Source organism: Mesorhizobium sp. B2-6-4 (assembly GCF_006441495.1).
GTDB lineage: Bacteria > Pseudomonadota > Alphaproteobacteria > Rhizobiales > Rhizobiaceae > Mesorhizobium.
Genome location: NZ_VFUE01000008.1, coordinates 113,202 through 169,284, shown reverse-complemented (window position 1 = coordinate 169,284; position 56,083 = coordinate 113,202). Strand labels below are relative to the sequence as shown.

At 64.2% G+C, this 56,083-nt stretch carries 54 protein-coding genes (2 of these 54 only partly in view); 22 read left to right on the top strand and 32 right to left on the bottom strand.

Annotated elements, in window-relative coordinates; all coding sequences use genetic code 11:
• Both FJ426_RS13300 and FJ426_RS13295 read right to left on the bottom strand, forming a co-directional pair.
• A protein-coding gene (locus tag FJ426_RS13300; RefSeq protein ID WP_140560304.1) for a DUF459 domain-containing protein crosses the window boundary here: on the bottom strand, positions 1-1,110 show its 5' portion. Its footprint begins 120 nt before the window's first position; 1,110 of the gene's 1,230 nt are visible here — the first part of the coding sequence; it begins with the start codon at positions 1,108-1,110; its stop codon lies beyond the left edge, outside the window.
• Positions 1,111-1,137: 27 nt separating this feature from the next.
• Entirely contained in the window at positions 1,138-2,361 is a 1,224-nt protein-coding gene (locus FJ426_RS13295) for a lytic murein transglycosylase (protein WP_140496283.1), read from the bottom strand.
• A 201-nt stretch (positions 2,362-2,562) separates the two neighbouring features.
• On the opposite strand from FJ426_RS13295, the gene galU reads away from it, so the two are divergent.
• Positions 2,563-3,477 carry a UTP--glucose-1-phosphate uridylyltransferase GalU gene (gene galU, locus FJ426_RS13290; RefSeq protein WP_181168598.1) on the top strand — a complete coding sequence of 305 codons (915 nt, stop codon included), beginning with the start codon at positions 2,563-2,565 and terminating at the stop codon, positions 3,475-3,477.
• A 56-nt stretch (positions 3,478-3,533) separates the two neighbouring features.
• Here galU and FJ426_RS13285 read toward each other — a convergent pair whose 3' ends face one another.
• Positions 3,534-5,321 carry an outer membrane beta-barrel protein gene (locus FJ426_RS13285; RefSeq protein ID WP_181172751.1) on the bottom strand — a complete coding sequence of 596 codons (1,788 nt, stop codon included), beginning with the start codon at positions 5,319-5,321 and terminating at the stop codon, positions 3,534-3,536.
• A 227-nt stretch (positions 5,322-5,548) separates the two neighbouring features.
• Here FJ426_RS13285 and FJ426_RS13280 point away from each other — a divergent pair, with 227 nt between their 5' ends.
• Complete coding sequence (locus FJ426_RS13280) at positions 5,549-6,550, top strand: KpsF/GutQ family sugar-phosphate isomerase (RefSeq protein ID WP_140496281.1); 1,002 nt, start codon at positions 5,549-5,551, stop codon at positions 6,548-6,550.
• 114 nt (positions 6,551-6,664) lie between these two features.
• Here FJ426_RS13280 and FJ426_RS13275 read toward each other — a convergent pair whose 3' ends face one another.
• The 12 genes from FJ426_RS13275 to FJ426_RS13220 all read right to left on the bottom strand — a co-directional run bounded on the left by FJ426_RS13275 (position 6,665) and on the right by FJ426_RS13220 (position 20,869).
• Entirely contained in the window at positions 6,665-7,129 is a 465-nt protein-coding gene (locus tag FJ426_RS13275; RefSeq protein WP_140496280.1) for an NfeD family protein, read from the bottom strand.
• Between the two features lie 24 nt (positions 7,130-7,153).
• Positions 7,154-8,104, bottom strand: a complete 951-nt coding sequence (locus tag FJ426_RS13270) for an SPFH domain-containing protein (protein ID WP_140513683.1) — start codon at positions 8,102-8,104, stop codon at positions 7,154-7,156.
• Between the two features lie 89 nt (positions 8,105-8,193).
• Positions 8,194-9,438: an FAD-binding oxidoreductase gene (locus tag FJ426_RS13265; RefSeq protein WP_140560305.1), complete on the bottom strand. Its 1,245-nt coding sequence runs from the start codon at positions 9,436-9,438 to the stop codon at positions 8,194-8,196.
• Positions 9,439-9,493: 55 nt separating this feature from the next.
• On the bottom strand, positions 9,494-10,558 hold the full coding sequence (gene hemH / locus FJ426_RS13260; protein ID WP_140496277.1) for a ferrochelatase: 1,065 nt from the start codon (positions 10,556-10,558) through the stop codon (positions 9,494-9,496).
• Between the two features lie 134 nt (positions 10,559-10,692).
• Positions 10,693-12,717: a bifunctional metallophosphatase/5'-nucleotidase gene (locus tag FJ426_RS13255; protein ID WP_140560306.1), complete on the bottom strand. Its 2,025-nt coding sequence runs from the start codon at positions 12,715-12,717 to the stop codon at positions 10,693-10,695.
• A gap of 202 nt (positions 12,718-12,919) precedes the next feature.
• Positions 12,920-13,297: a hypothetical protein gene (locus tag FJ426_RS13250; RefSeq protein ID WP_140560307.1), complete on the bottom strand. Its 378-nt coding sequence runs from the start codon at positions 13,295-13,297 to the stop codon at positions 12,920-12,922.
• A 186-nt stretch (positions 13,298-13,483) separates the two neighbouring features.
• A complete protein-coding gene (locus tag FJ426_RS13245; RefSeq protein WP_140560308.1) occupies positions 13,484-14,929 on the bottom strand; it encodes a homospermidine synthase in 1,446 nt (481 codons plus the stop codon).
• 110 nt (positions 14,930-15,039) lie between these two features.
• Positions 15,040-15,963 (bottom strand): DUF3445 domain-containing protein, encoded by a 924-nt coding sequence (locus FJ426_RS13240; RefSeq protein ID WP_140522392.1) that lies wholly within the window; start codon positions 15,961-15,963, stop codon positions 15,040-15,042.
• A 3-nt stretch (positions 15,964-15,966) separates the two neighbouring features.
• Positions 15,967-16,629 carry an aminotransferase class IV family protein gene (locus FJ426_RS13235; RefSeq protein WP_140560309.1) on the bottom strand — a complete coding sequence of 221 codons (663 nt, stop codon included), beginning with the start codon at positions 16,627-16,629 and terminating at the stop codon, positions 15,967-15,969.
• Positions 16,578-17,723: an aminodeoxychorismate synthase component I gene (locus tag FJ426_RS13230; protein ID WP_140513676.1), complete on the bottom strand. Its 1,146-nt coding sequence runs from the start codon at positions 17,721-17,723 to the stop codon at positions 16,578-16,580. Before FJ426_RS13230 ends, FJ426_RS13235 begins: the two co-directional genes overlap by 52 nt.
• Positions 17,724-17,928: 205 nt before the next feature.
• Positions 17,929-18,654 (bottom strand): proton-conducting membrane transporter, encoded by a 726-nt coding sequence (locus FJ426_RS13225; protein ID WP_140560310.1) that lies wholly within the window; start codon positions 18,652-18,654, stop codon positions 17,929-17,931.
• A gap of 376 nt (positions 18,655-19,030) precedes the next feature.
• Positions 19,031-20,869 carry a M3 family oligoendopeptidase gene (locus FJ426_RS13220; RefSeq protein WP_181165232.1) on the bottom strand — a complete coding sequence of 613 codons (1,839 nt, stop codon included), beginning with the start codon at positions 20,867-20,869 and terminating at the stop codon, positions 19,031-19,033.
• A gap of 168 nt (positions 20,870-21,037) precedes the next feature.
• Between FJ426_RS13220 and FJ426_RS13215 the strand changes: the two genes are divergently transcribed.
• The 3 genes from FJ426_RS13215 (at position 21,038) to FJ426_RS13205 (ending at position 25,240) form a co-directional block, all read left to right on the top strand.
• Positions 21,038-22,573, top strand: coding sequence for a sigma-54 dependent transcriptional regulator (locus tag FJ426_RS13215; RefSeq protein WP_140560311.1), 1,536 nt, complete (start codon positions 21,038-21,040; stop codon positions 22,571-22,573).
• A 469-nt stretch (positions 22,574-23,042) separates the two neighbouring features.
• A complete protein-coding gene (locus tag FJ426_RS13210; RefSeq protein WP_181168319.1) occupies positions 23,043-24,869 on the top strand; it encodes a DUF882 domain-containing protein in 1,827 nt (608 codons plus the stop codon).
• 194 nt (positions 24,870-25,063) lie between these two features.
• Complete coding sequence (locus tag FJ426_RS13205; RefSeq protein WP_140560312.1) at positions 25,064-25,240, top strand: hypothetical protein; 177 nt, start codon at positions 25,064-25,066, stop codon at positions 25,238-25,240.
• An 80-nt stretch (positions 25,241-25,320) separates the two neighbouring features.
• On the opposite strand, the gene FJ426_RS13200 is transcribed toward FJ426_RS13205, so the two are convergent.
• On the bottom strand, positions 25,321-26,214 hold the full coding sequence (locus FJ426_RS13200) for an AraC family transcriptional regulator (RefSeq protein WP_140560313.1): 894 nt from the start codon (positions 26,212-26,214) through the stop codon (positions 25,321-25,323).
• 219 nt (positions 26,215-26,433) lie between these two features.
• Here FJ426_RS13200 and FJ426_RS13195 point away from each other — a divergent pair, with 219 nt between their 5' ends.
• Positions 26,434-27,192 carry an SDR family oxidoreductase gene (locus FJ426_RS13195; RefSeq protein WP_140825229.1) on the top strand — a complete coding sequence of 253 codons (759 nt, stop codon included), beginning with the start codon at positions 26,434-26,436 and terminating at the stop codon, positions 27,190-27,192.
• 12 nt (positions 27,193-27,204) lie between these two features.
• Here the strand turns inward: FJ426_RS13195 and FJ426_RS13190 are convergent, their stop codons facing one another.
• Positions 27,205-27,843, bottom strand: coding sequence for a 2-dehydro-3-deoxy-phosphogluconate aldolase (locus FJ426_RS13190; protein WP_140513671.1), 639 nt, complete (start codon positions 27,841-27,843; stop codon positions 27,205-27,207).
• Positions 27,844-28,029: 186 nt separating this feature from the next.
• On the opposite strand from FJ426_RS13190, the gene FJ426_RS13185 reads away from it, so the two are divergent.
• The 3 genes from FJ426_RS13185 (at position 28,030) to FJ426_RS13175 (ending at position 31,051) form a co-directional block, all read left to right on the top strand.
• On the top strand, positions 28,030-28,959 hold the full coding sequence (locus FJ426_RS13185; RefSeq protein ID WP_140560315.1) for a rhodanese-related sulfurtransferase: 930 nt from the start codon (positions 28,030-28,032) through the stop codon (positions 28,957-28,959).
• A gap of 116 nt (positions 28,960-29,075) precedes the next feature.
• Complete coding sequence (locus FJ426_RS13180) at positions 29,076-29,816, top strand: tellurite resistance TerB family protein (protein ID WP_140513669.1); 741 nt, start codon at positions 29,076-29,078, stop codon at positions 29,814-29,816.
• Positions 29,817-30,298: 482 nt separating this feature from the next.
• Entirely contained in the window at positions 30,299-31,051 is a 753-nt protein-coding gene (locus FJ426_RS13175; RefSeq protein ID WP_140513668.1) for an SDR family oxidoreductase, read from the top strand.
• Between the two features lie 87 nt (positions 31,052-31,138).
• Here the strand turns inward: FJ426_RS13175 and FJ426_RS13170 are convergent, their stop codons facing one another.
• Entirely contained in the window at positions 31,139-31,513 is a 375-nt protein-coding gene (locus tag FJ426_RS13170) for a YciI family protein (protein ID WP_140496262.1), read from the bottom strand.
• Positions 31,514-31,657: 144 nt separating this feature from the next.
• A complete protein-coding gene (locus tag FJ426_RS13165) occupies positions 31,658-32,842 on the bottom strand; it encodes a pyridoxal phosphate-dependent aminotransferase (RefSeq protein ID WP_140825228.1) in 1,185 nt (394 codons plus the stop codon).
• 83 nt (positions 32,843-32,925) lie between these two features.
• On the opposite strand from FJ426_RS13165, the gene FJ426_RS13160 reads away from it, so the two are divergent.
• Genes FJ426_RS13160 through denD form a run of 4 tightly spaced genes read left to right on the top strand, consistent with a single transcriptional unit; the run spans position 32,926 to position 35,913 of the window.
• Positions 32,926-33,612, top strand: coding sequence for a GNAT family protein (locus tag FJ426_RS13160; protein ID WP_140522370.1), 687 nt, complete (start codon positions 32,926-32,928; stop codon positions 33,610-33,612).
• Positions 33,613-33,639: 27 nt separating this feature from the next.
• Positions 33,640-34,653 (top strand): cation diffusion facilitator family transporter, encoded by a 1,014-nt coding sequence (locus FJ426_RS13155; RefSeq protein ID WP_140560317.1) that lies wholly within the window; start codon positions 33,640-33,642, stop codon positions 34,651-34,653.
• A 60-nt stretch (positions 34,654-34,713) separates the two neighbouring features.
• Positions 34,714-34,926, top strand: a complete 213-nt coding sequence (locus FJ426_RS13150; protein ID WP_140496258.1) for a SoxR reducing system RseC family protein — start codon at positions 34,714-34,716, stop codon at positions 34,924-34,926.
• 12 nt (positions 34,927-34,938) lie between these two features.
• The gene (gene denD / locus FJ426_RS13145) at positions 34,939-35,913 is read left to right on the top strand and encodes a D-erythronate dehydrogenase (RefSeq protein WP_140496257.1); all 975 of its coding nucleotides are present in this window, start codon (positions 34,939-34,941) and stop codon (positions 35,911-35,913) included.
• A 149-nt stretch (positions 35,914-36,062) separates the two neighbouring features.
• Here denD and FJ426_RS13140 read toward each other — a convergent pair whose 3' ends face one another.
• The 3 genes from FJ426_RS13140 to FJ426_RS13130 all read right to left on the bottom strand — a co-directional run bounded on the left by FJ426_RS13140 (position 36,063) and on the right by FJ426_RS13130 (position 38,912).
• A complete protein-coding gene (locus FJ426_RS13140) occupies positions 36,063-37,259 on the bottom strand; it encodes a nickel/cobalt transporter (protein ID WP_140556582.1) in 1,197 nt (398 codons plus the stop codon).
• A complete protein-coding gene (locus FJ426_RS13135; RefSeq protein WP_140522362.1) occupies positions 37,256-37,924 on the bottom strand; it encodes a DUF1007 family protein in 669 nt (222 codons plus the stop codon). Before FJ426_RS13135 ends, FJ426_RS13140 begins: the two co-directional genes overlap by 4 nt.
• Positions 37,925-38,012: 88 nt before the next feature.
• Positions 38,013-38,912 carry a LysR family transcriptional regulator gene (locus tag FJ426_RS13130; protein ID WP_140522360.1) on the bottom strand — a complete coding sequence of 300 codons (900 nt, stop codon included), beginning with the start codon at positions 38,910-38,912 and terminating at the stop codon, positions 38,013-38,015.
• A 685-nt stretch (positions 38,913-39,597) separates the two neighbouring features.
• Here FJ426_RS13130 and odc2 point away from each other — a divergent pair.
• The gene (gene odc2, locus FJ426_RS13125; protein ID WP_140513661.1) at positions 39,598-40,731 is read left to right on the top strand and encodes an ornithine/lysine decarboxylase; all 1,134 of its coding nucleotides are present in this window, start codon (positions 39,598-39,600) and stop codon (positions 40,729-40,731) included.
• Between the two features lie 267 nt (positions 40,732-40,998).
• On the top strand, positions 40,999-41,556 hold the full coding sequence (locus tag FJ426_RS13120) for an N-acetyltransferase (RefSeq protein WP_226880593.1): 558 nt from the start codon (positions 40,999-41,001) through the stop codon (positions 41,554-41,556).
• An 83-nt stretch (positions 41,557-41,639) separates the two neighbouring features.
• On the opposite strand, the gene FJ426_RS13115 is transcribed toward FJ426_RS13120, so the two are convergent.
• The 5 genes from FJ426_RS13115 to FJ426_RS13095 form a co-directional block, all read right to left on the bottom strand.
• The gene (locus tag FJ426_RS13115; protein WP_140825227.1) at positions 41,640-41,924 is read right to left on the bottom strand and encodes an SCP2 sterol-binding domain-containing protein; all 285 of its coding nucleotides are present in this window, start codon (positions 41,922-41,924) and stop codon (positions 41,640-41,642) included.
• A gap of 214 nt (positions 41,925-42,138) precedes the next feature.
• On the bottom strand, positions 42,139-42,660 hold the full coding sequence (locus FJ426_RS13110) for a hypothetical protein (protein WP_140496251.1): 522 nt from the start codon (positions 42,658-42,660) through the stop codon (positions 42,139-42,141).
• Between the two features lie 30 nt (positions 42,661-42,690).
• Positions 42,691-43,116, bottom strand: a complete 426-nt coding sequence (locus tag FJ426_RS13105) for a hypothetical protein (protein ID WP_140496250.1) — start codon at positions 43,114-43,116, stop codon at positions 42,691-42,693.
• Positions 43,117-43,129: 13 nt separating this feature from the next.
• Positions 43,130-43,690 (bottom strand): rod-binding protein, encoded by a 561-nt coding sequence (locus tag FJ426_RS13100; RefSeq protein WP_181171643.1) that lies wholly within the window; start codon positions 43,688-43,690, stop codon positions 43,130-43,132.
• Positions 43,691-43,900: 210 nt separating this feature from the next.
• Positions 43,901-45,874, bottom strand: a complete 1,974-nt coding sequence (locus FJ426_RS13095; protein WP_140560318.1) for a BTAD domain-containing putative transcriptional regulator — start codon at positions 45,872-45,874, stop codon at positions 43,901-43,903.
• Positions 45,875-46,025: 151 nt separating this feature from the next.
• Between FJ426_RS13095 and FJ426_RS13090 the strand changes: the two genes are divergently transcribed.
• From FJ426_RS13090 to FJ426_RS13080, 3 genes are all read left to right on the top strand, one after another.
• Positions 46,026-47,024, top strand: a complete 999-nt coding sequence (locus tag FJ426_RS13090; RefSeq protein WP_140825226.1) for a DMT family transporter — start codon at positions 46,026-46,028, stop codon at positions 47,022-47,024.
• Positions 47,025-47,135: 111 nt separating this feature from the next.
• The gene (locus FJ426_RS13085; RefSeq protein WP_246675536.1) at positions 47,136-47,777 is read left to right on the top strand and encodes a hypothetical protein; all 642 of its coding nucleotides are present in this window, start codon (positions 47,136-47,138) and stop codon (positions 47,775-47,777) included.
• Positions 47,778-47,811: 34 nt separating this feature from the next.
• On the top strand, positions 47,812-48,705 hold the full coding sequence (locus FJ426_RS13080; protein WP_318013178.1) for a DUF1194 domain-containing protein: 894 nt from the start codon (positions 47,812-47,814) through the stop codon (positions 48,703-48,705).
• Positions 48,706-48,940: 235 nt separating this feature from the next.
• Here FJ426_RS13080 and FJ426_RS13070 read toward each other — a convergent pair whose 3' ends face one another.
• Both FJ426_RS13070 and FJ426_RS13065 read right to left on the bottom strand, forming a co-directional pair.
• The gene (locus tag FJ426_RS13070) at positions 48,941-49,735 is read right to left on the bottom strand and encodes an SDR family oxidoreductase (RefSeq protein ID WP_140496246.1); all 795 of its coding nucleotides are present in this window, start codon (positions 49,733-49,735) and stop codon (positions 48,941-48,943) included.
• Positions 49,736-50,184: 449 nt separating this feature from the next.
• On the bottom strand, positions 50,185-50,763 hold the full coding sequence (locus FJ426_RS13065) for a TetR/AcrR family transcriptional regulator (protein ID WP_140513927.1): 579 nt from the start codon (positions 50,761-50,763) through the stop codon (positions 50,185-50,187).
• Between the two features lie 79 nt (positions 50,764-50,842).
• Between FJ426_RS13065 and FJ426_RS13060 the strand changes: the two genes are divergently transcribed.
• Complete coding sequence (locus FJ426_RS13060; RefSeq protein ID WP_140560320.1) at positions 50,843-51,205, top strand: hypothetical protein; 363 nt, start codon at positions 50,843-50,845, stop codon at positions 51,203-51,205.
• Between the two features lie 81 nt (positions 51,206-51,286).
• On the top strand, positions 51,287-51,745 hold the full coding sequence (locus FJ426_RS13055; RefSeq protein WP_140560321.1) for a nuclear transport factor 2 family protein: 459 nt from the start codon (positions 51,287-51,289) through the stop codon (positions 51,743-51,745).
• Positions 51,746-51,920: 175 nt separating this feature from the next.
• Here FJ426_RS13055 and FJ426_RS13050 read toward each other — a convergent pair whose 3' ends face one another.
• Genes FJ426_RS13050 through flhA form a run of 3 tightly spaced genes read right to left on the bottom strand, consistent with a single transcriptional unit; the run spans position 51,921 to position 55,142 of the window.
• On the bottom strand, positions 51,921-52,304 hold the full coding sequence (locus tag FJ426_RS13050; RefSeq protein WP_140496242.1) for a hypothetical protein: 384 nt from the start codon (positions 52,302-52,304) through the stop codon (positions 51,921-51,923).
• A gap of 1 nt (position 52,305) precedes the next feature.
• Positions 52,306-53,058, bottom strand: coding sequence for a flagellar biosynthetic protein FliR (gene fliR / locus FJ426_RS13045; RefSeq protein ID WP_140496241.1), 753 nt, complete (start codon positions 53,056-53,058; stop codon positions 52,306-52,308).
• Complete coding sequence (flhA, locus tag FJ426_RS13040; RefSeq protein WP_140496240.1) at positions 53,055-55,142, bottom strand: flagellar biosynthesis protein FlhA; 2,088 nt, start codon at positions 55,140-55,142, stop codon at positions 53,055-53,057. The genes fliR and flhA overlap by 4 nt, the downstream gene beginning before the upstream one ends.
• Positions 55,143-55,255: 113 nt before the next feature.
• On the opposite strand from flhA, the gene FJ426_RS13035 reads away from it, so the two are divergent.
• Together FJ426_RS13035 and FJ426_RS13030 are read left to right on the top strand one after the other, a co-directional pair.
• The gene (locus FJ426_RS13035) at positions 55,256-55,555 is read left to right on the top strand and encodes a putative quinol monooxygenase (protein WP_140556597.1); all 300 of its coding nucleotides are present in this window, start codon (positions 55,256-55,258) and stop codon (positions 55,553-55,555) included.
• Positions 55,556-55,686: 131 nt separating this feature from the next.
• Positions 55,687-56,083 carry the start of a chloride channel protein gene (locus FJ426_RS13030; RefSeq protein ID WP_140522344.1) on the top strand. The gene runs 1,400 nt beyond the window's last position, so 397 of the gene's 1,797 nt are visible here — the first part of the coding sequence; its start codon is at positions 55,687-55,689; its stop codon lies off the right edge, out of view.

The window sequence follows — 56,083 nt, the reverse complement described above, 5'->3', positions numbered from 1 at the left end:
TACCAGTTTTTCGCCGGGCAGGCCCGGGTTGGCCTTCGCGGGCGGTCCGGCGCCGAGCAGTTCCGTGCCGCCGTCGAGCGCCGGATCGCTGAGCAGCATCGGCGCGGTGCGGTCAATGACGATGGGAGCGGCGGCCGGCGCCGGCGCCTCGACCGGCGCGCCGGCAGGAGCAGCGGTCGGGGCGACGCTTCCCGGCGCGGCCAGGCCCAGGACCTTCATCAGCGGCTTTTCGGTATAGAAGGCGAGCTTGCGCTTGCCGGCCTTCGACATGTTGATGCCGTCATCGGAGCGCAGCCGCACGGGCTGGCCGTTGATGTCGGGGCCACTGGTGACGAAGGCGCCGTTCTCATCGACGAATCCATCCCAGATATCGACAAATTCGCCGCCATGGCTTTCGGCCGCCTGACGGTAGATGTCGTTGAAGGCGAGCATGTCGGATGTCATCTTCGAAACCCTGAACGCCGGCATGCCGACCCACAGGAAAGGCACCTTGGCCGTGGCGATGGCCTTGCCGAACGCTTCGGTGCGGCGCTCGTATTCCTTGGTCCAGGTCTCCGAACGGGGCTGCTCGCGCACATCCCCCACCTTCATCGGCTGGCGGTCGTTGGAACCCAGCATCACGACCACGGCGGCGGGCTTTTCGGTCTCTATCAATGATTTGATCTGTTCCGGCCAATTGTAGAAATCATCGCGCACGAAGCCCGACGAGCCATTGGAGCGAACGACGATCCTGACGCCGGTATTCTCGGCAAAGGCGGTGTCTAGACCTTCGGCGAGCCCGGCCGCCATGAAATCGCCGACCACCAGGACGACCCGGGCGTCCGGCGCCTTCTCGGCGATCGGGATTTCCGGTTCCGCGGGCGGACGCGGCGCGCGCGGCTTTTTTGCCTTGGGCCTGGGCCTTGGTTTCTGGATGTCCAGCGGCGGCTCGATCCGCTCGCTGCGGCGCGGGAACAGAAGGTCACGCAATGACCAGCCGCGGCTTTGCTGCTCCTGCGCCATGGCGGGGGCATGGAAGGCGCCTGCCATGGCGACGGCGAGCACGGCGACGGCCAGGAACAGCACCAGCATGCGGGGAATGAAGGTCCCGATGCGCGCAGCCCAAGCCAATCGCTCCTCCTCAGTTCATGACAGGCCCTATTTTTGCCTGAGCCATTTTAGCACTTCCATGCTCGGATAGCCGTCCTGGGTCAAGCCGACCTTTGCCTGATAGGCCATGATGGCCGACTTCGACCCGTCGCCGATCTTGCCGTCGAATTTGCCGTCATAAAGGCCGTGCTGGGAGAGCCGCTTCTGCAATTCCTGCCTTTCCTCGAACGTCAGCTTGGTGAAAGGCCGTTTCCAGTCCTGTACGAGGCCGGTGGAACCGGCGATCTCGTCGGCAAGAAGACCAACGGCAAGCGCGTATTTGTCCGCATTGTTGTAGGCCTTGATGACCGAGAAATTCCTGATCATCAGGAAAGCGGGGCCGCCGCGGCCATCCGGTACTTTCAACGTCGCCTTGTCGCTGAGGTTCCTGAACGGCTTGCCGCTCGCCCTGACCACGCCGAGCGCCTGCCATTGCGCCAGCGTCCTGGAGCCTGCAGGCAGCTTGCCGGCCGGCAAGGCCACCTCGTAGCCCCAGGTCTTGCCGGCCTGCCAGCCATTCTTCTTGAGCAGATTGGCTGATGTCGCCAGCGCATCGGGAATGGAATTCCAGATGTCGCGCTTGCCGTTGCCGTCCATGTCCACGGCATAGTGCTGGTAGCTGGTCGGGATGAACTGGGTCTGGCCCATGGCGCCCGCCCAGGAACCCATGAGGTGGCTCTCGTCGATGTCGCCGGTCTGGAGGATCTTCAGTGCGGCGACCAGTTGCGTGCGGGCATATTTCGACCGCTTCTGATCGCCATAGGCCAGGGTCGCCAGCGAGCGGACGACATTGCGCATGATGTCGTCGCGCTTGAGGATCTCGCCATAGTTGGATTCCATCGACCAGATGGCCAGCAGGACGTTGCGGTCAACGCCGAACCTCGCCTCGATCCTGTCCAGCCACGGCTTCCATTTCCTGGCCATCTGCTGGCCGACCGCGACCGACTGGTCGTGGACGCGGTTGTCGAAATAATCCCAGGCGGGCGCGGTGAATTCCGGCTGGGTTCGGGCTTTTTCCAGCACCACCGGATCGGGTTCGTCGATGCCCCTGAAGGCGCGGTCATAGACGGCGCCGGAAACGCCCCCCTGCACCGCGGTGGCGCGGAAGCCGGCGACCCATTGCCGGAAGCCGGCATCGGCGAAGGCCGGCCCGGCAGGCATCAGCATGGCGAGCGAGAGGCTGGCGGCCGTCATGACGCTGGTGAAACGCTTTGCGGCATTGCGAACGGACATCTTTTCCTCCTTCTCCGTCTTGGGAAAGACCATTCATCGCCGAACCAGGTTAGGAATTGGTTTACCATAGGCCGCCCCTGGAACGAAAAGGCGCCTCGATGCTTCTACCGGTGCAAGTTTCCCTTCATCCGCCCGATAATCCTCAATTCCGGCGTGAAAATGTCGCGGGGCGGGATTGCGGAGCCGGCCTGCAAACGGATAATTGAAGGCATGAAGAGAGTTCGCAAGGCAGTTTTCCCGGTCGCAGGTCTCGGCACGCGGTTTCTCCCGGCCACCAAGGCCGTCCCCAAGGAAATGCTTACCGTCGTCGACCGGCCCGTCATCCAATACGTGGTGGACGAGGCGCGCGAGGCAGGCATCGAGCATTTCATCTTCGTCACCGGGCGCAACAAGGCGGTCATCGAGGATCATTTCGATATCCAGTTCGAGCTCTATGACACGCTCGCCCAGCGTGGCAAGGACGACCAGCTCGCCAGGCTGCAGCGGCTGCAGCCCGGGCCGGGACAGACCAGCTTCACTCGCCAGCAGGTGCCGCTCGGACTTGGCCATGCCGTCTGGTGCGCGCGCGAACTGGTCGGCGACGAGCCGTTCGCGCTGTTGTTGCCCGACATGATCATGCAGTCGGAAAAGAGCTGTATGAGGGACATGGTCGACCTCTATGCCGAGACCGGCAACAACATCATCGCGGTTCAGGAATGCGATCCCGCCGAAACCCATAAATACGGCATCGTCGGCCGGGGCGAAGCCACCCATCATGGCTTCCGCATCACCGAGATGGTGGAAAAGCCGAAGACCGGCACCGCGCCCTCCAATCTCTACATCAATGGCCGCTACATATTGCAGCCCGAGATTTTCAAAATCCTCGAAGGCCAGGAGAAGGGCGCCGGAAACGAGATCCAGCTCACGGACGCAATGCTGAAGCTGGAGAAGCAGCAGCCCTTCTACGGCTACCACTTTCAGGGCCGCACCTTCGATTGCGGATCGCCGGAAGGGTTCGTCGAGGCCAATGTGGCCTTCGCGCTCTGGCGCAACGACATGAACCAGAGCATGGCCGGCGTCATCCGCAGGCTTCTCGACGAGATGGCGCCTTCGGAGCACGTTGTGGCGGCGCTTTAAGGGAGGCGCTGTCTGGCCGATGTCTCGGATGCGGCACGCAGCTTAGCGGCCCGCGCTTACCGCTGCACCTTCAAGCCGAGATAGATGCTGTTGGCGGTGTAGTCGCGGCCAGGCAGGTTGCTGGTGAGCTTCTCGGTCCTGGCGCGGGTGGTGAGGCCGGCATAGCGGTTCAGCCACCATGTCAGCCCGGCTTCGGCGCTCAGCACCCTGTCATGGCCGTCTATGCCGATATAATCGCGCCAGTCCAGGCCCAGCGCGGCATTGCCGGTCAGGTTGGCGCGGATCTGGCGTTCGGCCGTGAGGCGGCCGGAATAGAGGATGTCGCCGCTTTCACCTGCGGTGGTCGTGGGCTCGACCGTGGTTCGCCCGGTCAGGCCGATCGTGGTGCCGCGTTCGGGCGACCATTTCAGGTCGGCGTCCACGGTGGCACCCGCGATCGCCCCCAGGCGGTCGTCGTCGATCGCTTCCCGCAGCCAGCCGGCCGAGAACTCGCCGGCGAGCTTCTCGCCCATGTCGAGCTCGAGGCCGGCGCGGGCACCAAGCCGCGTTGATGAACGCTCGAAGCCTTCATTGTCGAAGCGTTGATCATAGGCCCTGCGCCCGAGCTCGATTTCGGTGAAAGGCGTAAGGGCAGGGGAGATTTCGTAGCCGGTGCGCAAGGTCGCCGTATAAAGCGTGGAGTTACGATCCTTCTGCGACAGCGAGGTGTCGTCAGAAAGCTTGGCATCGCCATAGAAGTCGTGCGAGACCGCGCCGGTCAAAGTGTATTGCGCCTTGCCGACGTCCTTTTCGATGCCGAGGCTGCCGTCGATGGTCTGGCGCAGCGGTTGCTTGCTGACGCCTGCAATGGCGTCGGGCGACGAGGCCGATTCCGGCACGGCCTCGTAACCGAGCTTGGCGACGGCGCGTTGCTCGTTGTCGAGGTCGACATTGAGCTGGCCTTCGATGCGGCCTTGCTCATTGTGAACCGGGTAGCCCGAGACGGTCTCGCGGAAGAGGCCATAACCATCAATGGTCGCGGAGTTCTCGCGCCAGTCGGAGGCGGCGGAAAAGCGCAGTGCCGTCTCGGACAGCAGCGCCGCTTTGCCGGCACTGCTGGAATCGCCGTTCGAGGTGGCGGTCAGGCCCTGCTCCAGCGTCGGCCTTATGACGAAGGAGCCCCATTTGATGCCTGGAGCGGCGAACGGATCGTCCTCGATTTTCTTCTTCTGCCCTTCGATGGAAGCGGTGCGTTCGGCGCCCGGATCGAGCTGCTGCCGGTCGGCGCTGTCGATCGTGACGGCGCGGCGGTTGGCGGTCTCCTGGTCGGTGCCGGTGCCGGTGCCGGTGACGGTGGCGTCGGCATCGTCGGCCGTGCTGGCGGTCGTGGTCGCGTCGGTCGTCGCGGTGGTGTTCTTTTTCTTTGTCTTCGCCCTGTCGGCGGCCTTGTCCGCATTGGCCTGCCCGGTGGCCGATGGCCGGCGTGGTTTGGGCGGAGGCGGATTGTCGGCGGTCACGTCGTCACCGGCCGCCGGCGGGTCGAAGATGCTGCCAGTGGGCGAGGCGGCACCGCTATCGTCAGGAGCAGCGCCGGCGCTGGCGGGCAGATAGGTGCGCGACGGCGTGTCGTCCTGACCGGCGGCATTCGCTGGCTGCTGTTGACCCTGACCGGCTATGGCGGCCAGTCTCGCTTTGCGCTGCTGGTCGGACAGGATCGCCGATTCCGAGACCTCGCCGCGCAGCTCCGTTTCCTGGGCGAAGGACAGCGTCGGTCGCGGCAGGCCGAAGATGCTGGTCGCCAGCAGCAAGGCGCAGGCAGCCTTGCTCTTTCGCCTTCTCGTCTTTTCTGACTGGGCCCCGGACATCGCCACCACTGCTTGCGCGGCGCGAGCGCGCGCCATACTTACCGAACCGTAAATGGGGATGGTTAACGGAGGGTTGAGGCGGGGGGCGATTGCTTTTCCAAGCGCTCATTGTTCCAGGCCTCGACATTCGTGACCTTGCGCTTCGTTCATTCGAACCGCTCTCCTAGACGGTCGGGGGAGGCATTTCCGTTGGACAGGCGCGGCACAAAGCGCTAATCGCATCGGCCATGGATGCGCGATCCCTCGACAAGAAGCCGTTGGACAGACAGGCCTCGATCGCTTCGGCGCTAAGAACGGTGGCGACCGAACAGGCGGGAGTGGCAGCGCTGGCCGAGGCGCTCGAAAACGGGCTGGCGAAGCCCTTTGCCGAAGCGGTCGACATGATCTCGAGGATCGAAGGCCGGGTCATCGTCACCGGCGTCGGCAAAAGCGGCCATATCGGCTCGAAGATCGCCGCGACCCTGGCCTCGACCGGAACGCCGGCCTTTTTCGTCCACCCCGCTGAAGCCAATCACGGCGATCTCGGCATGATCGCCAGGGACGATGCCATCATCGCCATGTCATGGTCGGGCGAAAGCAAGGAGATGATGGGCATCGTCGCCTATTCCAGGCGCTTCTCCATCCCGCTCATTGCAATCACGTCCGGTGAGACATCGGCGCTGGCGCGCGCCGCCGATGTCGTGCTTTTGCTGCCGCGTGCGCCGGAAGCCTGCCCGCATGGCCTGGCGCCGACGACATCGGCACTGCTGCAACTGGTGATGGGCGACGCACTGGCGATCGCCCTGCTCGAGGCGCGGGGTTTCACGCCCGATCATTTCCGCACCTTCCATCCCGGCGGCCAGCTCGGCGCCAACCTGATGCAGATCCGCGAGATCATGCATGTCGGCGAGAGATTGCCGCTGGTCGTTTCGGGCACCGGCATGCAGGACGCGATCCTGGAGTTGTCGCGCAAGGGCTTCGGCTGCGTGGCGGTCACCGCCGCCGACGGCGCGCTGATCGGCATCGTCACCGATGGCGACATCAGGCGTCACATAGGCAGCAACCTGACGGCGATGACCGTCGATCAGGTGATGACGAGATCTCCCAAGACCGCGGCGCCGGACACGCTGGTGGCGACCGCACTGCAGACGATCAACAATTCAGCCATCACCAGCCTGATGGTGGTGGAGGGCAACAAGCCCGTCGGGCTCGTCCACCTGCACGATCTTTTGCGCATCGGCGCTGCGTAGGGCAGTTCACCGTTTCACGGAAACGGCGAACTGCTCTATCTCTTTGTTTCTGCACAATTCCGGACGGAAAACCGTACACACTTTTCCTGGAATTGCGCTAGCGCGGAGCCGGTTTCACACTCGCTCGACGGTCAGTTCGAGATCGGTGTCGGCGGCTCCGGTGACGCGCACCTGGGTGCCGGCCGGCAGGTCAGGGCCAGAGACGCGCCACAGCGTGTCGCCGAGCTTGATGCGGCCGCGGCCGTCGCGGATCGGCTCGGCCAGCGTCGCCATCCTGCCGATCATCTGCGCCCCACGGCGGTTGAGCAGCGGCTGGTCGGTCGGCTCGTCGCGTCCGCCGATGAGTTTCTTGCCGACCAATGCCGAGACCAGCGACAGCGCGAGGAAGACGAGCACCTGGACCTGCCAAGTCCAGCTGGCCGCATCCCAGACCAGCAGCGATACCGCGCCGACGATCAGCGCGGCGATGCCGGTCCACAACATGAAGATGCCCGGTGCGATGATTTCCATCGCCAAAAGCACGAAGCCCAGAACCATCCAGTTCCACGGGCCGAGTTCGGAAACGATGCGGTCGATCATGGTTTTGATCCACTCACAAGGACATTAGTTGTCGCTCGGCCTGACGACCGGAGGTCGTGAGACCTGCCGCTGCGTGCCGGACGGCCCGTCGCCCTTGAACACTTCCCTGGCGATCTCGCCGATGCCGCCCAGCGAGCCGATCAGCGACGACGCTTCGAAAGGCATCAGCACGATCTTGCTGTTGGTGGCCGAACCGATCTTGCCCAGCGCTTCGGTGTATTTCTGGGCGACGAAGTAGTTGAGCGCCTGCACATCTCCCTTCGAGATCGCTTCCGACACCACTTGCGTGGCGCGGGCTTCCGCTTCGGCGGAGCGTTCGCGTGCCTCGGCATCGCGGAAGGCGGCTTCCTTGCGGCCTTCGGCCTCGAGGATCTGCGACTGCTTGAGGCCCTCGGCGGCAAGGATCTGCGCGCGTTTGTTGCGTTCGGCCGTCATCTGCCGGCCCATCGATTCGATCAGGTTGGCTGGCGGATTGATATCCTTGATCTCGACGCGGGTGATCTTGATGCCCCAGGGATGGGCCGCTTCATCGACCACGCGCAGCAGGCGCTCGTTGATCGCGTCGCGGTTCGACAGCAGCTCGTCGAGGTCCATCGAGCCCATCACGGTGCGGATGTTGGTCATGGTCAGGTTGAGGATGGCGTTCTGCAGGCCGGAAACCTGGTAGGCCGCCTGCGCCGCGTTGAGGATCTGGAAAAAGGCGATGCCGTCGACACCGACGATGGCGTTGTCGCGGGTGATGATCTCCTGGCTCGGGACATCGAGCACCTGCTCCATCATGTTCAACTTGGCGCCGATGCGATCGATGAACGGCACGATGAGGTTGAGGCCTGGCGACAGCGTTTTCGTGTAACGCCCAAAGCGTTCGACCGTATAATTGTAGCCTTGCGGGATTGTCTTTATGCCTTTGAACAGCACCAGCACGACAAGAGCGACCAGAACAATAATCGCGATATCGAAACCACTGAAATCCATTTGGCTCTCCCTCAAGAGGCAAGCCATGGGAGCCATTCTCCCGCAGCCGGCTTCAGCAAACACTTAAGTGTGTTTCAACAACGTTACAATCAGGTGATGAGGGATTGTTTGTGTCGCTGCTGCCGGTGGCTGAAGGCGAACAGGCTTGCGTCCGTATCTTCCGATCCGGCGATGGCGGCAGAAACGATTTCGGATGCGATTTGCGAGAAGGCGATGCCGTTGCCGCCATAGCCCATCACGGCCTGGATGCGCGGATGCCCAGGGATGGCGCCGATATAGGGCAGGCCGGTGGTTGTGGTGCCGAAGGAGCCGGTCCAGGCAAAATCGGGCCTGGTGTCCAGATCCGGGAACAGGCGGCCGAGCTTCCTGGCCAGTCTCAGGCTCTTGCCGGCGATCAACGCGTCACGCCGTTCCTTGTCGATAAAATCCTCGTCTTCGCCGCCGCAGATCACCCTGCCGTCGGCTGTCGCCCTTGCATAAAGATAGGGGTCCGACGCTTCCCAGATGAGGGCCGCGTCCGGCCAAATCTTTCGCGGCTGCGGGCGTGTGGCGATGGCCCATGTCGAGATGACGCGGTGGGCGGCTGCCGGCACGATGTCGGTCAACTCGTAGCCGGTCGCGAGCAGGACGTGCTGCGCGCTGATTATGGGGCCGCCCCTGGTGGCGACGACGACCTCCTTGGCGCTGTCTTCGATCGCGGTCGCCTCGACCGGGGCGTAGAGGCGCGCCTTGCGCTCCAGCGCCTTCAGCAGCAATCCGGCGGTCAGTTTGCGCGGATCGAGCGCGATGTTGCCATGGCTGAGGATGGCGCCGTCGCGCTCGATGCCGAATCGCGCAGCCAGCGGCGCAGGGGCGAGATAGGTCGCGGCGATGCCCGCCTGTCGCCGCGCCTCGGTCTCGTCACGCAACTGCGATGGGCCGAGCGCGGTACCGGCCAGATAGAGGGAGGGGGCGCGGCTCAGGCGGCAGTTGATGGAGAGCTCGGCTATGCGGCCGGCAAGGTTGGAAACGGCCAGACGCGAGCGCCGCCAGGCCTGTTCCGCCGAGGCCTTGCCGATCATCCTGCCGAGTGCCGTCAGCGGCTGGTCGATCTCGAACTGCACCAGGGCGGTGGTCGCCGACGTCGACCCTCTCAGCGGGCCGCGCCGGTCGATGCAGACCACCGAATGGCCGTCAGCCGTCAGCGCTTCTGCGATCATGGCGCCGCTGATGCCCATGCCTATCACCAGCACATCGGCCTTGGCGTCACGGGTCAGAGCGCTTGTCGGGACAGCGGGTGCCCGATAGGCGGACCAGACTGGCCGCCCGCTTCTGAGGTCGAGCTTGCGGGGCATCGATGGTCTCCGGAAGGCGCGCCTCAACGCCCCGGAACGTCCATTGTTCCCGGTTTCAGATCCAGCCGGACAGTTCGCGCCGCACCATCGCCTCGATCACCGCCATGCCTTCGGGACTGTCGTTGAGGCAGGGGATGTGCGCGAATCTTCCGCCGCCGGCATGATGGAAGGTTTCCGCCGCCTCGCGGCCGATCTCGTCCAGCGTTTCGATGCAGTCGACGGAAAAGCCGGGGTTGACGATGGCGATCGATTTCACGCCGTCCTTGGCCAGTTTCTCCACCGTCTTGTCGGTGTAGGGCTGCAGCCATTCCTGTGCGCCGAAACGCGACTGGAAGGTGGTGATCAGCTTCTTCTCGTCCCAGCCGAGCCTCTCGCGCAGCAGCCGTGTCGTCTCGAGGCAATGCTCGCGGTAAGGATCGCCTTTGTCGGAATAGGGTTTCGGGATGCCGTGATAGGAGGTGATGACCACCTCCGGGTCGAAATCGAGGCTGGCCAGATGCCGTTCGATCGAATGGGCGAGCGCCTCGATATAGACCGGTTCGGCATAATAGGGCGGCACGCTGCGGACGGCAGGCGCCGCACGCATCTTCATCAGCGCCCGGAACAACTGGTCATTGGCAGTCGCCGTGGTGGTGGCCGAATATTGCGGATAGAGCGGAAAGGTCAGGATGCGGTCGCAGCCCTGCGCGACCAGGCTTTCGGCGACGCTCGCGGTCGAGGGATTGCCGTAGCGCATCGCCCAGCCGACGACCACGTCGGGCAGGTCGCGCAATGCCACGGTCAGCTTCTCGGCCTGGGCGCGGGTATAGGTGCGCAGCGGCGACTCGTTGTTCTCGCGATTCCAGATCCTGGCATAGTTGGCGCCCGACTTCTTCGGTCGCGTGGTCAGCACCAGGCCGTAGAGGATCGGATACCAGATCGCCTTGTTGAGTTCGATGACGCGTGGGTCGGACAGGAATTCGCGGAGATAGCGCCACATCGGCCTGAAATCGGTGCCGTCCGGCGTGCCGAGATTGACCAGCATGACGCCGACCTTGCCCGCCTTGGCCGGCGAATGTCCGGCCGGTCTCGGCCCCACGGTTCTCGCGGGCTTGGCGTCGACAGGAGTGGAAGGCGGCATTGCGGGTCTCCGAACACGGCGCGAAAGTAGCGATGCGGCGCTGCTTTTCAATGCAGCGTCTGGCCGCACTTTACCCGAAACAGGATGCCCGCCCTGTTTCGGGCGGGTGTCCCTGCGCGCAAAGGCGAAGGCGGTTACCTCGGCGGTATGGTCAAGGTGGCGCCGACCGGAAGCCGGCGCGGCTCGTAGCCCTTGTTGGCTTCGGAAATGACTTTCCACCTGGTGCCGTCGCCATAGGCCTTCTTTGCCAGGTCCCAATAGGTATCGCCGGCGACGATGACATGGCTGGTTTCGGCCGGTGCGGCCTCGGCGGGCTTTGCCGGCTCAGCCGGCGCGGGTGTTGCCGGGGCAGGGGCGGCTTCGGCAGGCTTTGCCGGTTCCGCAGGTGCTGGCGTTGCCGGAGCGGCAGGCGTTGCCGGTGCGGGCGCAGGCGCGGCCTCGGTCGACACGGCCGGCGGCGTGTTGGCGATATCGCCGGAGTTGGCAGGCAGATCGGGCATTGCTTCGGCTGGCTTGGCGGGCTCCGCCGCAGGCGCGGCCGCTGTCGTCGCGGCGATCTCGGTGATGCGGCCGTCGAGCTTGGGCGTGTAGGGCCGGTGCGCGCCGAGATAGTCGGCGACCACCTGTTCGAGGCCGGGGCCGTAATCATAGGCGTTCTTGGCCTTTTCGGCGAAAACCTTGTAGCCGTCGCCGCCCTGGCGGACATAGTTGTTGGTGGCGACCAGATAGTCCTTGTCGGGATTGAGCGGCGTCCAGGCGCCGTTCTCCATCACCTCGACAGACTTGACGCGGCCGGCATTGGCCGGGGCGGATTTGTCGAAGGCGTATTTCAGGCCGGCCACCTGCGGGAAGCGGCCGGCGCCGTCCTCGACCTGGCTGAGGCCGCTTTCGAGCCCGGCAACAAGGTCCTTGCCCGAGATCTGAAAGGTCGCCAGCGTGTTCTGGAAGGGCAGCACGGTCAGCACCTCGCCCATGGTGACGGTGCCCTTGTCGATCGAGGCGCGCAGGCCGCCGCCATTGGAGATGACGATCTCGACGCCCTGTCCCTTGACGCGGTCGAGGATGGCGTCGGAGACGAGATTGCCCATCGCGCATTCGCGGGCGCGGCAGCTCTCGCGGCTGCCGTCGATGACGTCGGTCGTCTCGGCCACTTCCTTGTTCTTCAGCGCTTCGATCGGCGCGCCGAGCTCCTTTATGCGGGCGAGCACGGCGGGATCGGGCGTGATCGACTTGTCGAGGAGGATCGGGTCGCCGCTCGCCGACTTGACGACGCCATTGTCGTCGAACACGACCTTGAACTCGCCGAGATATTTCGAATAGGACGCCGCCTGCACGACCGGCACCTTGTAGCCGTCCGGATTGTCGACCATGGTCGGATAGGGGCCTGCCGCCTTCGGATCGGTGTTGGACAAAAGCGTATGGCTGTGGCCGCCGACGACCACGTCGACGCCCGGGATCTTCGCTATGACATCGCGCTCCCTGTTGTAGCCGATATGGGTCACGGCAATGATCTTGTTGACGCCCTCTCCCTTCAGCTTCTCGACCTCGGCCGTGATCGACTTGACGTCGTCCTCGATGGCGATGTTGGGGCCGGGAGTGGCGAGTTCGGGCGTATCGTTGGTGACGGCGCCGATGATGCCGATCTTCTGGCCGCCGACCTCGACGACGATGGACGGCTTGACGCGGTCACCGAGCTTGGACTGCGCGTTGGCTTTCACATTGGCGCCGAGCACGGGGAACTTGATCATGTCGAGGAACGGCGCCAATGCCGTTTCGCCGTCGTCGAATTCATGGTTGCCGAGCGCCATGGCATCGAACTTCATGTCGTTGAGGAACTCGCCTTCGGCCTTGCCCTTGTAAGTCGTGTAGAACAGCGAACCCTGGAAATTGTCGCCGGCGCTGAGCAACAGCACGTTCTGGCCTTCCAGCTTCTTGCGCTCCTGCGCGATCGCCGTGACCAGCCGGCCGGCGCCGCCGACGCATTCGCCCTTTGTCTCCTCGTCGGCCGAGCAGGTGGATTCGTATTTGTTGTTGCTTTCGATGCGGCTGTGCCAATCGTTGATGTGAAGGATATTCAGCGTGTAGTCGGCAAAAGATGCGCCGGCCGACAGGCCCAGCGTCGACGCGGAAAGGGCGGCAATGGCGGCAAGCTTCTTCATCTTCGTCTCCCGGATAGGCTGATCAGAGCCGTTTAGCGCTCTTGCTTGACCGGTCTCTAACAGCCGGCTTTTTCGCTATGTTCCCATCGCGTTCCGGAGCATGCAAGGGGAAATCGGGGCAAAATCCCGTTGATCTCTGCTGGGCACAAAAAGGACGGCGGCCATTGGCCGCCGTCCTTTGGAGGTCTGAATGCCGGTCGGTTCAGGCGCGCCGGGTCAGTACGAAATTCTGGCCCGAGCCGCTGGTGCAGTTGAGCTGGCTGGTGGACACCAGCAGGCAATTGAAGCTCACCGGAGTCTGCCGGATCAGCGAGGTACCGTGGATCTCGACCGAAGTGGCGCCGGTCATCGTATAGGTGCCGTCGGACAGCTTCTGGCCGGTATCGGTCGCTACCGTGGTGAAGGTTCCGCCGGCAAAGGTCGAAAGACCGGTGCCCTTGGCGTCGATCCAGGAGCCTTCGACGCCCTTCGGCGCGACCCCTATCGACGGCTCGTCGGGACCGCTGGTTGCACAAGCGGCCAGCCCCACCATCGTGGCCGCCGCAACACTCATCGAAAGAATCTTGCGCGCAATGGTCATGTAAAAATCCTCTCCTCGCCCGTCGGCCCGAAATCGGAAAACGACTTTCGGAAAGCACGGTGCATGCATCCAAGTTTCAAGAGCGCAGTTCATGCGTCCAGATGGACGCGGCTTGCTCCCGTCCGCATCCTTCAATCGCCCGATTTCCGGGCGATTGCAAGGCAGTGAGGCATGCTTGGCGCGACGCTATCGCACCAGGATGTTGCGGAATTGCCACGGGTCGTTCCGGTCGAGGTCCTCCGGAAACAGGCCGGGCCGATTATCGAGCGGCGTCCAGTCGGTATAATAGCCCTTCACCGGTCCGAGATATTGCGACTGCACGTCCAGACAGCGCTTGTAGTTCATCTCGTCGGCCTCAACGATGCCGGCTTCGGGGTTCTCCAGCGCCCAGACCATGCCGGCCAGAACCGCCGAGGTGACCTGCATGCCGGTGGCGTTCTGGTAAGGCGCCAGCTTGCGCGCTTCGGCGAGCGACAGTTGCGAGCCGTACCAGTAGGCGTTCTTGTCATGGCCGTAGAGCAGCACGCCGAGCTCGTCTACGCCGTCGACCAGTTCGTTTTCGTCCAGCACATGGTGTACCGGTTGCGCCTTGCCGGCAGCGCCGAACATTTCATGCAGCGACAGCACCGCGTCGTTGCAGGGATGATAGGCGTAGTGGCAGGTCGGGCGGTACTGAACCTTGCCCTTTTTGGAGCGCACGGTGAAGAAGTCGGCGATCGAGATCGCCTCGTTGTGGGTCACCAGGAAGCCGTATTGGGCACCTGGCGTCGGGCACCACGAGCGCACGCGCGTGTTGGCGCCGGGCTGCTCCAGATAGATTGCGGCCTTGGAACCATGTTTGTGTTTCTTGCCGTTCTTGGGCATCCATTTCTCATGCGTGCCCCAGCCGAGTTCGGCGGGCTGCAGGCCCTCGGAGATGAAGCCCTCGACCGACCAGGTGTTCCAGAACACGTCCATCGGCTTCGGCTTCTTGGTGCGCTGGGTGTCGCGCTCGGCGATGTGGATGCCTTTGACGCCCGCCTTCCTCATGAGCTTCGCCCAGCCCTCGCGGTCTTCCTGCGCGGGTTCCGAAAACTCGAGGCCGAGATCGGTGGCCAGGTTGACCAATGCCTGCTTGACGAACCAGGAGACCATGCCCGGATTGGCGCCGCAGGTGGAGACCGCGGTCGCGCCGCCGGGCTTGTCGTGCTTTTCCTTGAGCAGCGACTCGCGCAACGCATAGTTGGTGCGGCTGGCATTGTCGGCCTCGGCATCGAAGTAGAAACCGAGCCATGGCTCGACGACCGTGTCGATGTAGAGCACGCCGAGCTTGCGGCAGAGCCGCATCAGATCCACCGAGCCGGTGTCGACCGACAGGTTGACGCAAAAACCCTGGCCGCCGCCATTGGTCAGAAGCGGGGTCAGGAGCTTCTTGTAGTTCTTCTCGGTCACCGCATCCTGCATGAAGGTGATGCCACGCTCGTCGAGCAGCGCGCGGTCGGTGCCGCGCGGGTCGATAACCGTCATGCGCGATTTGTCGAACTTGAAATGGCGCTCGATCAGCGGCAGCGTGCCCCGTCCGATCGAGCCGAAGCCGATCATCACCACAGGGCCGGTGATCTCACCGTAAACGGGCCAGTTTTCATTCGCCATTTTATCGAGCACTCCTTCAGACAGGTGCAAAACCCGGGCATTCTCGCCCAACGGGCATGCGCTACATCACAGATCATTGTCATAAACCAGTGAAAAGCGCCAACCGCCGGTCAGGCGGCGTTCGCCATTTGGTTAAGGACGCCGACCAGCCGGTCGCGGTCTGATGTCAAGCCCTTGTAATCGAGCTGGGCGATGTCGAGCGCTTCGAGCTGGGCAGCGAAAGCCGGAGCCAGCGTCGCCCGGTCGGGGTGATGCGCCAACGCCGCCAGCGGGTCGAGATGAATGCGGATGGTGAACAGGATGTCACCCGAGACGGGCAGTTTTCGAAGCGTCTGCCGCTCGACGCGGATGAAGGCGTGGGCATTGGCGTCGCCATCGGCAAATCGCGACGGGCGGCTGGCGGCGCGCTCGATTCGCTCGACATTGGACAGCGGGTGGTAGAGCGCATCGCCCGATTGAATCGACCAGTTGTAGCGCTCCACGGCCTGGCCCTGGAGGCCGTCGAACATGCGGTTGATCAGCTCGGCCGGCCGCGTGCCAGGGCCAAAACCCGGCACAGGCGCATGGATCTGCTGCAACGGCTTGCCGAATTTTTCGAGCAGCGACCAGGACGAGGGAAAGCAGAGCGAGCCGGCGGCGAGCCGCCAGCCGTCTTCGCCGCGGCGCATCAGGATCAGGTCTTCCTGGACGAGCAGCGAGGCCGCGACAAGCGGCGCCTTGGCGAAGTCGCCCTCGGGATTGCCGGCGGCGCCGATCACCTCGACCCCACCACTGGCACGCCGATGGGTCTCGGGAAATGCCCGCGGCAAGTGCGCTTCGAGCAGGTCGAGCACTTCGCGCTGGGCATCGCGCGTGCCGTCTTCCTCGACGAACACGGTGCCGGGCATTTCGGCATAGAGCCGCTGCTTCTCGGCGAGGAACGGCAGGAGATGTTCGTCGACTTCGATCCAGTCGGCCAGGGCAAGCGGCTTCAGCCCGATGGTAAACAGCTTGGACGAGCCATCATATGGCGTGTGGGTGGGCAGGGATGTCATGCTTCAGATCAGTTTTGCCGGGATCAAGCCGCGCAGCGAATTGCCGACATAGAGCGCCCTGGCGGATTTCAAGTCGTCAAAGCTGTAGATCGCCTCGCGGGCGCGGCCTTCATCCAGAAACGCGCCGCGCAATACGCCAGGCAGCAGCCCGCAATCGAGGCGGGGCGTCAAAAGCATGCCGTCGCCGAAATCGGCGAAGACATTGGTGATGGTGCCCTCGCACATCTCGCCACGCTCGTTGACCAACAGCACTTCGTCGGCCTGGGTGATGAGATATTCGGCGCGGGCATGCGTGTAGACCTGCCGGCGGCTGGTCTTGTGGCGCAGCAGCATATCGTTCGAATCGAGCCTCGTGCGCGCCAGCCGCAGCGTCCAGACCTTATCGGCGGCGAGCTGCTCATAGGGCTGGACCGAGGCGGCCGCGTCGCCACTGCGCGCCAAAGCCAGGCGCGTGCGCAAGGCGTTGCGCGCGCCATCGACAGCCTTGCCCAACACGTCGCCGATCCTTTGCGGGTCGCAGGCAAATCCGAGTTCGGCCGCCGAACCATAGAGGCGCGCGAGATGCCGCTCGAAGCGCAGGAAGCCCATGGGCGGCTCCCAGCGCATGGTCTCGATCAATTCGAAACCGGCGGCGTTCCCGTCGCGAAGCGGGCTTTCAAGAGACACTCCTGATACTCCTCCTGCGCGGTTGAATCGAAGACGATGCCGCCGCCGACATTGTAGACGGCCTCGCCGCCGGGAAAGAGCGAGATTGTGCGGATCGCCACGGAAAAGCGCATCGTGCCGCCGGGCGCGATCCAGCCGATGGCGCCGCAATAGACATCGCGGGGCGTGCCTTCAAGGTCATGCAGGATCTCCATGGCGCGGATTTTCGGTGCGCCGGTAATGGAGCCGCAGGGAAACAGCGCTGCAAAAATCTGGCGGATCGTGAGGCCCGGCAGCAGCTTCGCCCTGACGTCGCTCACCATCTGGTGGACGGTCGGATAGGTCTCGATGCGGAACAGCTCTGGCACTTCCAGCGTGCCGACTTCGCTGATCAGCGAGATGTCGTTGCGGAGCAGGTCGACGATCATCCGGTTCTCGGCCTGGTTCTTCTCATCATTGCGCAGGAAGGTTTTCTGGCGCTCGTCGTCTGCTTCCGTCGCACCACGCGGCGCCGTGCCCTTCATCGGATGCGTCTCGACCATGCCCTGCGCGTCGATCTCGAAGAACAGTTCGGGTGAGCGTGACAGCACGACCGGATCGCCAAGCGAAACCAGGGCACCGTATTTCACCGGCTGGCGTTCGGTCAGCGCGTCGAAGGCGGCCAGCGGATCGCCCGACCATTGCGCATGCACCGGAAAGGTCAGGTTGCCCTGGTAGCAGTCGCCTTGCCTGATGTGCCGGTGCAGCCGCGAGAACCGCTTCTCGTAATCCTCGAACGACCATGTCGCCCTTGCATCGAAGATCGGGCCGTTGGTCGCCGCCGCCTTGCGGGGCGGCACCGGCTCTTGCACCGGCGCGTCAAAGACGCCCAGGCAGACCAGCGGGGCGCGGCGCCCGGCCGGCAGCAACGGAACCAGCTTCGGCTCCAGCAGGTAGCCCGCCTCGTACGAGAAGTAGCCGGCAAGCCACTTGCCGGCATCATGCGCCGCCTGGGCCGCCTGCAGCGCGGCCGAGAAATCCCGGGCCTCGTGCGCCGTGATGATGTCGTCCGGTCGATCGAAAACGAGCTGGCGCGCGCTTTCGTCATTGCGGAAAATTGCGGCGGGCAGGGGCATGGAACTCGGCGCGTGGATCGATGAAGCCAATGATGGCTCTATATGGGGGGCCAGCCGCGCGCAATCGAGGGAGCGGCACCTTGCCACTTAAAGCCGACCTCTGGCCCCACCTTTGGCCCGACCTGTGGACAGACCTGCGGCCAAAAACAAACCGGCGACGCTTCGTTCGCGCCGCCGGCCGCAATCGTCGGATCTGCCCTGTCGCTCAGGTGTTGCTGGCGGTTCCGGCCGACGGAAACTGCCTGGCGAATTCCGCCTCGTTGCCGGCGGCGAGCAGCTTGGCTTGCTCGATCCAGCGCTCGCGCGCGATACGGCCGTCGAAATTCATGACGTCCTCGATCCGCTTGATATCAGCGGCTGTCCAGGCGGCGATCTGGGCAAAGCTGGTGACGCCTTGTGCCCTGAGCAGCTTCTCGTTGACCGGGCCGATACCGATCAGCCGGCGCAGATTGTCGGGTTTGCCGGAAGCCACCTTGGCCGGCGCGGCCTTCGCCGGTGCCGCCTTCCTGGGTGCCGCGCTGGCCTTGGGTGCCGCCTTGGCGGCAGCGGCCTTCGGCGCGCCGGTCTTCGCGGCGCTGGAAGCGGCCTTGGCCGCAGCCGGCTTCCTGGGCGCCGGCTTGGCCGCCGGAGCGGATTTGGCAGGGGTGGGCGTCGACATCAAGGCGGCCGGCGCCGGGGTCGCCGCCTTTGCCGGACCGGAGCCGGTCGAGGCCTCGCGCAGCCGGCGCTCGAGGTCGGCGCGGGTGCGCCCACAGGCATCCAACTCGCCGGTCAGGCGATCGCTGTCGGCCCGCAGCCGGTCGCGCTCGCTGCGTGTGCGGTCGAGATCGCCGCGCAAGCTGTCGAGTTCACCGCGCAAGCGTCCCCAGATGAACCAGCCAACCAGCACACCCACAAGGAACGCCAGGAGCATGTAGAAAAAAGTGCCCATTGTCTCTCTCTCCAGTCAGATCCGTCTGCCGCGGCATTGGACTTAATGACCTTCGGCGAAGGACTACTCGATGATGGTTCCGCCGCCTGCGGAACAGCCGGCCTCAGTCGAGCCGTCGGCGTCGGCTTTGCAAGCCATGGCCAATGGCCGTCGTCGCGTGCACCGGAACGCCGCGGTCAGCTGAGACTTCCCCGCCCGACCCGCATGCTCCGGCTGAGCTTGGCGGGGAGGCTATCATAGAGCTTACGGAAAGCTATGGGAAAACTACGAAAGAGAGTTATTCAAGAACAGATATTTAGACCAAGAATAGTGTGGGCCCAATATGCATTCCGGCTAAACTGTTCTGAGCAGGTGGGGACGACGTACAGAAGACGCCTCAGTTGTCGAGCGCTTCCAGCTCGTCGATCAAGCCGCTGATCACGCCAAGCCCGATCTGCCAGAAGGCGGGATCGGTGGCATCGAGGCCGAAAGGCGCCAGAAGCTGCGAATGATGCTTGGTGCCGCCGGCGCGCAGCATCTCGAAATATTTGTCCTGGAAGCCGCGCTCGGCGTTCTGGTAGACCGCGTAGAGCGAGTTCACCAGACAGTCGCCGAACGCATAGGCGTAGACGTAGAAGGGCGAATGGATGAAGTGCGGGATGTAGGTCCAGAAGACTTCGTAGCCGTCGCGCAACTTTATCGCCGGGCCCAGACTTTCCGCCTGCACCTCCAGCCAGAATTGGCCGAGCCTGTCGGATGTCAGTTCGCCGTTGCGGCGCTCCGCATGCACCTTGCGCTCGAATTCGTAGAAGGCGATCTGGCGCACGACCGTGTTGATCATGTCCTCGACCTTCTGGGCGAGCATGGCCTTGCGCTCGCGCCTGTCGGTGGTCTGCTCGAGCAACGAGCGGAAGGTCAGCATCTCGCCGAAAACGGACGCCGTCTCGGCCAGCGTCAGCGGCGTCGAGGCCATCAGCGCGCCCTGGCCGCCGGCCAGCACCTGATGCACGCCATGGCCAAGCTCATGCGCCAGCGTCATCACATCGCGCGGCTTGCCCATGTAGTTGAGCAGCACGTAGGGGTGCGCCGAAGGCACGGTCGGATGGGCGAAGGCGCCGGGGGATTTGCCTGGGCGCACCGGCGCGTCGATCCAGTTGCGGTCGAAGAAAGTCCGCGCGATCTCGGCCATCTCGGGCGAGAAGCGCTGATAGGCGGACAGCACCGTGTTCCTGGCCTCGTCCCAGCCAATCACCGCCTGCGGCGTCTCCGGCAACGGCGCGTTGCGGTCCCAGTGGTTCATCACCTCCATGCCCAGCCAGCGCGCCTTCATCCGGTAATAGCGGTGTGACAGGCGCGGATAGGCCTCGCGCACCGCCGAAGCCAGCGCATCGACCACACCGCGCTCGACGCGGTTGGCGAGATGGCGTGAATCGGCGATGTCCTCGAAACCGCGCCAGCGGTCCGAGATTTCCTTGTCCTTGGCCAGCGTGTTGGTGACCAGCGTGAAGGTGCGCAAATTCCTCCGGAAGGTCTGGGCGAGCGCCTCGGAGGCGCGGCGTCGCACCTCGCCGTCGGCATCCTGCAATCGGTTCAGGGCCGGTTCCAGCGTCAGCTCCTCGCCGTCGACGTCGAAGCGCAGGTCCGTCATAGTCTCGTCGAACAGCCGGTTCCAGGCGCCGCGCCCGGTGATCGACTTCTCGTGGAACAGCTGCTCGACGCGATCCTCGAGCTGATAGGGCTTGTCCAGGCGCAGATCGAGCACCCAGGGCCGGTAATGACCGAAGGCGGGGTCGGCGGCGAGCGCGCCCTCGATGGCCGCGTCGTCGATCAGGTTCAGTTCGAGCGCGAAGAACAGAAGATGCGCGCTGGCGTCGGTCATCTTCTCCTGGATGTCGCCATAGAGCTTGGCGCGCTGCGGATCGGCGGTGTTGCCGGCGTAGATGAGGCCGGCATAGGAGACGATGCGGCCGATCAGCTCTTCCAGGGCCTCATAGGCGACAAGCGCTTCGCCCAGCCTGCCTGCGCTGCCGCGCTCGGCCTCGGCGGACAGCGTGCCCTTCCAGCGGCTCTCGAAGGCGACCGCATCGGCGGCGGCTTTGGCGATGTCGCGCTTCAGCTCCGGCGCCTCCATGCCCGCATAGAGGTCGGCAAGATTCCATTCCGGCAGATCGCCAAGCTCGGCGGCGCCCTGACCGGAAGCTGGCGCCGCAGGCCGCCGATCAAACATCACGCGCATCGACAATACCTTCTTTGAATCGAGTGGCCGGCCCAGGGCCAGAATCAAGGAGAACGGAGAAGCCGGTCAAATCCTAAGGAATTCGTTCACCGGGTTTTTTGAAACCTTATTTAGAACCCTGTGCCAAGATGGTCCATGGGGATATCAGGCGGGCGGCTCAAGACAGTCATGACAGGTTCCATACTCATAGTCGATGACGATCCCGTGCAGCGCCGGCTGCTCGAGGCGGCGGTGACGCGGTTCGGCCACACCGCAATCGTCGTCGACGGGGGCGCTGCCGGCCTCGACGCCCTCGACGGACCCGGCGCCCGCGACGTGTCGGTGGTCATCCTCGATCTGGTCATGCCTGATCTCGATGGCATCGGCGTGCTCAAGGCGATGCGCGAGCGCGGCATCACCATCCCGGTCATCGTGCAGACCGCCCAGGGCGGCATCGAGACCGTGGTTTCGGCGATGCGCCACGGCGCCTTCGACTTCGTCGTCAAGCCGGCCTCTCCCGACAGGCTGCAGGCCTCGATCGCCAACGCGCTCAAGGTTGAGGCTGTCGAAGGCGAGGTCAAGCGCACGTCGCGCCGGCGCGGCGGGCTGCTGACCTTCAGGGACATGATCACGCACAGTCCCGCCATGGACAAGGTGATCCGCCTCGGCCAGAAAGCGGCGGCATCCAACATCCCGATCCTGATCGAGGGCGAATCCGGCGTCGGCAAGGAACTGGTGGCGCGCGCCATACAAGGCAGCGGCGACCGCCGCTCGAAACCGTTCGTCACCGTCAATTGCGGCGCCATTCCCGACAATCTGGTCGAATCGATCCTGTTCGGCCATGAGAAGGGCTCGTTCACCGGAGCCACGGAGAAGCACACCGGCAAATTCGTCGAAGCGCATTCGGGCACGCTGTTTCTGGACGAGATCGGCGACCTGCCGCTCGACGTGCAGGTCAAGCTGCTGCGCGCCGTCCAGGATGGCGAGGTCGATCCGGTCGGCGGCCGCGCCACGGTCCGGGTCGACATCAGGCTGATTTCGGCGACGCACCGCAATCTCCTGCAGCAGGTCAAGGACGGCAAGTTCCGCGAGGACCTGTTCTACCGGCTCAACGTCTACCCGATCTATGTGCCGCCCCTGCGGAACCGCCGCGACGACATTCCCGATCTGGTCGCACATTTCATGGAGAAGGTGGCTCCGGCGGACCCGCGCCATCGCCTGCGGGGCATTTCGGCGGCGGCGCTCGCCGTGCTCCAGGCCTATGACTGGCCCGGCAATATCCGGCAGCTGGAAAATGCCGTCTTCCGCGCCTCGGTGCTGTGCGAAGGCGATGTGCTCGGCGTCGAGGATTTCCCGCAAATCCGCGCCCAGGTGGAGGGCACGGTCCGCCTCGATGTGGACATCGCGCCGGCCGGCCCGGCTTTGGCCGTAGAACCGCGCGATGAGCCGGCGCTGAGCGGTGAGGACGTTTCGGCTGCCGAACCCGAATCGCCGATGCGGCTTCAGCCACGCTTCGGCACGCTGCGCGCGCTCGACGAACGCGGCAATGTGCGCGCCCTGGCGGATGTCGAACTGGAGATGATCAAGCTCGCCATCGATCACTACAACGGCCAGATGAGCGAAGTCGCCCGCCGCCTCGGCATCGGCCGCTCGACGCTTTACCGCAAGCTCAAGGAATACGGCATCGATCCGGAAACCGGCAGGCTCGACCGGCTCGCTTCCTGAGGGCGCTATCGCGCACAGCGGCCCGATGTCCGGCCTGAGAGCGGTCGGCCCGAGTGCGGTCACGCAAGGCCGGGACCAGCTTGCGCTGCCATCATGTCGCCGGTGCATTGACTGGACCGGAGTGTGGCGCGCCGATGGCGACGTCCCCGACGGTCCCGTTCACGCATTAAGGCTAACGGTAACAGATCGTGTTTCGGCCAAACGAGGAATCATGATCTAAACCAGCGGTTTACCAAGAAACCTTGTGGACAATTTTTGGCGGGATATCGCCACGGTCTTACCGCATTTCGGCTTCAATAAGCGATGATTAACCATTAGGATCGATATTCGGATGTGACAACGACACGTCCGTTTGGGCAAATCCGGGGACAAACGGCAGCCTGCAAGGCCTTTTGATTTGAACAGAATCGAACGACACACAAACGGGCGGCACTATCATTTGAGCGTCTGGCCGAAGTGGCTGGCGGCCATGATTGTCGCATTTGGTTTTCTTGCCGCTGCCGCAACCGGCGCCAGGGCCGAAGTGCGTTCGTTGAAGCTCTACCACCTCCACACGCACGAGAAGGCGGAGATCGTCTACAAGCGCAACGGCCGTTACGATCAGGCCGGGCTGAGGAAGATCAACATCATCCTGCGCGACTGGCGCCGCAACGAGCCGACCAAGATGGACCCGCGCCTGCTGGACCTGGTCTGGGAAGCCTATCGGGAAAGCGGCGCCACCGACTATATCCAGGTGGTTTGCGGCTATCGCTCGCCGTCGACGAACTCGATGCTGCGCAGTCGCAGCAAGGGTGTCGCCGAGAAGAGCCAGCACATGCTCGGCAAGGCGATGGACTTCTACATTCCGGGCGTGCCGCTGAAGAAGCTGCGCAATATCGGGCTCAAGATGCAGGGCGGCGGCGTCGGCTACTATCCGAGATCCGGTTCGCCGTTCGTCCACATGGATGTCGGCAATGTGCGCCATTGGCCCGGCATCAGCCGACAGGAACTGGTGAGCCTGTTCCCGAACGGCAAGACGCTGCACGTGCCGAGCGACGGCCGGCCGCTGCCTGGCTTTGAGCAGGCGCTTGCCTCATACAAGGCACGCAAGGGCTCCGGCGGCGCCGCCATCGAGCTGGCCAGCGCCGGCGGTGGTTCCAAAAGGTCCGGCGGACTCCTGGCTGCCTTCTTCGGCGGCGGCGACGACGAGGCCGACGACAGCGCCGATGTCGCATCGGCAGAGCCGGCGCCGAAGCCGAGAAGCGTGAAGCCGGTACCGGCGAGCACCGCCAAGAGCGGCACCCTGCCGGGGATCGCGATCGTGGCGCCCGAGAACGCCAAGCGCGCCGAGATCCCGCAGGTCGCCGAGGAGCAGGCCCCGGAGCCGGAAAAGGATACGCCCGAGACCATCATCGCGGCGTTGCCGGCACGCAGCATCCCGCTGCCCGATTTCGCGCCGCGGCCGAAAGTCGATGTCGGCGCGCAGCCGCCTGAAAATGTTCCCTTCGGCATGGCGGATGCGACGGCCAGCACCGAACAGACCGTGGCAACCGTGCAGACGCCGGCGAATATGCCTTTCGGCAAGGCTGATCCCTCGGCGGTCGCCGCCGATGCAGCGCAGGTTGCCGCCAACAACATACCTTTGCCGACATGGCGCCCCGAACACACGTTGCCGGCGGTGCTGGCGCCTGCGCCCAGCAAGGATGTGCTGATGGCGCTGGCCGAGACGGCCGAGCGTGGCAAGACCGCGACCGATGCCTTCTCCGTGCTGCCGAGCGCGCGGCCGGATATGACCAATATCGATGCGGCCAAGCCCGATGCGGTCAAGCCCGATGCGGTCAAGGCCGTGCTCGACGAGGCCGAGGCGCTTCCCGTGCAGGCTGACTATTATCGGGTTGCGTCGTTGTCCGAGCCTCGTTCGGCTTTCAACGACCCGTCCGGCGTCGATGCCGCATCGCCGCGCGAGGCCGTCGTCGCCCGCGCTGCCGGTTCCGATCCGGTCGCCGCGATCGGCGCCGGCGTGAAGACGACCCGCAAGGAGGCCAGAGCCACCGCCCGCGACCTGAAACCCGGTCCCAAGGCCATCGTGGTTGCCGCCGCACCGCAGGCCGCCCGCTGGGCGCTGACCAGCGGCGAGAATGTCGCGACGGTTTCGAGCGCCACGACGGCGCCGGGCTACGCCTACAACGTGGTCCACACGCCGCCGAGCGAGGTCTACACGGCCGGCTTCCAGCAGGGCGACCAGATGGCGGATGCCAACCGTTTCACCGGCAATGCCGTAAAATTCCTGTCCGTCGCGCGCTTCCAGACGAAGTAAAGACCGGGCATTCCGAAAGCCGCGCCGGGCAACCGGCGCGGCTTTTTTTGTGTGTGCCGGCTGTGTGCGGGCACAACCGGCATGCATGAAGCCGGCCCCGGCCCTGCGGGATCACGGGTGCCTGAACTTCTCGTGAAAACGTAAAAGCCGCCTGTTTCCCGGCTAGAATGGCTGCGTTCCAACCCGGGATATTCATGAAGAAGATTCTATTGGCATCCGTCCTGGCGCTGGTGGCGGCATCGGCGGCTATTGCGCCCTCGCAAGCCGAAACCGTGATCATCAAAAATGGCAAGCATCACTGCCGGACCAAGGTGGTCACGCATTGGAAGCATCACCACAAGGTGGTCGAGAAGGTCAGGGTCTGCAACTGACCGCCAAGGCTGACTGCCATGGCACCAAACTAGCCCGATCGGCGCAAGCCGGTCGGGCTTTTTCGTGCCGCCGGGATGGTTCAGTCGATATCCAGCGCGGCCGCTTCGCCCCGCGCCAGAAGCCGCGCGGCATCGCGTGCAGGCGGCAACCCGAACTGACGCGCATACTCCCGGCTGAACTGCGAAGCGCTTTCATAGCCCACGGTAAAGGCAACCCGCGCGGCGTTTCCCGGCTGGGCCAGCAGCAGGTGGCGGGCCTCCAGCAGGCGGACCTGCTTCTGGTACTGGATCGGGCTCATCGCCGTCGCCGCCTTGAAGTGGCGATGAAACGCAGCGCTGCTCATATTGGCGAGCTCGGCCAACCGCCGCACCTCGATAGGCTCGTCATAGTGAGCCCGGATCCAGGCGGTCGCCCGGCGGATCTGTGACAAGCGGCTGTCGGCGCCGGCGAGCTGGCGCAACTTCGCGCCTTGCGGGCCTTGCAACAGGCGAAACAATATCTCGCGCTCGAGCAGGGGAGCGAGCACGGGAATCTCGGCGGGCCTGTCGAGCAGCCGCAGCATCCGGCGCCACGCGTCGAGCAGGTCGTCATTGGCCAGGCAGGTCATGAAATCGTCGCCACCGACGGCCGGCTCGTGCTCGATGAGCAGGGCTGCGATCGCCTTGACATCGAGGGCGAAACCGATGGCCACATAGGGATGCGCGATACTCGCCTCGATCAGTTGGCTGGTGGCGGGTGTCTCGACCGCGTAGACGAAATAGCTGCCGGCTTGATAACGAAGCGTGCGCTCGCCGATCAGCACCGATTTCGTGCCTTGCAGCACGAACAGCGCCGTCGGCTGACAAAGCTCGGGCATCGGCGGCGTCGGGACCTCGCTGCGGCCGATCGTAACGCGAGGGATCGCCGTCCTTGTCCGCCGCCCATGCGCATGGCGGCCGGCGACGGCAATCAATTCCAGCAGCGCTTCTCTCATCGTTTCAGCATTGCCGATCCGCGTGGGCCGCGCAACCAGGTGAGAGGATCAGGCAAGAGCAAGAGAGTTTTCGGCGCGCGAGGCGGGCTGCAATCCGCCATCTCTAAGGCGCGTCGCGTTTGGCGACGCGCCTTGGGCCTTTGTTTATGCATGTCGTTCTCCCGGACCGGGGCCACTTCCAGGCGACATGCATCAGGCCTCCACAAAGGAGATTTGGATATGACGACATCGAAGCGCGCGCTGGTGACCGGCGCCAACAAGGGCATCGGCCTGGAGACCGCACGGCGCCTGGCGGCAACGGGATTCAAGGTCTGGCTCGGCGCCCGCGACGCCGAACGCGGCACCGCGGCGGCACAGGCGCTGCGCAGCGAAGGGCTCGACGTCGAGTGGCTCGAACTCGACGTCGCCGATGACGAAAGCGCGGCGGTCGCCGCCAGGACCGTCGCGGCGCGGGCAACCAGCCTCGACGTGCTGGTCAACAATGCCGGCATTGCTCCTGGATATGTCGACGCGCTCGGCCCCGACGAGCGCTATGAGCTGCCGCCGAGCCGGGAGAACATCGCCGACATCAAGGCCACCTATGATGTCAACGTCTTCGGCCCGATCCGGGTCACCCAGGCATTCCTGCCGCTCTTGCTGGCATCGCCCGCCGGCCGCATCGTCATGGTGAGCAGCTATATCGGCTCGATCGCACGCGCGCAGGACGCAACAGGCGAAAACCAGCCGCCCAACATGATGGGCTATGGCAGCTCCAAGACGGCGCTCAACGCCATCACGGTGGCGTTCGCCAGGGAGCTCGCGCCGCGCGGCATCAAGGTGAATGCGGCTGCTCCCGGCTACACCGCGACCGATCTCAACGGGCACAGGGGCGGTCGCACGGTGCGGCAGGCAGCCGAGATCATCGTGCGCCTGGCGACGCTGGATGCCGATGGTCCGACTGCCGGCTATTTCGACGAGAATGGCCCGCTGCGCTGGTGAACGCGAAAGCGCTTATCCGGCGAGCTTGCTCGCGGCGCGTGCGAGAGCTTCGATCTCGTCCCACCTGCCGGCCTTGACCATGTCGTCGGGGGCGACCCAGGAGCCGCCGACGCAGATGACATTGGGCAGGCTGAGATAGTCGGCCGCGTTCTTGCCGGTGATGCCGCCGGTCGGGCAGAATTTCACATCGGCGAGCGGCGAGGCGAATGCCTTCAGCGAGGCGATGCCGCCGGACTGCTCGGCCGGGAAGAACTTCAGGAAGCGCAGCCCGGCTTCGCGCGCGGCCATGATCTCGCCGGGGGTGATGGCGCCGGGCAGCAGCGGAACCTCGCTGTCGGCGGCGCCGGCCAGAAGCTCGCGGGTTATGCCCGGGCTGACGATGAATTGCGAGCCGGCGGCGGCCGCCTCGTCAAACTGGCGCGCATCCAGAATGGTGCCGGCACCGACGATGGCTTCCTCGACCTCGCCGGCCACGCGGCGGATCGCTTCCAGCGCATCCGCGGTCCTGAGCGTGATCTCGATCGCCGGCAGGCCGCCGCGCGCCAAAGCGCGGGCCAACGGCACCGCATTGGCAACATCAGTGATCTTCAGCACCGGGATGACCGGCTGACCGTTGAGCAACGACAGGAGTTTTTCGGTCTTGCTGGGCATCTTCTTCTCCATATCGTTGTCAATTCAACCGATTAGCAGACGGATATTTTCCTGTCCACGCAACCGGGCGTGTCGTGATGTCACGCACGCCGGGTAGCTTACGGGCTCTTCCGGAACAGGGCCTGACAGGCCGTCAAACCCGTTTCACCTTGAAACGGCTTTTACGAGCGTCTAGTTGCTCTGGCAATGACACCGTCCGCGCCATCCCAGCCTGTCCGCGTCGCCGCGCTCTACAAATTTGCCCGGCTCGACGCCTTCCAGGCGCTGCGAGCGCCACTGGCTGCCTTCTGCTGTGGGCGCGGCATCCGGGGTACGCTGCTTCTGGCGCATGAAGGCATCAACGGCACGGTCGCCGGTAGCGATGCGGCGATTGCCGAACTGATCGACCATCTCGAAGCCATCGACGGGCTGTCCGGCCTCGAGGTGAAATACAGCAGCGCCGCGCAAACGCCCTTCCACCGCATGAAGGTGCGGCTGAAGCGCGAGATCGTCACCATGGGTGTCGAAGACATCGACCCGGCGAAGAGTGCCGGCACCTATGTCGCGCCGGCCGACTGGAACGCGCTGATTTCCCAACCCGACACGATCGTCATCGACACGCGCAACGCCTACGAAGTGTCGATCGGCACCTTCAAGGGCGCCATCGATCCGGCGACCGCGAGCTTTCGCGAATTCCCGGCCTGGGTGGAAGAGCACCGCGCGGAACTGGAAGGCCGCAAGGTCGCCATGTTCTGCACTGGCGGCATACGCTGCGAGAAGGCGACGGCCTATGTCAGGTCGCTTGGTCTCGAGGAGGTGTTCCATCTCAAGGGCGGCATCCTGAAATACCTCGAAGAGGTGCCGGCCGAAGACAGCCTGTGGCAAGGCGAATGCTTCGTCTTCGACGAACGGGTTTCGGTGTCGCACGGCCTCGCCGAGGGCGACGCCGAGCTGTGCCGCGCCTGCCGGCATCCACTGACCTTGGACGAGCTGACATCGCCGAAATTTGCCGCCGGCGTCTCCTGCCCGCATTGTTTCGACGCTCGGTCGGACGACGACCGCCAGCGCTATGCCGAGCGCCAGCGGCAGGTCGAGCTGGCGCAGGCGCGGGGCAGGGGACCGCATATCGGGTCCTGATCAAGGCGCCTGGGCCGGGGCAAAGCGGCCGCCCGTCATTGCAATGTCAGGTTTCGGGACCTACGTCTTCGGCGTTCGAAACCTGCCCGTTCGGCCGGGCAATCCTGGAGGCATTGATGTTCGATCCCAAGAAGCTTCTCGACGATCTGCTCGGCTCGCAAATTCCCGGCACCGGCGGCACGGTCCGCGACAAGGCCGGACAGGCGGTGCAGATGGCCAAGGACAATCCTCTTGCGGCGGGCGCGCTGGCCGCGGTGCTGCTTGGAACCGGCGCCGGGCGCCAGGTCACCGGTGCCGCCGTCAAGCTCGGCGGGTTGGCAGCGATCGGTGGCCTCGCCTACAAGGCCTACCAGAACTACAAGGCCGGCAATGCACCCGAGCAGGCGCCGGCGGCCGGCGAACCGGAATTGCTGCCGCCGCCGAAGGACACTGCGTTCCACCCGTCGCAAGCGCCGCAGGGCGAGGACGAATTCACGCTGACCCTGGTGCGGGCGATGATCTCGGCGGCCAAGGCCGACGGCCATGTCGACGATGAGGAGCGCAAGAAGATCGCCGGCAAGCTGAGCCTCGCGGGGATCGGTTCCGATGCGGAAAAATTCCTGATGGCGGAGCTGGAGAACCCGCTCGACCTCGACACGCTGGTGGCCGGCGCCAAGACCGACGCGCAGAAGCTTGAGCTCTACACCGCGTCGCGCCTTACAATCGATCCCGACACACGCGCCGAGCGCGGCTATCTCGATCTGCTCGCGGGCCGGCTCGGCCTGCCGGATGCGCTGATCGACCATGTCGAGGCAACGGTTTCGGCGGTCAAAGTGCCGGCTGCCAAGGCCGGGACCTCACCCAATCCACGCTGGTAGGCCAAAACGGAACAGGCGGGCCTTCGTGGCGTTAACCTCTCGTTAACCCAGGAAGCGCATGATTCTAGACAGTCGGATCGGCTTTCCTCCTCCCAAGTCCGGTCCAGATCAGGGCGGTCGCCAATGACCGCCCTTTTTGTCGGCCCTCCGTGCTTCTCCCAAAAACGAATTGCGCTTTTCGGTACCCGGCCAGGCTCCGAACCCTTGATAGGAATTTTTTCCTTGACGGGGTGACGGCAACTATGGTAGATATTTGGTTATGGTGCTGAGTTGCGCCAGGGACTCGCCGCAGGCGGGTTTTCCGTTCAATGCTCCCTCGACAGCGCGCGGTCGAAGGCCGGACGAAACCTGTCAGCTTGGATTCGTTGCCCTGGACACCAGCGTCCCGCTTGCCATCGCCGCCGTCATTTGCGATGCCTTTTGCCCCTGGACCACCTGAAAATCAGTCGAGCCAAATGCGGCGCAGCCGGAGGATATCTGCCATGACCGAAAAAACCGCCATCGTCACCGGCGCCGGCACGGGCATCGGCAAGAGCGTCGCCACCGCGCTGCTCAAAGCCGGCTGGAACACCGTGTTCTGCGGACGCCGGAAGGCGCTGCTGGACGAGGCGATCGCCGCGGCCGAGCAGACGGATGCCAAGGCACTGGCTGTCGCCTGCGACATCAGCAAGCCCGGCGAGGTCGATGATTTGTTCGAGACGGTGGCGGAGGCGTTCGGCCGCGTCGACCTGCTCTTCAACAATGCCGGCATGGGCTACAAGTCGGCGCCGATCGACGAGATCCCGGTCGAGGTGTGGAACGATATTGTGGGCGTAAACCTCACCGGTTCGTTCCTGTGCGCCCGCGCGGCCTTCCGCGCCATGCGCAAGCAGAAACCGATGGGCGGCCGCATCATCAACAACGGCTCCATCTCGGCCTACGCGCCGCGCCCGGGATCGGTGCCCTATACCGCGACCAAGCATGCCATCACTGGGCTGACCAAGACGCTGGCGCTCGACGGCCGCCCCTACGACATTGCCTGCGGCCAGATCGACATCGGCAATGCGCTGACCGACATGGCGCAACCGATGACGGTCGGCGTGCCACAGGCCAACGGCTCCATTGCCGCCGAAGCGGTGATGGACGTCCAGCACGTGGCCGACGCCGTCGTCCACATGGCCAGCCTGCCGCTCGAGGCCAATGTGCTGTTCATGACCGTGATGGCGACCAAGATGCCGTTCGTGGGCAGAGGCTGACGAAGCCTTTATTTTTGCGCAATTCCCAAGGGAAAGCGCTACGCGCTTTTCCCGGGAAAACCTCTACGCACTTTTTCTGGAGTTGCCTTAGGCCCCCGCCAGCGCCACGCCCGGCAGATAGAGCGCGATCGGGCGGATCTCGTAGACGGCGGTCGGGTTGACGCGGCGCAGATCGCGCGCGATGGCGATCGCGTCATCGCGCTTGGCGCAATCGACGACATAGAGGCCGAGAAGCTGTTCCTTGGTCTCGGCGAAGGGGCCGTCGATGACGATCCCGTCGCCGGGTCCGCGCAAGGTGCAGGCCGACTGGGTCGCTCCAAGCCGCGCCGAGGGGCCGAGGCTGCCGTTCGCATAGAGCCCGTCGTGGATCTTGAGCAGGTCGGTCATCAGTGCCGCATCTTCCTGCGGCGTCAGTGCCTTGATCGCGTCTTCCACGTGATAGGCAAGAATTGCATAAAACATCGAGGCACCCCATTTCCTGATCCAACGATCGTAGCGGCTCCCCGCACGCAGGCACAGTCTTTGGCCTTGCGCCTCCCGACGCATCATGACATTGCCATGCCGCCAGCGGCAATCGATGCGGACTCGCGGCGAACGCCGGAGGCCTCACTTGGCCAGGAACGCTCCGATCCTGTCCAGCGCGCGCAAAATGTTCTCCTCGGAATTGGCGTAGGAGAGCCTGACATAGCCCTCGCCGAGAATGCCGAAATCGGGGCCGCCGATCAGTGCCACGCCGGCGTCGTCGAGCAGGGCGGAGGCCAGTTGCTTCGCCTTCCAGCCGGTCTTCGACACGTTGGGGAAGGCATAGAAGGCGCCCTTGGGCGTGATGCAGGATATGTTTGGCAGGGCGTTCAGTCCCTCGACCACGATCTTCCTGCGGCGATCGAAGGCGCGCATCATCTTTTCGACGTCGTCCTGCGGGCCGTCTATGGCGGCGATGCCGGCGAATTGGCTGGGCGCGTTAACGCAGGACCAGCAATTGACCGCCAGCTTGCGCACCTTGTCGTAGAGATGGGCGCCCTTGTCGCCGTTCGGCCAGATCGACCAGCCCATGCGCCAGCCGGTCATCGCCCAGGTCTTCGACCAGCCGTCGAGCACGATCAGCCGGTCGCGGATTTCGGGAAACTCGAGCAGCGAGCAGTGTTTTTCGCCATCATAGGTCATCACGTCATAGATTTCGTCGGAGAGGATGGCCACTTGCGGATGTGCCTCCAGTCCCTTGACCAGCTTCTCGATCTCGGCCCGCGGCGTGACGCCGCCGGTCGGGTTGGCCGGCGAATTGAGGATCAGGAGCCGCGTCTTCGAGGTGATCAGCGCCAGCGTCTCATCGGCCGAGAAGGCAAAGCCGTTCTCCTCGCGCATCGGCACGGGGATGGGTGCCGCACCGGTGAACTCGATCATCGAGCGGTAGATGGGAAAACCGGGATCGGGATAGAGGATCTCGGCGCCGGGCTCGCCGAACATCAGGATGGCGGCGAACATGGTCGGCTTGCCGCCGGGCAGGATCATCACCGCCTCGGGCGATACCTCGACCCCGGTCGTGGTCAGCGTGCGGCGCACCACCGCCTCGCGCGTCGCCAACAGGCCGTTCGCCGGCGTGTAGCCGTGGTGGCCGTCGCGCAGCGCCTTGATCGCCGCCTCGACAATGTGCTGCGGCGTCTTGAAGTCGGGCTGGCCGATGCCGAGATTGACGATGTCGCGGCCTTGTTGGGCGAGTGCCGTGGCCCTCGCGAGCACGGCGAAGGCGTTTTCCTCGCCGAGACGATCGAAGGCCGAAATCGTGTGGAGCATTTTTCCCGTCCGTGTGGTTCTTGCTATGCGGTTGCGTTTTTGTGAGCTTCGGCCCGCAAAAGTCAAACGGATTGGAGCTTTCGGTGTCGGAAAATCTCAAGGACTGGCAACCGCGTCCGCGCCCGGAGCGCAAGGTGCTGGAGGGCCGCTATGTCAGGCTTGAGCCGCTGAGCGCCGCGAAGCATGGCGATGGCCTCTATGAAGCGTCTTCCGTGGCCGACGTCGATGGCCGCTTCGCCTGGCTGCCCGACTATCCGCCGGAAACCCGCGCCGCCTTCCAGCCTTGGCTGGACAAGGTGGAGGCGAGCGAGGATCCGCTGTTCTTCGCCGTCATCGACAAACCGAGCGGCAAGGTCGCCGGGCGCCAGACGTTGATGCGCATCGATCCGGCCTATGGCGTCATCGAGATCGGCAACATCTATTGGGGGCCGCTCATCGCGCGCAAGCCGGCGGCGACGGAAGCGCAGTTCCTGTTCATGAAATACATTTTCGACGAGCTCGGCTATCGCCGCTACGAATGGAAATGCAACAACCGCAACGAGCCGTCGAAGCGCGCCGCGGAACGGTTCGGCTTCAAGTTCGAGGGCGTTTTCCGCCAGCACCTGATCGTCAAGGGTGAAAACCGCGACACCGCATGGTATTCGATCATCGACAAGGAATGGCCGGCCTTGCGCAAAGCCTACGAGGCGTGGCTCGATCCGGCCAATTTCGACGGTGCCGGCCAGCAGAAACGACGGCTCGAGGATTTTCGCGCGGAATTCGGCGCTTGAGCTGAATCCGGGCATGGGAGTTTGCCATTGGCGCACAGTCACGACGACAGCCGGCACGACGACAGCCGGCACGACCACAGCGGGCACGGCCACAGCGGGCATAGTCATGGCTCGACCGACAAGAAGCGCGTTTTGATCGCGGCCTGCCTGACGGCAGGCTTCATGGTGGCCGAGGCGCTTGGCGGCCTCTTCACCGGCTCTCTGGCGCTGCTGGCCGATGCCGGCCACATGCTTGCCGACGCCATTGCGCTCGGCCTGGCCTGGTATGCGTTTCATCTTGCGGACCGGCCGGCGACCGTCCGCCTGACCTATGGCTTCGGCCGGGTCAAGACGCTGGTGGCCTACACCAACGGCATCGCCATCTTCGTCATCGCGCTGTGGATCGTCTACGAGGCGTGGGAGCGCCTGCAGACGCCGGCGCCGGTGCTGGGCGGGCCGATGCTGGTGGTGGCGATCCTCGGCCTGCTGGTCAACATCGGCTCCTTCCTGGTGCTGCATGGCGGCGACCGTGAGAGCCTCAACATGCGCGGCGCCATCCTGCATGTGCTCGGCGACCTGCTCGGCTCGGCCGCGGCAATCGTGGCGGCGATCGTCATTCTGGCCACCGGCTGGACCCCGATCGATCCGATCCTGTCGGTGCTGGTCTCGCTGCTGATCCTGTCCACGGCATGGTCGCTGATGCGCGCGGCCGCCCACGTCCTGCTCGAAGGGGTGCCGCCGAGCCTCGACCGGGACCTGATCGCCAGCGACATCGCGACGACGGTCCAGGGGGTGCGCGAGGTGCACCACATGCATATCTGGTCGATCGACGGCACCAGCAGCATGGCGACGCTGCATGCATGCCTCAACGAGGGCGTGGACGCGCACAAGGCGGTCAGCGCGATCAAGAAGCGGCTTGCGTCGGAGCATGGCATCAGCCATGCCACGGTGGAACCTGAATTCGGCCAGTGCGCCGACGACGGCGACGAGCACGACCATGGTCATGACCATGATCACCACCAGGGGCATGACGCGGCTTTGCATCATGGCCATCATCACTGACGCAGGGAATCCAAGCGCCTTGAATCCGAGCTCGACGACCCCTGGCCACGCAGGGACAGCATAATGGATCGCGATAGCAAGAACGCCGCCATCGCCGCGCTGTCGATCATGCTGCTGTTCGGCATTGCCGTTTATTTCCTGCCAAACATCATGCTGGCCCTCGGCGATCTGTCGACCGTGCTGGCCGGCATCTTCGGCACCGCGTTCGTGCTGGCGTTTTTCTTGGTGTTCTGGCTGCGCGCGCGCAGCCAACGCAAAAATCAGGGCAAATAAGGGAAGTTCGACATGCGCATTCTGATCACGGGCGCCGCCGGCATGGTCGGCCGCAAGCTCATTGCACGGCTGGCGAAGGACGGCAGGCTGCGCGGCCAGAAGATCACCGCGCTCGACCTGCACGACATCGTACCGCCACAGGCGCCGGCCATCGATGGCGTCAGCATCCACAGCCATACCGGCGATCTCGCCGAGGCGGGCGCCGCCGAGAGGCTGGTCGCGTCGCGGCCCGACGTCGTGTTCCATCTCGCCGGCATCGTGTCGGGCGAGGCGGAAGCCAATTTCGATCTCGGCTACCGCGTCAATCTCGACGGCACGCGCGCCTTGTTCGATGCCATCCGCCTGGCGGGGTTTGCGCCGCGCGTCGTGTTCACCTCGTCGATCGCGGTGTTCGGCGCGCCGTTCCCGGACGTCATTCCCGATGAATTCCACACGACGCCGCTGACCTCCTACGGCACGCAGAAGCAGATGAGCGAGGCGCTGCTGGCCGACTATTCCAGGCGCGGCTTCTTCGACGGCATCGGCATCCGGCTGCCGACCATCTGCGTGCGGCCGGGCAAGCCGAACAAGGCGGCCTCCGGCTTCTTCTCCGGCATCATCCGCGAGCCGCTGAACGGTCAGGAGGCGATCCTGCCGGTGCCGCGCACCGTCGTCCATACCCACGCCAGCCCGCGATCGGCGGTGAATTTCCTGATCCATGCGGCCGGGATCGACGGCGCCGCCGTCGGGCCGCGCCGCAACCTGACGATGCCAGGCGTCGCCGTCACCGTCGGCGAGCAGATCGAGGCGCTGGAACGCATCGCCGGGCCGAAGGCGGTGAGCCTGATCCGCGAGGAGCCGGACGAGACGATCTGGGCGATCGTCAAGGGCTGGCCGACGCGGTTCGAGGCGCGGCGGTCAAGGGAACTCGGCTTCAGTGCCGAGAAGAGCTTTGACGAGATTATCCGCGCTCATATCGAGGATGAACTCGGCGGCAAGGTGTATTGATATTCAGGTGATGCCGGCCTGCGAACGGCTGATACCTGCGCTTCCGGTGCTCACGTACTTTAAGTACGCTCCGCTCCGGTTCTCGATATCAACCGTTCTCGGCACGGCCTGACCTGAATCTCAACACACCTTGGGGCGCTACTTCCGGGTCAAACGCCACCCGTCAGGCTCGCCGACAGCAGCAGCAGTCCGAACAGGAACACGAAGGCGGCGCCGCCGATCTCGACGATCGAATGGATGCGGTTGCCCATGCGGCCGTCGCCGGCGAAATACACCGCCCAGTTCTTTGCGGTCACCGCGATCGTGGCCAGCGCCGAGACGGTTATGGCGGTGCCGATCGACATCGCCAGCACCGACAGCAGGCCGCCGAGCCACAGGCCATTGAGCAGGGCGAAGCTGAGCACGATCAGCGCGCCGGAGCAGGGGCGGATACCGACCGCGGCCACCGCCGTCCAGGCGGTGCGCCAGTCGAAGCGGTCGCCGGACAGCAGCGCCGGATCTGGCGCATGCGAGTGGCCGCAGGTCTCGCAGACCTCGCCCGCCGCGTGCGCGTGATCGTGCGCGCCATGATCGTGGTGATGGTCATGCGCGCCGTGGTCATGGTGATCGTGCGAATGGTCATCCCCATGGTCGTGATGTTCATGCCCATGCAGCGCGTTCGCCGAATGGCTGTGAGCGGCATGCGAATGGCCCGTGTGACCTGTATGACCGGCATGCGAATGGCCCGCATGGGAATGCCCCGCGTGAGCCGCCGACAGGCTGTAGGCGGGACCTCTGCCGAACAGGCGCAGGACGGAGGGGCCGAGCTTGCGCCACAGCAGCCAGGCGCCGAACAGGGTGACGAAGACGAAGCTCATGATCTCCATGAACCAGGCCGCGTCGGTCATCGAGACGGCGGTGCCGCGCAGGACGAAATAGGCGACTGCCATGACCGCGACCGCGGTCAGGCCCTGCAGCAGGGCCGAGACGAACGACAACAGGATGCCACGCCGCAGCGCCACTTCGTTGGCGACCATGTAGGACGAGATCACCGCCTTGCCGTGGCCGGGGCCGGCGGCGTGGAAAATGCCGTAGGCGAAGGACAGGCCGATGAGCACCCAGAGCTTGCTGTTGTCCTGGCGCATCGCCTTCATCGCCGTGGCGAGCGCGCGATAGAATTCCTGCTGCCGCAGATTGATCCACATCAGGATGTGGGCGAACGGGCCGGTGGTCGGCGCCATGCCATCGTTGACGCCGATGCCGAGCGAGCTCTGGGCATGAGCCGAGCCGGCGAAATGCACCATCGCGAAGCTGATGGCCAACAGGCCGAATGCCAAACGCAGGGATGGTCTCATCACCGGGTTCATCCTTCTGGCTGACAGGTCAGTTCGAGCTTGGTGGCAAAGATCTTGCTCATGTCGGTGCCTGTCGGGTCGTTGAAGAAGGCGTCCGTCAGGGTCTTCTGGTTTTCCTTGATGGCCTCATCCGGGTCGGGGCGGACCACCTTGTCGGTGCAGTTCGGGGGCAGGCCCTCGACCGTGATGTTGGCGTCCTCGGTGAAATCGATCGCCGTGTAGAAGGTCGGATCGTAGACGCCGATATCGATCTTGCCGGCGAGCTTGATCGGCGCCTTCGGTTCGGACTCGAACAGGATGATCAGCTGGTCGTTGTCGAAATTGGCCATCAGATGCGGCGGCGGCGTCATCGGCACGTCCTTGCCGTCCTGGGTGACGAGCTGGAAGTAGTTGAAGTCGGCCAGCGAGGCGTGGACCGTGTCGGCGACCTCCTTCAACTCCTTGTCGTCAAGCTTCAGGTCGGAATTCTTGTCGAACTCCATCATGACAGTACTGGAAAACAGATCGTCGAAGCGCCAGAGATGGCGCAGCGCTTTCACGCTTTGGTGATCCGGGGAGAGGATCACGTCGAGGCGGGCCTCGGCGAAAACGTGCGGATGCACCTCTGCCGGTCCAACGGCGGCCAATGTCGCCGCCAGGGCCGAAGCCAGCATGATTGCGTGCCGTCTCAGATGCATTCGCGGTCGCGATTCCCTTGGCTTCGGAGAGAAGTCGACAGTTACCAGAAAGGGGGCGAAAATGGGACCGCGCCGCAATTGAAGGCGGTCATGCGGTTTCGCGCGTCCTGAACCACTGGACCAGGAAATCGACGAAGACACGCACCTTGGCGGGCAAATAGCGCCGGTGCGGATAGACGGCGAAAATGCCGGCGCCCGACAGGGTGCGGTCATCCAGCACCGTCACCAGCCGGCCGCTCGCAATATCCGGCGCGGCGATGAAATCCGGCAGGATGGCAAATCCCAACCCCGACAGGGCAGCAGCCCGCGCCGCCATCGGGCTGTTGACTTCGATCGGGCCGGAGACCGAGACGCTCACCGTATCCTCGCCGTCTCCCTTGAATTGCCAGTTGTTCAAGCCGCGGCCATTGGTGTCGACGATGCAGGGCATGCGGCCGAGATCCTGCGCCCGTACCGGCATGCCATGTTTTGCGATGAGTTCGGGAGATGCGCACAGCCGCGTCGAGAACGGCGCCAGACGCCTGGCGATCAGCGACGAGTTCTCCAGGCGCGAGATGCGCACCGCGAGATCGAAGCCTTCCTCGACGAGGTCGACAAAGCGGTCGTCCAGCTGGATGTCGAGCACGATGTCGGGATATTGCTTGGCGAAGTCGATCAGCGACTGGCCGATCGGCGCGTCGGCGAAGGTGCGCGGCGCAGACAGCTTGATCCTGCCGCGCACATCGCCGGAGGATTCGCGCACGGCGTCGGCAAGACTGTCGACCTCGCGCACGATCTCGGAGGCGCGGCGATAATAGGTGTGGCCGGCCTCGGTCATCGAGAACTGGCGGGTGGTGCGGTTGAGCAGCAGCGCGCCGAGCTCGTCCTCCAGCTCGCGCACATATTTCGACAGCAGCGCCTTGGAGCGGCCGATCTTGCGCGCCGCCGCCGAAAAGCCCTCGGCCTCGACCACGTCGATGAAGGCGCGCATACGAGTCAGTGTGTCCATGAATCAGGCCTTTCGTGCGGCATCGAGATTTCGGCCGAGCCGTATCAGGGCAATGTCGCCGCCGGAAGGGCCAGCGACAGGCCCGACCACCGATAGCTTGCGAGGGTGCCGAAGGGCGTCGAGAGGGGCGTGCGTGCCTGTCATCGTTCGATATCCGGATACGGTGAAACCAACATTGTTCGATGCCGGAATTTTTACAACCTGCGATACGATTTTTATTGATTGTGAATCTCTCTGCCCCTATATCGCGCTTGCCCAAAGTCGCACGTGCCTGTGGGTGTCCGCCGACCCTCTGAATGGTGAGGGAAATCGGTAAGGTAACTGGAGCCAACCCCTCCAGTCGGTTTAGCGGCCAACCGCCAGACCGAGGACACCTTGAAGCAACGACGGTGCGGGCCTTTCTGGTTCTCTGCCGGTTGTCCAAAGACCGGGGTTACTGAAGAGGCACACCATCATTGCCGGCAGTGCGGAACGGGGTTCTCCCAGTCCAAGCCAAGGCAGACAAAGCGAACCGAAGCCGGGCAAGGCCAAGGTTCATCGCCGCGAGACGGCGTTTCATGGTTCCGGGGTCTCCACCGGCTGGTTCCATGGAATTCCGTCCCGCCTTTGTCCACCGCGTGTTCGCGAGGCCGACAGCCCGCGTCCGCACCCTTGTGCGCGCCGAAAGGCGTGATGGAGAAACCCGATGGCCACGCAGCGCATCCTCGACTTCCTCGCCACCCGACGTCCGACCGGTCCTTGCCTCGTCGTCGACCTCGATGTCGTGCGCGACAATTTCCGCGCCTTCGAGAAGGCGCTGCCCGATTCCAGGATCTACTATGCGGTGAAAGCAAACCCGGCGCCGGAAATCCTGCGCCTCCTTGCTGCGATGGGCTCGTCCTTCGACACCGCTTCCGTTGCCGAAGTCGAGATGGCGATGGACGCCGGTGCGCCGGCGGACCGCATCTCCTTCGGCAACACAATCAAGAAGGAGCGCGACATCGCGCGCGCCTACCAGCTCGGTATCAAGCTGTTCGCCGTCGATTGCGTCGAGGAGGTCGAGAAGATCGCCCGCGCCGCTCCAGGCGCCCGCGTGTTCTGCCGCGTGCTGACCGATGGCGAGGGCGCCGAATGGCCGCTGTCGCGCAAGTTCGGCTGCGTGCCTGCGATGGCCGTCGACGTGCTGCGCCATGCCAAGGCGCTCGGGCTCGACGCCTATGGCGTGTCGTTCCATGTCGGCTCGCAGCAGACCGACCTGACGGCCTGGGATCGCGCGCTGGCCGACGCCAAGACCGTGTTTTCGACGCTCGCCGAGGAAGGCATCGTCTTGAAGATGGTCAATATGGGCGGCGGCTTCCCGACGCGCTACCTGCGCGACGTGCCGGCGGCCCAGGCTTACGGCCAGGCCATCTTCTCGGCGCTGCGCAAGCATTTCGGCAACGCCATTCCCGAGACCATCATCGAGCCGGGCCGCGGCATGGTCGGCAATGCCGGCGTCATCAAGTCGGAAGTCGTGCTGATCTCGAAGAAGGCGGACAACGACAATGTGCGCTGGGTGTTCCTCGATATCGGCAAATTCGGCGGCCTGGCCGAGACGATGGACGAGGCGATCCGCTATCCCCTAGTGACCGCGCATGACGGCACGGAAACCGCGCCTTGCGTGCTCGCCGGCCCGACCTGCGATTCGGCGGACGTGATGTATGAGAAGACGCCCTATCCGCTGCCTCTGTCGCTGACCATCGGCGACGAGGTGCTGATCGAAGGCACCGGGGCCTACACGACCACCTATTCGGCGGTCGCCTTCAACGGCTTCGAGCCTCTCCGATCCTACGTGATCTGACGGTTCGAAAGAACCGTCGGATCATCCCAGGTGGGCGTTTGTCGCCCATCCGGGCTCGCCTGTGGAACAGTCTCCGCTCGTGAATGGATCGCGGAAATGGACATTGCAAATTTCGTTGTCGAAGGCGCTGCGCGCGACATCTCCCCCTCAGAGGTGGAGATGGTCACGAAGTGGCCGGAGGGGTTTGTCTCAGCCGCCTCGACGTCTCTTGGACCGCATGGGGCTAGCGCTTCACGCGCGGCGAACCCCTCTGTCGCCTTCGGCGACATCTCCCCCTCGAGGGGGGAGAGTGCCCGTGCTTTCGCCATCGTTGCCGAAACGCCTGATGACATCGCGGCGCGCGAGGCGTTGCTCGATGCCGCCATGGGGCCGAAGCGCAAGACGAAGTCGTCGGAGAAGCTGCGGCGGGGCCGGCGGCCCTCGGAAGGCCTGGCTTTCGTCGCGCGCGACGCATCGGGCGCCGTGATGGGCACGGTGCGGCTCTGGGACGTCACGCTGGGCGAGGGCGGTCCGGCAGCACTGTTGCTTGGGCCCCTGGCGGTCGCTCCTTCGCTCAAGAGTGCCGGCATCGGCTCGGCGCTGATGCGCCATGCGGTCGCCGAAGCCGCGCGTCTCGGCCACGCGGCGATCCTGCTGGTCGGCGACGCGCCCTATTACGGCCGCTTCGGCTTCTCGGCCGCAAAAACCGGTTCGCTGGCCATGCCGGGCCCGTATGAGCGGCATCGGCTGCTCGCGGTGGAACTGGTGGAGGGCGCGCTCGACGGCGTCCATGGCACGCTGAAGGCCGCGGGGCGCAAGCTGAAGGCGCCGACGCTGGCGGCCTGAGGCGCTGAGCCCCAAACGAACGAAAAACGCCGCCCGAAACGGCGGCGTTTTCGTCCCGAGAACAGTCTCGGCGGTATTCTGTCTCAGCCGATCAACTGGCTGAGCGCCATGGCGACAGACATGTCGCCTTCGACCTTTATCTTGCCGGTCATGAACGCCATGGTCGGCTTGAGATCGCCCGATATCAGCGAGTCCAGATCGTCGAGCGAGAGCTTGATGGTGCAGTCGGCGGGGCCATCGGTGGTCGAGACATCGGCGCCGTCGATGACGATGACGCCGTCGCCGCCGGTGTCGAATTTCACGGAACGATCGAACCCGCTGCTGGCCACGCGCGACCTGATCTTGTCGGCAATCTCCTGAACGCTCACGCTGTTCTCCTGTCTGGTTGCATCTGCCTGTTCGGTTGCATCTGTCGCGCCCCGGCATGATCCGCCCGAGGGCCATGCATCTTCGCGGCCACGGTCGCTGCCGCATATAGCTTTGGATTGACGTTTACGTCAATGCGAATTGCATGGCCTGGTTCTATCGCCGCACCGGGCGAGGGACCGGATCACCGTGCCTGGCCAGTGGCATGCCGGGGGCTCAATGCGACTTGAAGGCCTTGGTCATCTCGGACGCAGTGGCGCCGGCTTCCTGCCGGCGGCGCAACCAGTTGTCTCGTATCTCATCCTTGCTCAGGAAATTGACCTGATCGACCAGAACCTCATGCACCAGTGTGGCGCCGACGCGTGTGTTGACGGTATCGCGGATCGCGGCGCGGAAGGCGTCGAGGTCGATCGTCTCCTTCTTGGTGAAGTCGATCTGCGGATTGGAATAGAGGTAGGAATAGACCTGGTCGGTGATCAGCGCCTCGGCCGGGATCGACAGTTTCTTGATCTGCTCGGGTTCGACCGTGTAGACCAACTTGGTCAGGAAATAACCGTCGATCCTGGCGTTGCGGATCAGCGGCACCGAGATGACCTCGGTCTTGACGTAGTCCAGTCCGCCCAGCATCGGCTTCGGCTTTTCGCCGACGCCGCGTTCGCCGGCGGCCTGGAACGAATAGAACACCGCGCCGAGCGTGGCGACGCAGATCCAGACCGCGATGGCGATGACCTTGACCATTCAGGCACCCGAGCCGGCGACCACCGCGCGCTAACCGCGCGCCCGGCCGAATTCGCCGGCGGAATAAGTGCCGTCGGTTTCGGCGCGCTGGATGGCGGTGCGCAACAGGCCTGCGACCTCGTTGACGGCGCTCAGATGCGCCAGGATCGCCGCCTCGTTCTTCGCAAGCTTCTGGCGAAGCCGGACAAGGCCTTCGCGGTGCTGTTCGAGGAACTCGGCTTCGCTGCCGCCGCGCATGGCACGGGTCAGTTCATAGAGATAGCGGCTCTTGCGCGCGTTCGATGCCTTGAGGTCGTAGCCGGTGTCGCTGCGCAGCCCGGCCGTCTCTTGCTCGACGACTTCCTCGATGCGGCCGATGATGGCGGCAAGGTTTCCGGGCCGCGCGAGTGCGACCGGGGCTTCCGATGTGGCCGTGCGCGCCGGCAGGTTGGCGGTGAATTCCGAAAAGTCGGCCATGGCGTTTCCCAGTCTAGATCTTGATGTCTGTCTTTGTGGTCGTTTCATCGCCGGTCATGGACCTGGCGGCCTTGCGCTGCAGTTCCTGGACGAGCGAGGTGGACAGACGGCTCTGCCGGTCGATCTCGGTCTTTTCAGGCCCGCCGGAGACCGGGCCGATCGGCACCTTGCGCTTGCCTTCGAGATAATGGTCGGCGAGCAGCGATTTGGCGATGCCGATGCCGCCGCGCTCGGCCATGACGTCGGCGACGCGCTCGGCGAGCTGCGATTTCCACATGTCGCCGGCCAGGCCCTTGCCGTACACGCCCTCGGTGTCCTTGGGCATCATGTTCTGGATGAAGGTCTGGAGCACCATGGCTTCGAATTTCTTGAACTTCCTGGATGGATCGGCCGCCACGGCCTGGTCGGCGGTGGCGCGCGACAGCATCGTCCCGGCCGAAGCGGCATCGACCGAAAAGCTGCCGGCAACGCCGCCCGCATGCCTGGTCAGCGCGGCGCGCGCGGCCGCGAGATCCGCCGGCTCGGCTGCTCGGGCAACATCCATCACGATGTCGCTGGGGGGAGAGATCGCCAAGAAGTCCGCCTTTTATTGGTTTCCTTGGCCAGACCATGCCTCAACAAGCTTGTGGCAGGCTTGCGGGGGGGGGAGCAGGATCAGGGTTCTCTGCATCCAAGCCGCGTAGCCAGATTTCAACAACGCATGTCGCGTAAAAAGTGGCTTCCGGTTTTGCGAGAACGACCTGCAGAAAGCGTTTCGCCCGAATCCGTTCGAACGTGACGCGCTTCAGGACGGGGGAAGACCGGCCCTCGACAGCATTTCAAGGAACCGGGAATGGTGATGATCCTTCACATAGCGCGGCACAAAGCCAGGGCAGACATTGCTCAGATTGAGATGCGGAAGTTGTGACAGGCAATGATGGATGGCCCGCGACGCTTCATCGCGATTGCCGGTTGCGGCCGCGGCCGCGGCCCAATAAAGCGCGCCACGAACGAAGCCCGGCTTTGTCCTGACCACCTTGCGCGCGACCTCGAGCGCCCGTTGATCGTCTCCGCCGGCAAACAACGCCATAACGAGCCCGTGGTGACGCCAGTAGTCGATGACGTCATGGGTCCCCAGCCGGATCGCCTCGTTCGCTTCGCGCACGGCTTCGCTGACCTGTCCGCGCAGCGCGAAGAGCATCGCAATGTCGCCGTGGCCGCTCGGATAATTTGGGTTGAGGCTGATCGCGTGCCGGCATTCGACGATCGCCTCGTCGATACGACCGCAACTTTCGAGAGCGAATGACAAGATGCACCGGGCAATTTCATCGTCCGGCACCGCCCGCACCGCGGCCTCGGCAAGCGCCAGCGTATACTCGATATTGCCCTGCTCGCGGGGCAGCGCGCCAAACGCGATGCCCATGGAAATCATGATCGAGAGCGTCCGCTTCGCACGGGCGTTGTCGGGCCCTGTCGAGAGCGCCTTCGTCGCAAGTTCCATCCCGACCAGCAGCGAGTCGTGGGTCATCTCAAAATATTTCATGAGCGCCTCGTTCACCAACCTGCGCACTTCAGGGGGACCAGGCGGACTCTTGTCGCGGACCTTCCAGTTGGTCAGTTGAAGTTCGAGGATCACCGCCAGAACGACGGACTGGGCGATCCTGTCCTGGAATTCGAGCGCATTCTCGGAGTGGCCGTCGAACTTCTGGGCCCAGACATGATGACCGCCGACGGCATCGACAAGCTGGATGTTCACCCTCAGCCCATTGCCGGATCTCTGGATGCTGCCGCTGAGCACATATTGTGCCCGCAGCGCTCCCGGCGCTTTACCTTCCTGGCGCGGGCCGACCTTATCTGTCGGGGGAACCGCGGAGAGCACGACATAGTCGGCCACCTCGGAAAGGGCTGTCGTGATGTCCTGGACCAGTCCCTTGGAGAAAAAATTGTCGCCTTGTTTTCCGGTCAGATTGGTGAAGTCGGCAACGCCGATGGAGGGGTGTCCGAGACGATGGCTGGCCGCAACACCACTTGCCGACGGTGCGTGTGACGCCGTGTCGGAAGTGAGCAGCAGGGACTGCCATAGTGCCCGCGTCTCAGGGCCGGCTTCGACGCCGAACTCCTTCTTCAGCATGCTTCTGCAAGCCTCGTATGTCCTGAGCGCCTTGTCGCGTTGACCACAAGCAAGGAGCAATTCCATCTTGAGCCGATAGGATTCTTCCCGCGCCGGATCCATAGCGAGGACGCGATCGGCCAGGACGAGGCCCGCTTCAGCGTCGACGAGGCGAGCCAGTTTCTCGAACGATTCAAGCGCACGACCGAGCAACCTGTCGCGTTCCGACGCGACCCAGTCGTCGAAGCCATTGCTTCCCACATGGAGACCGTCGAGGAACGGGCCGGTGTAGTTCGCCAGAGCCTTTTCGAGTTCCTGCGCGGAGCGGGCCGATAAACCCGTCTCGAACTCCTCCACATCGACCCGGAACGCCTCTGGCCTGAGGTGGATCAACTCTCCGGTGGAATGGATAAGATCGACACCCGAGAGATCGCGGCGCAGGACGCTGAGGGTTTGGCGAAGACTGTTGCGCGAATGTTCGCCATCGCTGTCGCCCCATAGCAGGTCAGCCAGTTTCTCCCGCGTTGCTGCCATGCCCGGACATCGGGCCAGATAAGCAACGATTGCCGGGCCGCGTTTCCCGACCAGTCGAAGCGGGCCAGTTGTTTCAATACGGAAGCCGCCGAAGAGTGAGATTCTATTTGCAGCGCCGCCGTCGTCACTTTGCATCTGCTGCCTCAGCCTGACGAAATTCTAACGCAAATCTAACGTTCCGCAATCGTCCGTCACCGCGCTTCAAGCGCTCCCGTGACGGCAGGTCATTTAGACTTCGCTAAATTAGGCGGCCAAGTCAACGCAATGCTTGGTTCAAGGGGGGCGCGTGTCCAGAACAAGAGCCAATTTGCTGCTGCTCCTTGCAGCCGCATTGTGGGGCTTCGGCAACGTCTCGCAAAAGACGGTGCTGGTCCATCTCGACGCCATGAGCGCGGTAAGTCTGCGTTGCCTGATCGGCGGGCTGCTGGTGCTGCCCTTTGTCTTGACCGAAAGGCGAGTGGCGATCGGGGCGGGCTATTTTCCGAGCCTGGCCAGGGTGGGCGCGCTGTTCGCCATCTCCATCACGCTTCAGCAGCTTTGCTATGTCGGAGCCTCGGTCACCAATGCAAGCTTTCTGGTGAGCACGGCAACCGTAATGACACCATTGGCCGCCTGGTTGCTCGTCGGCGAGCGTCCGACAGCGGGCCTCACGATCGCTGCCGGGCTGACCCTGGTCGGAGCCCTACTTTTGTCGGATGGGATCGGCGGCCTCGGCAGCGGCGATCTCACCGCCATCCTGTCGGCTGCCTGCTATGCGCTCTGGGCGGTCGAGCTCGGCCGGCACATGCAGGCCCATGCGCGGCCGTTCACCGCCGCCGCGGCACAATTTCTCGGCGCCGCAGTCTTCGCCCTGCCGCTCGGGGCAATGCAAGGCAACCTGTCGCTGGCCGCCGCATTCGCAGCCGGTCCGGAATTGGCGATACTCGGCGTCTTCTCCACCGCGGTAGCCTTCGGCATACAGACGGTTGCCCTCCGCTTCACGCCGGCCAGCCACGCCGCCGTGATCGTCAGTGCCGAAAGCGTCTTCGGGGTGCTGGGCGCGGCGATCTTTCTGGGCGAGCGGAGTTCGTGGCCGGGCGCCTTGGGAGCAGCGATCATTCTCGGTGCGATCCTTTCCGTGGCACGATCGAACCGAGCGCCGCAGGCACGTGAGTCCTTGCGGACCGCTTCGAACCAACGCTTCGACATTGCCCCTGCCTTCGCGACAGCGCCGGCAAGCGGGGCAGGCGAACGCCGCGTCAACAGTTCAGGTCCGGTGGAGGAATGCGATGACCACTGCCGCTGATGCGACCGTCGCCGTGTCGATCGCGGCCGGACAGGCCGCGGGGGCGCTGTGATGAACGGGTGGACAGTCCTTCTTCCGCTCACACATTTGAGATCGGCCCTTGGTGCCCGCATGAAGGGACCCGGCGGCTATTACAACAGTGGCAACGCGCTTGGCCTCGTCGTAGGTCTTGCAACCCAAATTGCGGCCGCGCCAGTCGGCCAGCATGAGGAAAGCGCCATCATCGCGGCGGTGATGGACTATTTCGCGGGCAGCCATGGCACTGTTGCGCTCACCTTGGCTACCCTCGTCTTTTTCTGCGGCGGCGAAGCCTACCACCGGGCTTGGGCAAAGCCGGATGTTCCCGATCCCACCCTCAATCGTCTGGGCGACTTCCTCTCGGGACTAGGCGCAATCGGGCTCGGCATCGCGCTCTTGCTGCTCGGCAACCCGCTGCTTGCGGCGACCTCCGGCCTGCTGCATGCGCTCGGCAAGTTCGGCAGCACCTTTCACAGCCCGGGTAGGCGGGTTCCGGTGTGGCCGACCGCCTGGCCCGATCCGTTCCGCAGTGCGGTTCTCGCCAGCAGGTTGCCGGCAGTGGTGGCGACAACCGTCGCCCTCGGCCAGGCTTTGCCGGCGGTCTGGTCGGGCGAGTCCTTCGCGGCGCTCATCATGCCGCTGACGTTACTCGGCTGTTATCTCTTGTGGACCAAGGCCGATCTGCTGCTGTTCGGCGTTGGGTCCAAGGTCCCTCGTCAAATTTCCACATGTTGAAAATGGGCGGCTTTGACAACGATCGGTTGTCGAGATGGAGAATGGCATGTTTACAGATATGTATCAGGACGCCGGTCCTTCTTCTGGAGCGGCCTCCTTTCGCGGGCGGGTGCAGTGGATAGGCGGGGCCAATCTTTTTTCGCCCACAAAGCCATCGGGAAGGGGGCTGGCAAAGCGCGCCAATTCACTCCTGAGACTGGCGGGGATACTTGCAGCTTCTGCGTTCTGGAATCTCCCGGCGCATGCAGCGAATGTCGACGTCGCCATCGTGTTCGCGGTCGACTTCTCGGCATCGATTGATCCAAAGATCGCCGATCTGCAACGCGAGGGACATGCCGCGGCACTCACTTCGCCCGAGATCATCGCCGCCATCGGCCGGAATTACGTCGGCTGCATCGGCGTGGCCTACTTTGAATGGTCGAGCCCCGGACACGCACGCACCATACTGCCGTGGACAAGCATTTGCGGACTGGAAGACGCAAGAGCGGCGGCGGCGGAGATCAGCAGGAAAGGGGATACCGGCGTCATCCGTCGAGGGCGATCCGGAACATCGGTTTCCTCGGCTATCGACATTGGCAGTCTTCTGTTGGACCAGTTTCCTGGAAATGCCGCCAAGAAGGTCATCGATATCTCCTCCAATGGTGAGAACAACGACGGACTTCCTGTTCAGCCGAGCAGGCTGAACGCCATTGCCAAGGGATATACGATCAACGCCATCGCCATTCCCGCCGAAGACGACGATCCCGGCAATCCGCTGGCATCTTATTTTGCCAAATCGGTCATTGGCGGTTCCCAGGCCTTCGTCATGACGCCAAAAGGGCCAAACGACTACAGCACGGCGCTTCGCCGCAAGCTGGTCACGGAAGTAAGCATGAACAACGAAGGGAAATTCCCGCAACCGGCGGACGGGCGCTCTTCTCAACCGTAATTCCGGACAGTGGCGCATTGCTGCACGTCCGCGTGAGGGCCGAGAGCAGACGGCGGCTCCTGGCATCGATCCACGGCCCCTCGTCGATCTTGATCTCGGCCCGGTCGATCGGGGCACCCCAGGGCGGCTCCGACGATCCGACAATCGCTGCCGATATGAGGCACCCGAGCCGGCGCCGATTTGAGGCTGGCTCAGCCGCGGCGACCCTCATGCCACCGCGGCGGTGGGACGCGGCTCATCCGATCGAGCGGAGCACACCACCGTCGACGCGCAGCGCGGCGCCGGTGGTCGCCGAGGCCTGCTCGGAGCAGGTGTAGACGACCATGTTCGCGACTTCCTCGGTTGTCGCGAACCGGTTGATGAGCGTGGTCGGACGCAGCGATTTCAGGAAATTATGCTCGGCGTCCGTTTGCGTGATGCCCTGCTCCTTCGCGGTGGCCTTCATCCAGCCGCCGAGAATCTCGGAGTCGGTCGGCCCCGGCAGGACAGCGTTGACCGTGACGCCGGTGCCACCGACAAGTTCGGCCAGCCCGCGCGACACGGCCAGCAACGCGGTCTTGGTCATGCCGTAGTCGATCATCTCCTTGGGGATAGCGAGCGCGGACTCGCTGCTGATGAAGACGACCCGTCCCCACCCGCGCTCGACCATACCCGGCATATAGTGGCGCGCGGCGCGCACGCCGCTCATCACGTTGAGCTGGAAGAGGTCGAGCCATGCGGCGTCGTCCTGCTCGAAGAAGCCATTGGGACGTGCAGTGCCAACATTGTTGACGAGGATGTCGGCATCCGGCGCCTGCGCCGCGAGCGCCGCCGAGCCCTCGGCTGTCGCGAGATCGGCGGCAATGCCGGTGAGGTCGGCGTCAGGCAGCAGCGCGCGCAGTTCCCGGAGCGTCGCGGCGACCCGCTCTTCCGTACGTCCATTGACGACGACGGCGGAGCCTGCGCGCGCCAGCCCTTCGGCGATCGCGCGACCGATGCCGGCGGTCGATCCGGTGACGATGGCCTTTCGGCCCTTGAGTTCGATGTTCATGCCCTTGATCTCCGATTATAGGTGGCCAGACGACCGGACGGATGGCCCGGAGGTCAGCTGATGCCGCTCAGCTAGATAAGCCGCGCGAGCGCACGCAGGCGTTCCGATGCTAGTGCCGAAGGATGCCGAGCCCGGTGCTTGCCTAGCGGCCGAACATACGGGCCAATGCCTGGCCAACAGCCCCAAATCTCATGGTGGAATAGCTCATCGCGCTTCTCCTTCGGGCGGACGCATCGCCGCTGCCCCACGCCAAGAGGTAGGCATGCCCAGGCGCGCCATGCAGTCGGAAGACACGCACTACGGTGGTGCGAAATCGCACCGGAGGCTTCACGTGACGACGCGAACTTCTCCATGATCGACTGGGACGGTATCCGTTACTTCTTCGCAGTCGCGCGCGACGGTTCGGTCCGAGCGGCGAGCAATGGATCAGGCGCCGCTGCCCGCATCATTCAGATGGCGACTGTCTCGCGAACCTGATCGGCCGCCGCATCCAGAAAAGCCTGCGCGAGGTCCGGGTCGTTGACCACCCGCGAGAGCATGACCGCGCCGACCATTGTCGAGAGAACGGCCATTGCCTTGTTGCCGCCCTTTTCGCCGTCGTCCTCGCCAACCCAACTGCCGAGCATCTCGAGATACTCCCTGATGCCGGCCTCGAATGAGGCCTTTACCTCGGCGCCTTGCCTGGCCGCATCCGAGCCGAGCGCGACGACCGGGCAGCCGTCCATCTTTTCCGCGCGATGATCCATACTGAGGTAGAATGAGATCACCCCGTCGAGCGGTTTCCCAGGGTTTGCCGCTGTCGCGGCCGACCACTTGTCGGTGGCGCTTTCCATCGCGCGCCTGGATGCCTGCGCCGCCAGGTCGTCCTTTGACTCGAACTGCTTGTAAAAGGCGCCCTGGGTCAGCCCGGCGCCCTTCATCAGATCCTTGAGGCCAATGCCGTCAAAGCCTCGCTCCCGAAAAAGGCGGCTTGCCACATTGATCACGGTTTCGCGGTTTTCCGCGGCCTGAGTGCGACTTACGCGCATCGCCATCTCCTTTTTAGATTGCATTCGTAATCTATACATTATATAGAGGTCGAACGCAATCCAAAAAAGGAGATATGAGATGATCCGCAAAACCCTGAGTGCGTCCGTTCTGGCCGCGATGTTTCTTGCGAAACCGGCTTTTGCCGAGGAAGCGACCATCGGACGCCCGATCGAAGCTGCCAGCCTGCACGAGGGACAGCTCGACATGGTGGTCTACTACGTCCCGGTCAACGGCGACCTGCTGGAGGTCACCGCCACCTTCGCGCCGAAGATCGGAGGTGATCCGCTGCGCTTCGTCATGGGCCTTGCTGACGGCGACTCCGTGGCCTTTTCCATGCCGGGCCATCAGGATTCGCTTTATGCGTTCTCAAGGTCGGGCGAGGAGGTCACGATCTCGACCGAGACCGACACATACCTGCGAGCCGACGCGACAATGCGCTGACGCGCAGACCCTGCATGGTGTCGGCTGCGTCCGAACAGCTTGCCTTCGATCGCGCTACCGAATGAGTTGGAGGAGAGTGATATGCTATATAGTTATTTTGTCGAGAAATCGATCCGAAAGAGCTTCGATGACGTCAACAATCATCGCTGGGATGCGGCGGTGAAAGCACTCGCGCCGCATGTCCATCATCGGGTTGGCGGCGCCCACGCGCTTGGTGGAGAGCGCCACGACAAGGAAGCCCTGCGCCGCTGGTTTGAACGCCTCGGCCGTGTTCTGCCCACCCTCCGTCTCACGGTCAATCACATCTGGGTGGAGGGCTGGCCATGGCATACCACTGTGTTTGCCCAGTGGGATGGCACCGCGACCCTGCTCAACGGCGACACGTCGTACATCAACCGAGGTCTCCACGTGTTTACCCTGCGGTGGGGCAGGGTCCATGCGCTGGAGGAATTTTACGATTCACAGGCAGCGGCTCGCGGTCTTGCCCTCCAAGCGGCAGCGGGCCTCGAAGAAGCTGCCGCCGAACAGATAACAAGCTAGCTGAAACGTCGCCTTTTTACGATCCTCCGCAATGCGGAGGCTCGGCACATTCTTCGACAGGCTGTACGGGCGGCTTCTGGGTAGACGCGAAATTGCATCCATAGCCCGTACGAGGCGCAAAGCGGTCAGTCAGGATTCCGCTGCGAAGGCTTGCTTTGCGTCCAGACCTCCTCCTCTACTCCTGTCCCCGCTTCTGCGCGATCAGATCGAGGCGTTCGCGGTCGGAGCGTTCGCGTTCGTCGCGGTTGCGCACGTCCTTGTAGGCGCGCTCGACCATGTTGGTGCGCGCGGTTGCCGACGCGACGAGGCCGGCCTCCTTCCTGGCGCTTTCGAGGTTCGCCTCCTGGCGCACGACGGCCTGGGCGATGCGGCGGTGGTAGAGATCGGGGAAAAGGCCGGAGAGGGAATTGTCCTTGTCGAAATGCTCGACCAGTTCCTTGGCCTCGGCTTCGGCGGCATTTGCGGCGGCGAGGAGGGTGGCGTGGCGCGTCTCGTGCAGCGCCTTCAACTGTTCCTGAACCTTGACCAGCTTCTTCAGGCGGTCCTTGCGCGTGCTCATGTCACCTCGCCAGCGTCAGGTCGACAAAGCCGTCGACGAACAGCGACAGCATGGAGCCGACGGCGAAATAGAAGATGAGCATGCCGCCGGCGATGACGAAGGGCTGAGAGATGAAATAGATCGGGATCTGCGGCGTCAGCTTGTTGACGAAGCCGATCGTCAGGTTGACGAGAATGGCATAGGCGACGAAAGGGCTGCCGAGGCGGATGACCAGGAAGAAGGTGTCCGACACCGTGTCGGCGACATCGACCAGTGCCGCCTGCGGGTTGAAGAAGACGTTGACCGGCGCGACCGTATAGGACGTCACCAGCGCGCGTATGATCTCATGGTCGAAGTCGAAGACGAACAGCAGCAGCAGTGCCGAGAACGAGATCATGGCGGCGAGCGCCGCCTGCGGTTCGGGCTCCTCGATCGCTGGCCCGCCCGAGCCGCCATAGCCGATCAGCATGGCGATGGCCGACCCCATGAAGCGCAGGGCTTCCATGTAGAGCCTGGTCATGGCGCCGATCAGGCCGCCGACCAGGAGTTCGGAAACGATCATCGGCACCAGGATCTGCGGACGCGGATCGACGAAGGGAAAGATCTTGTCCCACAGGAAGGCGAGCAGGCCGCCGGTGGCGGCGACCGCAACGAACAGCCTGACCTGCACCGGGATGCGGGCGCTGGACAGGCCGGGCATCAGCATGAAGCAGGCGCCGATGCGGCAGAAGGCGAGGAACGCCGCGATGACGACCGCTTGCGAGAGAACGCTCACGATATGGTCCCGAGCACCCTGATCTCGACGCCCTTGGCGATTTCGACATGCGAGAGCACCGGCAGCGTGGTGAACAGCCGCTCGATGATCATGCGCACATAGGGGCGCGCGTCGGGCGCGGTGACGAGGACGAAACGCTCGCCGGCTTCGAGGAATTTCTTGATCGCCTTGGTGGCGTCCTGGCCGAATTCCTCGAGCTGGCGCGGATCGATGTCGAACTCGCGCACCTCGCCCTTGGCGTCGCGCTTGAGGCTCTGGTGGAAGGCGAGGTCCCAGCGGTTGCCGAGACGCAACACCTTGAGCACGCCGCCCTCCGAAAGATCGCCGCAGATCTGCTGCGCCATGCGGATGCGGACATGCTCGACGATCTGCTCGGTGCGGCGCACATGCGGCGCGATCTCGGCGATGGCCTCGATGATCAGGTGCAGGTTGCGGATCGAGACACGCTCGGCCAGCAGCAGCTTCAGCACTGCCTGCAGGCCGGGATAGGAGATGTGCGTGGTGCAGATCTCGTCGGCGAGCTTGCGGTATTCCTGATCCTGGCGCTCGAGCAGCGCCTTCATGTCCTTGTAGGACAGAAGCTGCGGCAGGTTGTTGCGGATGACCTCGGAGAGATGGGTGAGCAGCACCGACATGTTGTCGGCAAAGGTGTAGTTCTCGCGCTTCAGATCCTCGGCGAATGTTTCCATGACGGAATAGGCACGCATGCCGAAGGCCGGTTCGCGGATCTCCTCGCCCGGAATTTCGGGAACGTCGCGGTTGCCGAGCAGCACCATGATCTCCCCGACGCGCATCGAATATTCGGCGACCACCGTTCCGTGCACCTTGATCTGATAGCTTTTCGGCGGGATGGCGAAATCGTCGGCGACGCGCACTTCGGGCACGACGAAGCCATATTGCTGGGCGAACTTCTTGCGCATCTTGGCCATGCGGAAGACCAGCTCCTGATGCGAGACCAGCAGCCGGGTCGAAAGCTGCTTGCCGATCAGAAGCTCGATCTCGGCGGTGGCGAGCGAGGCCTTGACCGAGTTCTTCTCTTCCTCGGCCTTGGTCGCCTTCTCCTGGTTCTTCAGCGCCTCGGCCTCGGCCATGGCCCGGTTGTGGCGCATCGGAATGACATAGCCGAGGCCGGCCATGCCGCCGGCGAGCGCGAAGAAGGGGAAGAAGGGCAGGCCTGGCATCAGCCCGAGCAGCACCAGCAGCGCCGCCGCCACATAGAGCGCGCGCGGATGCGCGCCGAGCTGCCCGAACACGGCCTGGTTCGTCGAACCGCGCGTACCGCCCTTGGAAACCAGCAGGCCGGCGGCGAGCGAGACGATGAGCGCCGGGATCTGGGTGACCAGACCGTCGCCGACCGACAGCTTGATGAACACGTCGGCGGCCTCGCCCATGCCCATGCCGTGCCTGATATAGCCGATGGCGATGCCGCCGACGATGTTGATGGCGGTGATGATGAGGCCGGCGATGGCGTCGCCGCGGACGAATTTCGAGGCGCCGTCCATCGAGCCGAAGAAGGAGGATTCCTCTTCCAGCTCGCGGCGGCGCAACTGCGCTGTCTTGTCGTCGATCATGCCGGCGGAGAGGTCGGCGTCGATCGACATCTGCTTGCCGGGGATGGCATCGAGGGTGAAACGGGCGCCGACCTCGGCGATACGGGTGGCGCCCTTGGTGATGACGATGAAGTTCACCACGATCAGGATCATGAAGACGATCAGGCCGATGACGAAATCGCTGGCCATGACCAGTTTGGAGAAGCCGGCGATGACGTAGCCGGCTGCATGCGTGCCTTCATTGCCGTGCGACAGGATCATGCGCGTGGTGGCGATGTTAAGCGATAGCCGCAGCATGGTAGCGATGAGCAGTACGGTCGGAAACGAGGAGAAGTCGAGCGGCCGCTGGATCCACAGTGCCACCATCAGGATCAGCACCGAAAGGGCGATCGAGAAGGCAAGGCCGACGTCGATGAGAAAGGCCGGGATCGGCAGGAACAGCACGGCCAGGATGATGACGATGCCCAGCGCGAAGAAGACGTCGCGACCGTTCTTGGCCACGGCGCCGGGCTGGATGCTTTCGCTTATCGCCATTCTAGTCCTCGAAAACCGTGGGCTGCCGAGCATGCGACAGCCCGGCGAGGGTAGCTGGCCAAGCTTGCGCGAGGGTGGGAGAGTGGCCTGCCCAACCATCGAAAGGAAATCTCATGCTGCTGGTCATCGGCACGGTTCGTCTGCCACCCGACAAGCTCGAACAGGCAAGGCCAGCGATGGAACGCATGGTTGTCGCCAGCCGTGCCGAGCCCGGTTGCCTCGCATACTCCTATGCGCAGGATGTCCTCGATGCCGGGTTGATCCGGGTCACGGAAGTCTGGAGTGACAGGGCGGCGCTCGACGCACATTTCGCCGCGCCACACCTTGTGGACTGGCGCGCAAGCTGGCCGGCGCTCGGCATCGGCGAGCGCAATCTCGTGCTCTACGAGGCCGGCGACCCGAAGCCGACCTGACCATCGGCGGCCGGACGGGCTCCCTCCCAAAGGGCGCGCGGGCGCCGTCATTGTGGTTGCCATGCGGTGCCGCTCGGCGTATCAGCACGGCAGTGTTTTCAATGCCTTGCTGATGTCGGCGAGCCGCTCCGGTGCTTACCAAAAACCAATCGCCCAGGAATCAACCGCAAGTCTACGCTCGCCGGCTGCGCGCGGTGCTCATCAATTCGATCCCGCTGCTCGAAGCGCGAGGCATAGCGGTTGTCGTCCTTGCCGGCATCGTCGGCGTGATGGCGGGCATACTGGTCACCGCGATGAGCCAGATCGTGCAGGACCTGCACGGGCTGTTGTTCGGCGTGCAGGCCGGCGGCCGGCTTTCGGGCATGTTCTCCCTCGCCCACCCCATGCAGGCCCTGATCCCGGCGATCGGCGGCATCCTGCTCGGGCTGACGGTGATCTGGCTGAGAAAGCGGAGATTCCGCACGCCTGTCGACCCGATCGAGGCCAACGCGCTCTATGGCGGTCGCATGTCGCTGACCGATACGTTCA

Excerpts from the sequence above, each read along its gene's own strand:
- FJ426_RS13295 (WP_140496283.1), bottom strand. The coding sequence starts at position 2,361 with ATGTCCGTTCGCAATGCCGCAAAGCGTTTCACCAGCGTCATGACGGCC.
- FJ426_RS13285 (WP_181172751.1), bottom strand. The coding sequence starts at position 5,321 with ATGTCCGGGGCCCAGTCAGAAAAGACGAGAAGGCGAAAGAGCAAGGCT.
- FJ426_RS13280 (WP_140496281.1), top strand. The coding sequence starts at position 5,549 with ATGGATGCGCGATCCCTCGACAAGAAGCCGTTGGACAGACAGGCCTCG.
- FJ426_RS13275 (WP_140496280.1), bottom strand. The coding sequence starts at position 7,129 with ATGATCGACCGCATCGTTTCCGAACTCGGCCCGTGGAACTGGATGGTT.
- FJ426_RS13270 (WP_140513683.1), bottom strand. The coding sequence starts at position 8,104 with ATGGATTTCAGTGGTTTCGATATCGCGATTATTGTTCTGGTCGCTCTT.
- FJ426_RS13265 (WP_140560305.1), bottom strand. The coding sequence starts at position 9,438 with ATGCCCCGCAAGCTCGACCTCAGAAGCGGGCGGCCAGTCTGGTCCGCC.
- hemH (WP_140496277.1), bottom strand. The coding sequence starts at position 10,558 with ATGCCGCCTTCCACTCCTGTCGACGCCAAGCCCGCGAGAACCGTGGGG.
- FJ426_RS13255 (WP_140560306.1), bottom strand. The coding sequence starts at position 12,717 with ATGAAGAAGCTTGCCGCCATTGCCGCCCTTTCCGCGTCGACGCTGGGC.
- FJ426_RS13250 (WP_140560307.1), bottom strand. The coding sequence starts at position 13,297 with ATGACCATTGCGCGCAAGATTCTTTCGATGAGTGTTGCGGCGGCCACG.
- FJ426_RS13245 (WP_140560308.1), bottom strand. The coding sequence starts at position 14,929 with ATGGCGAATGAAAACTGGCCCGTTTACGGTGAGATCACCGGCCCTGTG.
- FJ426_RS13240 (WP_140522392.1), bottom strand. The coding sequence starts at position 15,963 with ATGACATCCCTGCCCACCCACACGCCATATGATGGCTCGTCCAAGCTG.
- FJ426_RS13230 (WP_140513676.1), bottom strand. The coding sequence starts at position 17,723 with ATGCCCCTGCCCGCCGCAATTTTCCGCAATGACGAAAGCGCGCGCCAG.
- FJ426_RS13225 (WP_140560310.1), bottom strand. The coding sequence starts at position 18,654 with ATGGGCACTTTTTTCTACATGCTCCTGGCGTTCCTTGTGGGTGTGCTG.
- FJ426_RS13220 (WP_181165232.1), bottom strand. The coding sequence starts at position 20,869 with ATGCGCGTGATGTTTGATCGGCGGCCTGCGGCGCCAGCTTCCGGTCAG.
- FJ426_RS13215 (WP_140560311.1), top strand. The coding sequence starts at position 21,038 with ATGACAGGTTCCATACTCATAGTCGATGACGATCCCGTGCAGCGCCGG.
- FJ426_RS13210 (WP_181168319.1), top strand. The coding sequence starts at position 23,043 with ATGATTGTCGCATTTGGTTTTCTTGCCGCTGCCGCAACCGGCGCCAGG.
- FJ426_RS13205 (WP_140560312.1), top strand. The coding sequence starts at position 25,064 with ATGAAGAAGATTCTATTGGCATCCGTCCTGGCGCTGGTGGCGGCATCG.
- FJ426_RS13200 (WP_140560313.1), bottom strand. The coding sequence starts at position 26,214 with ATGAGAGAAGCGCTGCTGGAATTGATTGCCGTCGCCGGCCGCCATGCG.
- FJ426_RS13195 (WP_140825229.1), top strand. The coding sequence starts at position 26,434 with ATGACGACATCGAAGCGCGCGCTGGTGACCGGCGCCAACAAGGGCATC.
- FJ426_RS13190 (WP_140513671.1), bottom strand. The coding sequence starts at position 27,843 with ATGCCCAGCAAGACCGAAAAACTCCTGTCGTTGCTCAACGGTCAGCCG.
- FJ426_RS13185 (WP_140560315.1), top strand. The coding sequence starts at position 28,030 with ATGACACCGTCCGCGCCATCCCAGCCTGTCCGCGTCGCCGCGCTCTAC.
- FJ426_RS13180 (WP_140513669.1), top strand. The coding sequence starts at position 29,076 with ATGTTCGATCCCAAGAAGCTTCTCGACGATCTGCTCGGCTCGCAAATT.
- FJ426_RS13175 (WP_140513668.1), top strand. The coding sequence starts at position 30,299 with ATGACCGAAAAAACCGCCATCGTCACCGGCGCCGGCACGGGCATCGGC.
- FJ426_RS13170 (WP_140496262.1), bottom strand. The coding sequence starts at position 31,513 with ATGTTTTATGCAATTCTTGCCTATCACGTGGAAGACGCGATCAAGGCA.
- FJ426_RS13165 (WP_140825228.1), bottom strand. The coding sequence starts at position 32,842 with ATGCTCCACACGATTTCGGCCTTCGATCGTCTCGGCGAGGAAAACGCC.
- denD (WP_140496257.1), top strand. The coding sequence starts at position 34,939 with ATGCGCATTCTGATCACGGGCGCCGCCGGCATGGTCGGCCGCAAGCTC.
- FJ426_RS13140 (WP_140556582.1), bottom strand. The coding sequence starts at position 37,259 with ATGAACCCGGTGATGAGACCATCCCTGCGTTTGGCATTCGGCCTGTTG.
- FJ426_RS13135 (WP_140522362.1), bottom strand. The coding sequence starts at position 37,924 with ATGCATCTGAGACGGCACGCAATCATGCTGGCTTCGGCCCTGGCGGCG.
- FJ426_RS13130 (WP_140522360.1), bottom strand. The coding sequence starts at position 38,912 with ATGGACACACTGACTCGTATGCGCGCCTTCATCGACGTGGTCGAGGCC.
- odc2 (WP_140513661.1), top strand. The coding sequence starts at position 39,598 with ATGGCCACGCAGCGCATCCTCGACTTCCTCGCCACCCGACGTCCGACC.
- FJ426_RS13110 (WP_140496251.1), bottom strand. The coding sequence starts at position 42,660 with ATGGTCAAGGTCATCGCCATCGCGGTCTGGATCTGCGTCGCCACGCTC.
- FJ426_RS13105 (WP_140496250.1), bottom strand. The coding sequence starts at position 43,116 with ATGGCCGACTTTTCGGAATTCACCGCCAACCTGCCGGCGCGCACGGCC.
- FJ426_RS13095 (WP_140560318.1), bottom strand. The coding sequence starts at position 45,874 with ATGCAAAGTGACGACGGCGGCGCTGCAAATAGAATCTCACTCTTCGGC.
- FJ426_RS13085 (WP_246675536.1), top strand. The coding sequence starts at position 47,136 with ATGAAGGGACCCGGCGGCTATTACAACAGTGGCAACGCGCTTGGCCTC.
- FJ426_RS13080 (WP_318013178.1), top strand. The coding sequence starts at position 47,812 with ATGGAGAATGGCATGTTTACAGATATGTATCAGGACGCCGGTCCTTCT.
- FJ426_RS13070 (WP_140496246.1), bottom strand. The coding sequence starts at position 49,735 with ATGAACATCGAACTCAAGGGCCGAAAGGCCATCGTCACCGGATCGACC.
- FJ426_RS13065 (WP_140513927.1), bottom strand. The coding sequence starts at position 50,763 with ATGCGCGTAAGTCGCACTCAGGCCGCGGAAAACCGCGAAACCGTGATC.
- FJ426_RS13060 (WP_140560320.1), top strand. The coding sequence starts at position 50,843 with ATGATCCGCAAAACCCTGAGTGCGTCCGTTCTGGCCGCGATGTTTCTT.
- FJ426_RS13055 (WP_140560321.1), top strand. The coding sequence starts at position 51,287 with ATGCTATATAGTTATTTTGTCGAGAAATCGATCCGAAAGAGCTTCGAT.
- FJ426_RS13050 (WP_140496242.1), bottom strand. The coding sequence starts at position 52,304 with ATGAGCACGCGCAAGGACCGCCTGAAGAAGCTGGTCAAGGTTCAGGAA.
- flhA (WP_140496240.1), bottom strand. The coding sequence starts at position 55,142 with ATGGCGATAAGCGAAAGCATCCAGCCCGGCGCCGTGGCCAAGAACGGT.
- FJ426_RS13035 (WP_140556597.1), top strand. The coding sequence starts at position 55,256 with ATGCTGCTGGTCATCGGCACGGTTCGTCTGCCACCCGACAAGCTCGAA.